This window comes from Haloarcula sp. HT12, from assembly GCF_055271655.1.
This window is the reverse complement of record NZ_JBUXKW010000005.1, coordinates 1-54155: the sequence shown is the minus strand read 5'-3', so window position 1 is coordinate 54155 and position 54155 is coordinate 1. Positions and strand designations below refer to the sequence as shown.

The following is a 54155-nucleotide window of genomic DNA, read 5'->3' as shown; positions in this document are numbered from 1 at the left end:
GCGGCGGCTTCGGCGGCCTCGCTGCCGCGTGTTACCTGGCCGACGCCGGGGCCGACGTGCGACTGCTCGAACGCCACGACCGGCTCGGCGGCCACGCCGGCGTCCTCGAACGCGACGGCTTCCGGTTCGACACCGGCCCGTCGTGGTATCTGATGCCCGACGTATTCGAGCGCTTCTTCGGCCACTTCGACCGCGAGCCCGCGGACTACTACGAACTGGAGCGGCTGGACCCCCAGTACCGGGTGTTCTGGAAGGACGGCGACCGCGTGACGATGCGGCCGAACCGCGAGAACGCCCGCGAGGTGTTCGAGTCCTACGAGGAAGGGGCCGGCGACGCGCTCGTGGAGTACCTCGAACGGGCCGAACAGAACTACGACCTGGCGATGGACCGGGTCGTCTACGAGGGCCGTGAACGGCTGCGTGACTACGTCGACACCGACCTCCTCCCGCTTGCGCCGCGAGCGCGGCTCTTTGGCTCCATGGACGACTACGTCGGCCGCTACGTCGACCACCCCAAGCTCCGTCAGTTGCTCGAATACACGCTGGTGTTTCTGGGCGGCGCGCCACACAACACCCCGGCGCTGTACAGCATCATGAGCCACGTCGACCTGAACATGAACGTGTTCTACCCGGCGGGCGGTATCGCCGGCGTCGTCGACGGCCTCGGATCGCTGGCTCGGGAACTCGGCGTCGAGATCCAGACCGGGACCGAGGTAACGCACATCGCTGGCGAGGCAGGGGCGTTCGAGCTGACCACCGAGGACGGCGTTGTCGGCTCCGACATCGTCGTCAGCAACGCCAACCCCGCCTACACCGAGCGGAATCTGCTCGACGCCGCCGCCCGCGACCACGACCCGAGCTACTGGGACGACCGGACCTACGCCCCGTCGGCGTTCATGCTGTATCTCGGCGTCGAGGGCGACGTTGGGCCGCTGGCGCACCACTCGCTCGTGCTGCCGACGGACTGGGACGGCCACTTCGAGCAGATATTCGACCGACCGGCGTGGCCCGACGACCCCGCCTACTACCTCTCGGTCACGTCGAAGACCGACGATACGGTCGCCCCCGACGGCCACCACGCCGTCGTCGTCCTCGTCCCCATCGCGCCGGGCCTCGACGACGGCCCCGAGGTTCGCGAGGAGTACCGCGAGTTCGTGCTGGACGACCTCGCCGAACAGACCGGCGTGGACCTCCGCGACCGCATCGTCGTCGAGGAGTCGGCGTGTGTCAGCGAGTTCGCCGACCGCTTCGGCGACCCGCAGGGGACAGCGCTCGGGCTGGCTCACACGCTGTTCCAGACCGGGCCGCTTCGCCCCGACCACCGCGCCGGACTTGACGGACTCTACTACACGGGGGCCTACACGACGCCCGGCATCGGCATGCCGATGTGTCTCATCAGCGGCGAACACACCGCCCGGGACATCATCGAGGACAGCCCGTTCGAGACGAAAGGGGACCAGTCGGCCTCGACGGCGGACTGAGGCCGCTCAGTTTCGGCGAACGCGCCGCCATCGTGAATCGGCGTACACCACAGCCCAGCCTCGAACGGTTTATTGTCCCGCTTCAGGTAACGGGGGCATGGAGAAGCTCCGCGAGTCGCTGCACGAGGCCCCGATTATCGACAAGGACGGATACTCCTACCTGGTCCACCCGCTCAGCAACGGCGTCCCGATGCTGGAACCGGAACTCCTCCGCGAGGTCGTCGTCGGCGTGACGCGGGCGGCCGACCTCGACGTGGACAAAATCGTCGCGCCGGAAGCGATGGGCATCCACATCGCGACCGCGCTCTCCCTGCAGACAGATATCCCGCTCGTGGTCATCCGCAAGCGCTCCTACGGCCTCGACGACGAGGTCCCGCTGCACAAGACCACCGGCTACTCCGAATCGGAGATGTTCATCAACGACATCGAGGCGGGCGACGACCTGCTCATCGTCGACGACCTGCTCTCGACCGGCGGGACGATGGCCGCGATCTGCGAGGCGCTCGACGACATCGGAGCGAATATCTCGGACATCGTCGTCGTCTTCCGGAAACAGGGCGAGTCGGCACTCGACGACACCGACTACGAGGTCACCAGCCTGGTCGATATTTCCGTCGATCAGGACGGCGTGACCATCCACGACTGAGCCGACGCCTGCGTGCGGCTCACTCCTGCTGAACGGCGGCAGCCATGTGCTCCCGCGCTTCCTCGGGGGTCATCCCGCGGACGCCACACGCACAGGAGAGCAGTTCGGGGTCGGTCAGGTCGTCGACCTCCTCCGCACTTGCCCGTTCGAGCGCGTCGTCCTCGGCGTCGTAGTCGAAGGTCACCCGGTAGGTGACCTGTGCGACGCCCTCTATCTGATGGAACTCGTCGGGGTCCGGGTTCGCGATGGCCTCGGCGTGCTCTTCCTGCATCGCGGATTTCCACTGTTCGAGGTTCGCCTCGGGGTCCGAATCGTCGGGCATACGCTGGCTGTCGGCGGCGGGACTGAAAAAGCGGGCGCTGCCGAGTCAGAGCGAGTAGAGTAGGAAGCCGAGACGGTTCTCGGAACGCTTTTTTCGCCGGCCGTCGCCGGTTTCGCTGTGGTCGACTCCCGATCCGTCTCCGACCGATCTCGGCTCCTGCTGGCCGCCGCGACTGTCGTCGCCGCCGTTGCGACGGCCGGCAGCCTCTATCTCTCGCTGGGCCTCGGGCTGACGCCCTGTCGGCTCTGCTGGTATCAGCGGGTCCTCATGTATCCGCTGGTGGTCGTTCTCGGCGTCGCCGCCGTCGAAAACCGTCCCGGCGTCGTCCGGACGGCGCTGCCGCTTGCGGTGCCGGGGAGCGCTATCGCGGCCTATCACTCCTGGCTGCAGGTGAGCCAGACGACCTGCGGCCTCGGGGCAGTCAGTTGCGCACAGATACAGTATCGGGTGCTGGGGCTGACCGTGCCGAACCTCTCGTTGACGGCGTTTCTCTTGGTGACCGGGCTGGTCGTCGCGGCGTCGATAAAGCGGTCGTAGAGTACCGGACAGCCTTCGCCGGGACCGCGCCCCTTTTTCGGGTAGCCCCGCGTGGCTCCGGTATGGAATACACCAGACTCGGTTCGACCGGGACGACGGTTTCGCAGCTGTGTTTCGGCACCTGGCGGTTCGGCCGGGAGACCGGCGGCGTCGTCGAGACCGACCGCGACGAGGCCCACGACCTGCTCGATGCGGCGTGGGAACGGGGCATCAACTTCATCGACACCGCCAACGTCTACGGCAACCCCAACGGGACCAGCGAGGAGTACATCGGCGAGTGGCTCGATGACTACGACCGCGAGGACTTCGTCATCGCCTCGAAGGTGTACTTCCCCTTCGACGGCCGCGGCGAACCCGGACCGAACGATTCGGGCCTGGGCCGCAAGCACATCCGCGCACAGATCGAGGGGACGCTTGACCGCCTCGACACGGACTACCTCGACCTCTACTACATCCACCGCTGGGACGAAAACAGCGATATCGAAGAGACGCTGTCGGCGCTCGACGACCTCGTCCACGCGGGCAAGGTTCACCACCTCGGCGCGTCGACGATGGCCGCCTGGCAGCTAACGAAGGCCCTCTGGAAAAGCGACGTCGAGGACTACGAGCGCTTCGAAGTCACCCAGCCGCTGTTCCACGCCGGCTACCGCGATGACGTGAAAGACTACCTCGACGTCTGTGCCGACCAGGACATGGCCGTCTGCCCGTACTCGCCGCTGGCCGGCGGCTTCCTCACGGGCAAGTACGAGCGCACGGACGACGACGATCCGACGGCCTTCGAGGGGCCGGAAGGCGCTCGTGGCTCGCTGTCCGACCGCTTCGAGGACTTCTACCTCTCCGAGCGCGGCTGGCACGTCCTCGACGAACTCCGTACCGTCGCGGACGAACTCGACGCCACCCCCGCCCAGGTCGCGCTCCGCTGGCTCATCGAACAGCCTGACATCACCTGCGTCCCAATCGTCGGCGCCCGCACCGTCGACCAGCTCGACGAGAACGTCGGTGCGACAGACATCTCCCTGTCCGACGACCAGTTCAACCGCATCGTGAGCGCCCGCTACGCCGAGGACGGCGAGCGCTGGGGCCACCGGGAATGAGCGTTCGGTGCTGAGATAGCAGTCTTCCGGGCCGACAAAGGAACTTCGAACAGCCAGAAAGCCCCGAGGCGCTGGGGCTCCTGCGACTCGCTGCGCTCTTCGCTCACTTCGTTCACTCCAGTGCTTACCTCGTCTCGAACGCCCAGCGCCTCGCCCCTTTCAGTCCCACCCAGCACAGATTGACCAGCCGGCTACGGGTGGGACTGAAAGGGGCCGCACTATCGGCGAACCCCGGCGCAGCAAGCACGCGAAGCGCGCGCAGCAAGCCGCGGGAGCCGATAGTGCGGGGGCTTTCTGGCTTATTGGAGTCGTAGTCGCTCAAAACGCTGGTAAAACACGGGATCGATTCCGTTACTCCGCTTCGGCGGGGTCGACGACCTCACCGGAGGCCGGATACACGCCGACCTGGTCACAGCGGTCTGCCAGCGGGCAGGCCTCGGGGTCGTCCAGGCAAGCCGGCTTGCGGGCCGTGCAGTACTCCCGTCCGAACTGGATCATCGCGGTATGACCGAAGCCGCACTTCTCGCCGGGGACGTCCCGCTCCAGATACTCACGAACCGTCTCGTGGTCGGCGTCTGGCGGGGCCAGTCCCATCCGGCGGGCGATGCGATGAACATGCGTGTCGACGGGGAAGACACCGCCCCGGCCGCCAGCGAACAGCAGGACGCAGTCGGCGGTCTTCGGGCCGACACCGTTCATATCGAGCAGCGTCGCCCGGACTTCGTCGGGATCGCTGTCCCGGACGAACTCGTCGAAGCCCGCTTCGCCGCCGTACTCCTCGCAGATACGTTGCGCGAGAGCGATGATGCGCTCGGATTTCTGGTTGTACAGCCCGGCCGAGGAGATGGTCTCGGCGAGTTCGGGCTGGTCGGCGTCGGCCAGCGCGCGGGCGAGATCTGCATCGGTGCCGCCACCGCCGTCGCTTCCGTACCGCGCCATCAGTTCGTCGTGGGCCGGCTGGCTCGCCTTATCAGAGGTGTTCTGACTGAGAACCGTCCGGACCAGGCACTCGAAGGCGTCCCGGCCGCCGTAGGTCTTCGTCCAGTACAGGTCGCCGAGGCGGTCCACGACGGCCTCGGTCCGCGTACCCGCCGTTTCCGGGTCGAAGGCGGCGGACTGGCCGCCACCGGCGGCCCCACCGCTGATGTTCTCCGCTGGTTCCTCGTCGCTCATATCCAGTGCCAGGGCTGGCGGGACCAAAACGCCTGCCCCGAACCATTCGCATGACAGCGACACCGCTGTTTCACTGTCCTACAGAGATGACAGTGGCGACGTCGGAGTGCGTTCTCGTACTCTCCGGACACCATCCGCTGGGCGGTCCGATAGTTCCAGTGTGGTCCACAGTAAAGGACCTGAAATGGGGCGTCCTTGGGGCGAGACGCCCACGGGACAGACACGATAAAACTCGTGGCGCGCGGCGACGGGCTATGCCCACGGTGGTCGTCGCCGCGAAAGATGGTCGAGACTGACAGGTCAGTGGTCGGTCACGTCCTGGCTCTCACCTCCCGTCGGACGGGGTTTGCGCGGACGACAGGGGCGGCAGTACCCGACTCGCTACGGCGACAGATGTCCCGCCTCGATGTGGCCTGTTCGTCCGGCATACAATAGTTTAGGCTACCCTAAAACACAAAAAGGCATCGGTTTCTAGGCGGGCCAAAAAAGAGAGTGGTTTACTCCTCGACGATGACGGTGCCAGCCATCCCCGCGGCTTCGTGCGGAATACACACGTAGCCGTGTTCGCCGGCCGTCTCGAACGTGTGGACGTAGCTCTGGCCGGACTGCACAGCCCCTTCCCCGTTCTCCCAGCCCTCGCGGGCGGCCGATTCGCTCTCGAACCCGCCGGAGGCCCAGTAGGTCGCGTCCTCCGGAATTTCGTCCTCGTACGCAGTGACAGAGTGCGGTTCGCCGCCGACGTGTTCCCAGGCGACTGTGTCGCCGACGCTGACGGTGAGTTCCTCGGGCGCGAACGCCACTGCCTCCATGTCGACGACGTGGTCGGCGTCCTCGGGAACGCCTTCGACGACGTTCGGGCCGCCGGACAGTGACGACTCGGTTGCCTCGGACTCCTCGTCGCCGTGGCTCCCGGAACCGGTCGGGGCGCTGTCGACAGCCCCGACGACGGCGAACTGCGCGGTTCGCGTCGCGTCCGCGAGTATCGCCGGATCCGCGTCCCCGCCCGTGAGCCCCTGTGAGTAGTCGGTCAGCGCGGCCTCGAAGTTCTCGTAGGCGTCGTGGTCCGCTTCCTCTAGCATCTCATGGACCCGCGCCTCCTCGAACGTGGCGAAGACGTCCTGGACGATGGCCGCCGCGGCCTCGCCGTTGCCGCCGGCACTGCCGGCGATGGCGTACGCCGCCGCGATGGCTTCGTCGTTGAACGCCGTCGCCGCGGCGGTGACGTCCCCGCCGTCCTCGGCCGCAGTGCGAACGTCTATGAGCGTCGCTTCGAAGCTTTCGTAGATTTCCTCGTCGGTTTCCTCCAGCGCCTCGTGGAAGCCCGCCGCGCCGCGCTCGAAGTGGGCGAAGGTGTCCTGGATGACGGTCGCCGCGCGGTCGGTCTCCGACAGCGCCGCGAGTCCGGCCGCGTCGAAGGCCCGACCGATCATGTAGTCCGTCTCCGCCCCGCTGGCGACAGGCGTCGACAGGGCCGCCTCGAAGTCGAGCAGGGCCTGCTGGACCCCGTCGTGGTGGGTCGCCACAGCCTCGCTGTCGTCGTTCTCGTAGGCCGACTGCAGTGACGTGAGGTGCTCCTCCTCGAAGCGATGGTAGAGGTCCTCGCTCTCGTCCTCCATCGTCTCGTGGAAGCCGAGTTCGTCCCTCTCGAAGCGGGCGAACACGTCCGAGACGATAGCCGCCGCGCTGTCGGCGTCGCCGAGGCGATACAGTTCGCGGGCGTCCGCGATGCGGGCGCGGAAGAACCCGGATTCGAGCGCCGCCCGCGCGTCCTCGCCGCCGACCAGCGCTTCGATACCGGTCACGAGGTTCGTATCGACCGTTTCGACGGCGCTGTCGATACCGTCGGCGTTGCCGTTCTCGATGGCACTGGAGAGATCTTCTAGGCCCCCCTCGAAGGTCTCGTACGCCTCACCGTCGGCCTCCTCCAGCGCATCGTGGGCCGACGCCCCCTCGAAGTGGGCGAAGACGTTCTCGACGGCCGTCGCGGCTGCGTCGGCCGCGTCGTTGGCCGCGAGCCAATCCGCGTCGGCGACGCGAGCGCGGTAGCTGTTCAGCGTGACCGTGTGCGCGTACGCCTGTCCGGGGCCACCGGCGGAGGCGAGCGCGTCCGCGTCCCAGCCGCGGGCCTGCATCGTCGAGAGATGCCCCGCGCCGGCGACGGACTCCTGCTGGACCAGTGCGTACGCACCCGAAACAGTCGCATCGAGCGCGGCGCGGGCCTGTTCGGTGACGCCGCTCGCGTCCTCGTTGCCCGCGGCCTCACCGATGCCGGCCAGTGCGTTCTCGAAGCCCTGGTAGGAGTCCGCGTCCGCGTCCTCGATCTGGCTGTAAACCAGCGCGTCCTCGAACGCAGTGGTCGTCTCTTCCGCGATAACGGCAGCGCCCTCAAAAGCGCCCAGCGTCGCGGCCATGGCCGCGTTACTCGCTCGGCTCCCCAGCAAGAGCAGGTCCAGCACTCTGGTGGCCTGCTGTCCGGCAGCGGCCTGCTGGGCCGTCTGAAGGTGGTTTGACGCCTCGTCCGCAGCGGAGGCGGCTGCCGATACGTCACCCTCGGACAGCGACGACTGGACCGCGCCGAGCGCGTCCTCGAACCCCTCGTACGCTGACTCGGACGTAGATTCGAGCTGCTCGTGCGCACCGTACTCGCCCGACGCGCCCTCGAAGCGAGCGAAAATGTTCTGTGCGACGGTTGCCCCGGCACTAGGTGCACCGGCCCGACCCAGCGCGACCGCGTCGTACAGCCGCGCCCGGTAGACGTTCCACTCGGTCGCGACAGCGGTCATCGGCCCGACCGAAACGTCGCTCTGGTCCGCTGTGTCGGTGTCCGCGGTCGCTCCCTGTTCGGTCGCCGTTTCGGTGTCCGACGACGCCGTATTTGCATTTGAAGCCCCCTCCCCAGGACACCCAGCGAGCAGTCCCGTCGCAGCGATCCCCACCGTCTTCAGCAAGTCACGTCTCTGTGGCATGCAGTTTGTTAGGCCAGCCTAAAAGACTTAAGCGCACCGATGTTTTGGCGTCCCTAAAACGATGGACGAGAACACGTTGTCACAGTGACAGCGCTACCGTGTCCCCGGTGCTGACATGGAACGCTTCGTCGCCGCGGCCACGATTGACGGCGAGTTCGACGTTCCCGTGGCTCCCGACAGTGACGAGTCGCTGCCCCCGGTCGACGGCGGCGTAAGCTCGCCGGACTGGGGCCTCAACATCGTCGACTGCGACCGTCCCGCCGAACCGGTCGGCGAGCACGTCGCCGGGGATGTTCGTCACGGCGTTGCCGAAGTCGTCGACGACGAGCACCTCGCCGGTCGCTCCGTCGCTCTCGACAGCGGGGTCCGGAAACCGGAGGTCGGCGTAGTCGTCGGTCGGGGCAGTCTCGGGCCGTTTCTCCACGGTATCGACGCCGGTATCGTGGACGGCTGCGGCGGCGGGCGCGAACACGTCCCGCCCGTGGAAGGTCGTGCTCGCGGGGTCGTCGTAGGCCCAGGTGAACACCTCCACGTCGTCCGCCCCGTCGGTCTCGTCGTCGGCCAGTTCGCGGGCGACCGGCAGGAGGACGCCGTTGTCCGGACCCACGAGCGCGTGTTCGCCCGCCCGGACCACGAGCGCGTCTCTGTCGGTCCCGACGCCCGGGTCGACGACGACACAGTGGACTGCCGGTGGGAAGTACGGAAGCGTCTGCGTGAGCCAGAACGCCGCTGCCCGAACGTCTTGCCGCGGGAAGTCGTGGGCAATGTCCTCGATTCGCGCGTCCGTTGCCTGACAGATGACGCCTTTCATCGCCGCCGGATACGGTGATCCGAAATCCGAACTCAGCGTAATCATCAGTCGTCGAGGTCGTCAATCGATTCCGTGACCGATTCGCCGGTGGCGGTGTATCGTTCGAGCGAGTCGCTGTCCGAGACGTGCTGGAGCCGCTTGATGCCGTGGATCTCCTCGATAACGCTCACGACAGACGACGGGACTCGGTCCCGCCAGGACTCGTCGTCGATCATCCGCTGGCGGATCTCGCTGCCCTCCAATCGGTCGCGGTCGAACATCGGTGACTGGCGGACCTCGATGCCTGACTCCTCGAACAGGCGGACCACAAGCGGGTTGTTCGAGTACGCCACGTCGAAGTCGGGACACATGCTCTCGACGTGGCTCACCCAGACGGCGTTGCGGTTGATGTCTTCGAGCGGGACGACGTACGTCGTCAGGTCGTACTCCGCGACGGCCTTCGTGATCATCATGATCCGCTCACCGGCCGTAAAGGGATCGTGTGTGGTGTGTGAATCGTCGGCGCTCCCGATGCCCAGCACGAGTTCGTCGACCTCCTCGGCGATCCGCTCGACCATCGAGTGGTGGCCGTTGTGGTAGGGCTGGAAGCGACCGATGTAGAACCCACGCATATTCCCCAGTGGGTGTGGTGGTTTGATAAACCCGACGACGCGGTACGGCCGGAATGTAACCCCAGCCAATCCGGTCGCTGTACTGCGGTTTTTGGGGTGTTGCAACAACCGACACGGGGAGAAAGTATATCAGTCGACAGGCCTTCCATGCGGATGTTAGCAACGTTTGTATGAGCGACAACACCGACACCGACGCGACTCCCGACCCTGACCGGGAGGCAAGCGACGCCGGGGAGGAGGCGTCGAACGACGGGGCCCAGCAAGACCCCGACGAACCTGCCTCTGAACCCTCGGCCGACGAGCCATCCGAGGACCGATGGGGAGGCGAGGGAGAAACGTCCGAAACGACACTCGGAAGCGATGTCCAAGTTGACGGCGAGTCAGATCTGGACGGAGACGAGGAGAACCTTCTGGGCGGTCTCGAAATCGAATCGACCGCCGACATCGAAGTTCCAGACAGACTCGTCGACCAGGTCATCGGGCAGGACCACGCCCGTGACGTGATCAAGAAGGCGGCCAAACAGCGCCGTCACGTGATGATGATCGGCTCCCCCGGAACGGGGAAGTCGATGCTGGCGAAAGCGATGTCCCAACTGCTTCCGCGGGAGGAACTGCAGGACGTTCTCGTCTATCACAATCCCGACGACGGCAACGAGCCGAAAGTGCGCACCGTCCCCGGCGGCAAAGGGGAACAGATCGTCGAGGCCCACAAGGAAGAGGCCCGCAAGCGCAACCAGATGCGGACCTTCCTCATGTGGATCATCATCGCTATCGTCATCGGCTACGCCCTGATCCTCGTCCAGCAAGTCCTGCTGGGGATTCTCGCGGCCGGTGTCATCTATCTCGCGTTCCGCTACGGCTCGCGTGGCAGCGACGCGATGATTCCGAACCTGCTGGTCAACAACGCCAACCAGAAGACCGCGCCGTTCGAGGACGCCACGGGTGCCCACGCCGGTGCGCTGCTGGGCGACGTTCGGCACGACCCGTTCCAGTCCGGTGGGATGGAGACGCCGAGCCACGACCGCGTCGAACCCGGCGCTATCCACCAGGCCAACAAGGGCGTGCTGTTCGTCGACGAGATCAACACGCTCGACATCCGCAGCCAGCAGAAGCTGATGACGGCCATCCAGGAAGGCGAGTTCTCGATCACGGGCCAGTCCGAGCGCTCCTCGGGCGCGATGGTCCAGACCGAGCCCGTCCCCTGTGACTTCATCATGATCGCGGCGGGGAACCTCGACGCGATGGAGAACATGCACCCCGCGCTGCGCTCCCGTATCAAAGGGTACGGGTACGAGGTGTACATGGACGACACCATCGAGGACGACCCCGAGATGCGGCGCAAGTACGCACGCTTCGTCGCCCAGGAGGTCGAAAACGACGGTCGACTCCCGCACTTCACCGAGGAGGCCGTCCAGGAACTCATCCTGGAGGCCCGGCGTCGCGCCGGCCGCAAAGGCCACCTCAGCCTGAAGTTCCGTGACCTCGGCGGGCTGGTCCGCGTCGCCGGCGACATCGCCCGCGCTGAGGACCGCGACCGCACCGAGCGCAAAGACGTGCTGCAGGCCAAGCGCCGGTCCCGGTCTATCGAGCAACAGCTCGCGGACAACTACATCGAACGCCGCAAGGACTACGAGCTCACTGTCAACCAGGGCGACGTGATCGGCCGCGTCAACGGGCTCGCAGTCATGGGCGAGGACAGCGGTATCGTCCTCCCCGTGATGGCCGAGGTCAGCCCGTCACAGGGTCCCGGCCAGGTCATCGCCACGGGACAGCTCCAGGAGATGGCCGAGGAGGCCGTCCAGAACGTCTCGGCGATCATCAAGAAGTTCTCCGACGAGGACATCTCCGAGAAGGACGTCCACATCCAGTTCGTCCAGGCCGGTGAGGGCGGCGTCGACGGCGATTCCGCCTCTATCACGGTCGCTACCGCGGTCATCTCCGCGCTGGAGAACGTCCCCGTCAAACAGAACCTCGCAATGACCGGCTCGCTGTCGGTCCGGGGCGACGTGCTCCCGGTCGGCGGCGTCACCCACAAGATCGAGGCCGCCGCGAAGTCCGGCCTCGATACGGTCATCATCCCCGAGGCGAACACCCAGGACGTGATGATCGAGGACGAGTACGAGGACATGATCGAAATCATCCCCGTCTCGCACATCTCCGAGGTCCTTGAGGTCGCACTGACCGGCGAAGCGGAGAAGGACTCGCTGGTCGACCGCCTCAAGTCCATCACGGGCAAGGCGCTCGAACACGAGGTCGGCCGGCAGGGCAGCGGCAGTCCCAGTCCCCAATAGATGCCCGAATGGGCCGCGTTCGTCGGCCTGACGGGGTTTCTTCTAACCGCGCTTCTCGGTCTCGCACGGCTCTCACAGGGAGTCGTCCGGCCCGACGGCGGCGTCTCCACGACGACAGACGGCGTCTCGATGCCCGACGGTGACCCGACCATCCCACGCTTCGAGACGCAACGAGCGGCGGCCAAGCGACGACAGATGCGTGAGACGCTCGCCCCGAGCGACCTGTCGACCGGGGCGTTGCTCGCTAACGTCGCGTTCACGCAGGGGCTGTTCGGCGTCCTCGTGGTCGCCGGCGCGTTCTACTTCGAGATCCCGGCCAGCGCGTTCGGCATCACAGCCGAGGCGTTGTCGACCGGCCTCCCCGCAGTAGCCGTCGGCGTCGGCGCGGGCGTCGGGTTCTGGCTCGGCAACGAACTCGCCGCCGCGCTGGCCGACGGCTTCGGCGTCGCCTTCGACGAGTCGCTGCGGGAACTGCTCGCCCCGGACTCGGCCGGCGGCTGGGTTATTCTACTGGGCGGCGTCCTGCCGGTCATCGCACTCGTCGAGGAACTGCTCTTCCGGGCGGCGGCTATCGGCGTCCCCGTCGCGGGGCTGGGCGCGCCGGCGTGGGCGATGGCTCTCGTCGCCTCCGTCGCCTTCGCGCTGGGGCATGGCGCACAGGGGCGGGCCGGCATCGTCGTCACCGGAACGCTGGGGCTGGCGCTCGCCGGCCTGTTCATCGCGACAAACAGCCTGCTCGCCGTCGTCGTCGCCCACTACCTCGTCAACGCCCTCGAACTGATCGTCCACGAGGGGCTGGGCGTCGACCGGCTCTGGGTCTAGAGCCCCTCGACGGCGCGTAGCTTCTGTTCGACCGGCGGCGGTGCGGCGCTGGGCCCGTCCCGAACCCGGTGGTCCGGAATCAACAGCGGTACGGGGTTCGCGGCCAGCGCCTCCCGGACCTGCGCGATATCGTCCTCATCGTCATCGTCAAGGTCCGGCGTCATCCGGGCGACCTGTGCGACGGAGACGTCCTCGCCGTAGGGGATCTCCCGAACGGCTTCCAGGACGACGCGCTGGTCCGTCGGGACCGTGAGGCCGACGATCACGTCGGTAAAGTCGTCCTCGACCCCCTGGAGATACTCGTCGATACGGTCCAACAGCGCGTGGTCCTCGCCGGCGTCGGCTTCGGGCTGAGACGGGAACGACAGCGAGATGATCCGGTCGCCGGCCTCCCCGATTTGGACGTACCGGTCGAGATACGACGATTCGCGGGCGTAGATTCCTGCATCCCCGGTCGGTGCTTCCATGATAGCGTCGTCGGCCGGTCGCCCCTTCAACATTCGGCCTTGGATTGATTGGAGAGACAGACTGGGCAGCGATTTCGAACAGCCAGAAAGCCCCGGCCGGCTCCGGTCGAGGGCCTCGTTGCGCGCTTCTTCGCTCCCTACGGTCGCTCATGCAGTGCTTACGTCTGCTGTCTTCCCGGAGCCGGCCGCCCCTTTCAGTCCCACCAAAGCCCGTTGGACAATCCAGGCTGGGTGGGACTGAAAGGGGCGAGGCGCTGGGCGTACGAGGCGACGCAAGCACTGGAGCGAACGCAGTGAGCGAAGGGCGCAGCGAGTCGCAGTAGCCCAGCGCCTCGGGGCTTTCTGGCTCTTTGAGGAAACACAACGAAACCGAGATCCGCCGTCAGTCCTGGAACGAGAGCACAGTGGGGTAGTCGGAGATGAGCCCGTCGACGCCGGCCCGGACCAGCTCCTGAGCCTGATACCACGTGCTGACAGTCCAGGTGTTCAGCTCACGGTCCTCGTCGTCAGCAATCTCGACGAGGTCGACATCACTCAGGTCGGACTCGATATAGCCGTCGTCGTTGAAAAAGGGCGTTCCCCGAATCGTGTTCCAGGGGACGTTCATCGCTTCGCAGTCGTAGCGGCGGGTGACCTCCAGGCCCTCTTCGATGCTGTCCCAGAAGAGGAAGGCAACGGGGACCGAGTCGTCGTAGTCGCGGACGGTCGCGAGCGCGGCCTCGTAGAACGAGGAAACGAGGATGTCGTTGTCGTACTCGCTGGCGAGGTCGAGCGCGCGCTCGGTGTAGGGCCGCCACACCTCCTTCTGGGTCGACAGGGTCTGGTCCGACAGCGACTCGGCGAAGTAGAGGTCTTCGCTGCCGGGATTTTTGAACTCCAGGTTGACGGCGACGCTGGGCGGAATCGAGTCCATCACCGTCTCCAGCGTCGGGACCGTCTCCTCGGTGCCCAGAACCGTCGCGCTGGTCACAGTGTCGGTGTCGGTCTCGAAGACGAGCCCCTCGGTGTCGGTCAGGCCGCGCTCGCCGCCGTCGCGTTCGGCCAGCCCGTTGTCGTGGAAGGTGACGAGCGTCCCGTCGGCCGTCGGCACGACGTCTACCTCGATCATGTCGGCGCGCCGGTGGGCCGTCTCTGTTCCTGGGCCGCCAAACGACGAGGCCTCGACGGCCAGTTCCGTGTTCTCCGGGTAGACGCCCGCAAACCCGCGGTGGGCGATCAGCGTCGTGTCGTCGGGCATCTCCCCGTCCCCGGTGTCAGCCGCTTCGCTGGCATTCGATTCACCGTTGTCGGACCCCTGGGCCGTTGCGCTCCCCACGAACCCCGCGCCCGCCAGTGTCGCCGCTGTTCCTTCAACGAACGTCCGTCGACCGATGTACTGAGACATGGCAGGTACGGCTGCCGAGCGGTCGTGAAAGACCGTTTATATGAGTGGTACGTTCGCCTCGGTAGCCGTAGTCGAAAGCGTTCAGGTCTGTAGCCGTCCATACCGGATAGTTCAGGCTTACTCGCCGATCCGCTCGCGGGCCGCGGCCACGACCAGCGGGAGCGTGATCGTCGCGTCGGCGTACACCGAGACGTTCCGGGCGTCCTTCTCCAGTTTGCCCCACGAGCGGGCTTCGTCCAGCGTCGCTCCGGAGAGGCCGCCGGTGTTCGAGGGGTCCATCGTCAACTGGACGGCGTAGTCGTAGGCGTCCGGCGAGACCAGCATCGTCTGGAGGACGTAGTTCTTCGGGACGCCGCCACCGACGACCATCGCGCCCGCGCTATCGGCTTCATATGCGATATCCGTAATCTGGGTCATGTCCGCTAGCGCGTCGACGGTGAACTCGCTGGTCTGGGAGTACATCCACGCCTGCAGCCCCAGTACCGAATCCTGGAATGCCGGGCAGTACACCGGTACGTCGTTCTCATAGGCCGCCGCCAGCACGCCGGCGTCTTCGGGCACGTCCTCGCGCTCGTTGACCTCGCTGTTGGCCCGGCCCAGTTCCTCGGTCATGCGCTGGATCGAGACCGCGCCCTCGTCTTCCAGCGTCGAGAACACCTCGTCCCGGAGGTGGTTCTCGAACAGGGCGAAATGCTCCTGGGGCAGATAGACGTTGTAGATGCGGTCGACGCCCTCGTCCCGGAGCGTCTCGTCGTGTTCGCGCTCTGTTTGCCCCTCGGGTGTGACCTCGCCGTGGTGGTGCTTGCCGCCGATGGCCTCGATGCTGTCGTGGGTGCAGTTCGCACCCGTCGTCACGAGCACGTCGATGTGGCCGTCGCGGATGAGTTCGCTGACGATGGCCCGCATCCCGGTCGGGACCATCGCGCCAGCCAGCCCGAAGAAGGTCGTCACGTCGTCGTCGAGCATCTCGCTGTAGATGTCGACGGCCTCGTGGATGTCGCTCGCGCCGATGCCGGCCTCGCCGTAGCTGTCCGCCAGTTCGCCGACCGTCATGCCGGCGCGGGCCTCCGCGTGGCCGATGGGGTCGTGATGGAACGTCTCCCGCTCGTCGGTGTGGTCGCTCATTGGACGCCAGTCGGGCACGCCGATGTTTCAACGTCGCGGTTCGTCGCGTCTACCCGGCGACCCGTCGATTTGTCCGGGGGGCAGTCCGTCGATTCGGATCGTCTCCACGTATCACGCGGCGACCGAAACGGAGGCCTTAGCGTCATCGGCGCTGACCCGTCGGCATGGACACTACTGCGTTCCGCCGCGGCGTCCGCGACGCGGTTCCGCTGTTGCTCGGAATCGTCCCCTTCGGACTCGTCGCCGGGATCGCCGCCGTCAACGCCGGGTTCGGACTTCCGACGGCGGTGGGTCTGTCGGTCGTCGTCTTCGCCGGCGCGTCCCAGATCGCCGCCCTGGAACTGCTCGGCCAGAGCGCACCCCTTTCCGTCGTCGTGGCGACGGCGGTCGTCATCAACCTCCGGTACCTGATGTACTCGGCGTCAATCGCGCCGTACTTCCGCGAGTTCACCGTCCGGTGGAAGGCTGTGCTCGCGTATATCCTGACCGACCAGGCGTACGCCATCTCCGTCGCCAGCTACCGGTCCGACCGCTCCGTCGACCGCAAGTGGTACTACCTCGGCGCGGCGGTCACCCTCTGGGTGGTGTGGCAGGTCACCACCGTCGCCGGCGTGCTCCTCGGCACCGGCGTCCCGGACGCCTGGGGGCTGGAGTTCGCTATCCCGCTGGTCTTTCTCGCCATCCTGGTCCCGGCCATCGAGGACCGGCCCTCCGCGGTCGCAGCCGTCGTCGGGGGTGCGCTGGCCGTCCTCGGTGCGGGCCTCCCGCTCAACCTCGGCCTGCTCGTCGGAGCAGCGGTCGGCATCACTGCCGGTGTGGTCGCCGAGTCACTCGCGGAGGGGACCGATGGCGACTAGCTACGACCCGGTCGCGCTCGTCGCCGCCGTCGCGCTCGTCGGCCTACTGACCTACGCCTGCCGCCTCTCCTTTATCGCGCTGTTCGGTCGGCTTGACGAGATTCCACCGAGCGTCGAGCGGGTGTTACGGTTTGTCCCCGCGGCCGTCCTCGCCGCCCTCGTTCTCCCGTCGTTCGTGACACTCGACGCCGGTAGTTTCGCCATCGACAAGTTCGTCGCGGGAACGCTCGCGGCGGGCGTGGCCTGGAAGACGGAGGACGTGTTCGCGACGATGGCGACGGGGATGGGCACCCTCTGGGTGCTCAGGTTTCTGCTTTCCCTCGGCATGTGACCGACTGTACCTGCTGCAGTAGCACAGGGGGCAGGAACCGCCTGGCCCGCTCCTCCCTCAGATTCTCAGATGAGCGGGCGGGTCGACAGCTTCCAACTGTTCCAGCAGTCCCAGGCGGTTCTCCTCGACCCACACCTCCGCGATCTCGTCGTCTTCGAGCCGGTACATCGCCATCCCGGTCCACTCGACCTCGTGTCCGGTCGGCTCGACGTCGAGGAACTCCCCTTTGTGTGTCCCGCTCGCGGAGTAGCGAACGGCGACCGTATCGCCCTCTGCGACCATCGCGTGTGTCGTGCCGCTGTAGTCCGGGAACCGCTGGAAGTGTGACTCCAGGAACTCGATGACGTCCTCGGGACCGTGTAGTGTCTCGTGAATACTGTGCTCGACCACGTCGTCGGCCAGGATGTCGTCCAGTGTCTCCAGGTCTCGCTCGTTGAACGCGCGCAGGTATTGCCTGACAGTGTCCGCGTTCGATGTTTCGGTTGTTGACATTGTTTCACCTCACGCATGGTGCTCCGGGCTGGAGTCCGGGCCGTGCCGGGAGCTCCCATGTCAGTGTTCTTCGCGAAACGTGTTAGTATTTAACATGGTCGGCTGGGCGGGAAGGTGGGCAGCGATGTCTCAGTGGTGGGCCAGAAAGGAGATACCCGGCGGGAGTCAGGCCAGCTCAAGTGATGCCCCACAGCAGTCCGAGCGGTACTGCTCGCGTTGCTCGACGAGCTTACAGTCCCGGTAACGTCTGGCGACGAGGTCACCACACGCCTCGCAGGTGAGGACGTGCTTCGGATCGGTGAAGGCCGGACAGTGAACGTCGGTGTCGAGCTGGGCGGCCCGCTCCCGGAAGGCCCGGCCGTGGTCGGTCGTCCCGTCGCGCTGGTACTGCTCGACGTGGATGAGTTCGTGGCGCAATGTCGCCTCCCACTCCTCGCGGTCGAAGGTCGAGAACGCGTCCCAGGTCAGCGACACTGTACAGGGTAGCGGGCGGCCGTCACTCCCGTCGACGCTGTCCCAGTCGTACCGCTGGCCGACGGTGGCGTCGTCCAGTTTCGGCCGTTTGACCGCAGCGGCCCGACGCTTGGCGCGGTGGGACACCTCCCAGTCGACTAGGTCGAACCGGACCGAGACGCCCCGCTCGCGGCGGACCCGTCGGCAGTACTGTCGCGACCAGTCGATGAGGTCCGCATTCGAACCAATACCTTCGTAAGAAACTACGCCGCTCATCGCCTCAGAGGCCGGTCGGGCAGTCGATGTAGGTCGTCTCCACGCCCCAGTCCTCGACGACGGCCTGGAGCGACTGAACACCAAACGTCTCCGTCGCATAGTGGCCGGCAAGGACGACGTGGATCCCCTGCTCGCGGGCCTCGTGGAAGGCCTGCTGTTTCCCCTCGCCGGTGATGAGCACGTCAGCGTCTTTTTCGACCGCCTCCTGCAGCCAGTCGACGCCGCTGCCGGTGACGATGGCGACGTCCTCGACGGTCGACGGGCCGAAATCGAGCACCTGTACGGACTGCCCGCCGGTATCCAGATTTCCTTCGAGGGCACCTTTGAGTTCGGAGACAGTCTGTGGCTCTGCGAGGGTGCCGCGCTGGCCGATGTACTCGCCGCCCATCGACCCGAACGGGGCACGGTTGTCGAGGTCCAGCAGGTCCGCAACGCCGGCGGCGTTACCCAGCGACTGGTGGCCGTCCAGAGGGAGGTGGGCGACGTACAGCGCGAGGTCATTGTCAACGAGTGGGGCGACCCGGCGGTAGTTGGTTCCCGTTACGCGCTCCATCCCACCCCAGACGATGCCGTGGTGGGTCACGAGCAGGTCAGCGCCCGCCTCCGCGGCGCGGTCGATGGTCTCGACGGCCGCGTCCACCGCGAAGGCGACGTGCCCGACCGGCTGGGTCGCCGGCCCGACCTGCAGGCCGTTTGGGCTGGCGTCGATGTCGGCGTAGGCCTCGATGTCGAGTCGGTCGTCGAGCCGCGTCGCGATGTCTCCTGCGTTCATAGCGCGGGCTTCGAGAGGGCCGGTGGTATGCTTTACTCTACCGGCGTCCGGCTATCCCTCTGTTTCGACCAGTTGCCCGTTTTCCTGTCCGATGAGGTCCCGGTCCACCGCGGCGTCGATGATGGCGTCGAACTGCTCCCCGTCGATATCGTAGGCGTTGATCGCAACCTCACGGATCTCGGCGCGGTCGACGGGCATCTGCCGGTTCTGGAGCAGACGCATCACCTTGTTGTACTCCAGTTTCGTCAGCGAGGGGGCGTCGGCGCTGTCGTCGCCGTTCCCGCGTCTATCGGTGTCCCCGCGCCCCGTTTCCGCATCTTTATCCTCGGTCGACTCCGCCCCTCGTTCGTCCGCGGTATCCGGCGCGGCCGTTTCCGTCGCATCCGGTTCCCGTGTCGAACCTGCCGGCTCCGCTGACCGGTCGGATTGCGTCCGGTCCCCCGCGCTCGCGCTGTCGTCGCCCAGCAGTGAGCCGTCATCGGTCGGTTCGACCACGCTCTCGGCGGTCGTCTGTTCGCCGCCCCTCGGCGTCTCAGAATCTTTGCGCAGCCCGGACGGCTCATCGGTCCCAGCGTCGGTAGCCGTCCCTACTGCGTCGCGGGCGTCCGCCTTCGCCGCCTCAACGGCCGGTTCGACAATAGTTGCGAGCTTCTCCCGACAGGTCGAACAGAGCACGACGGCCCCCTGCTGCTCTGCTTCCGGGTCCAGCGATTTCGGGATAATCGGATACTCGGAGAGCGAGACGTCGAGCGCGCCACCGCAGAAGTAACACGACGAGAGCTGGTCCATGCCCGCTACGTGGAGATGCTGTGTAATAAAATCCTTATATCGGTATAGTTGCTACATCAACCGTGGCCATCCTCCCGGGTGACCTGTCACTGTACACGAGCGGCAAGCGGTCTGTATACTACCAAGTCAGACCGCTCGCCATCTGTGCAACCGCGAACCGGGTTCTGAAAGAGGGGAGACCGTGACACAGACGATCGAGCTCTCGACGACCGGGCTTTGTCCGTCCGTTTCCGCGGAGCCGAGCCAGGCGCAATTCCGGCTCGACAACACAAGAGTCGCTGTCGAAGGCGGCCAGCTATCGGAAGAGGCTGGTCTGGACGAGATCTTCGATGTCCGGCTGGGCCAGCCACCACAGGCCGCAACGGGTGCGCTCTCGGGGACGGTACTCACAATCGGGTTCGAGCGCGGCGGCCAGCGCGTCGTGCTGTTCATCGACGGGACGGAATCGACGTTAGACCGGGTCAGTGGGCTGTTGTTCCGCCGATTGCTCGACGGGACAGAGGTGGCCGTTTGCCATCCCGCGACAATCGGCGGGCGCGTGACAGAGCGGCGGTTCGATATCGGTGAGCTCCGGGTCACCCCCGGACGAGTCGGGTGTACCGGTATCAGGCAACCGCTCAACGTCGACCTCGAAACCGTCGTGGGCGTCAGCCGCGCCGAGAAGGAACTGCTGGGCCGTCAGGAGCCGACTGTCGACCTCCGGTACGTCAGGCAGGGAGTCGTCGTGGGGGCCGACCTGTCGCTGAACCCGCCGCGGAAGCTCAATCTGCTCGGACGGTACCTTCGGCGCAGATACGGTCGGCTACGGCGGGAACTGCGGGAACTCGACCCGCCGGCTCCGGTCGTCCGGACGCTGACACGGCTCTACGCACGCGGGGGACGGACAGATTCCAGTAGCGTCCTGGCACAGGAATCGGCGGAGCCGGAAGCCCTGCTCGAAGGGCTGATTGAGAACGGTCTGGTCACCATAGACGACAGCGAAGTTCGATTAACCATGCTGGGTTGGGTGCTTGTCGTCGAGCGGGCCGTCGGCGTCGGCGTATCAGATAGCTGAGTACACATCTGGGCGTCTCCCGGAGAGAGACCGTTCAGGTCCGTTCTCTCATCGCGTGGTATACACTGTAAGTAAATGTATATATCTCAGCCGAGAAATCCCCGGACGAGCTCCGCGGCGTCGTCACTCGGCTCCAGCCACGGCGTGTGGCCGTGTTCTGGGAGTTCGTGAAACTCGGCGTCGGGCATCTTCTCGGCGACGGGGCGACCGACAGTTGGCGCGTAGAAGGCGTCCTCCGTGCCCCAGACGAACTGCGTCGGTCGGTCGATTTGCACTATTTCGGTCCGGATGTCGAACAGCGGATGGGCGCGGCCGAATGAGCCCTGTGCAGTCGCCAGCGACCGCTGGCTCTCCGGGCGACCGGGCAGGTCCTGCCCGGCGGCGAGCAGTTCGTAGAGGGCGTCCGGTATCGCCGCGGCGTCGACGACGTTGATCCGCTTCATCGACTGCCTGGCGTTCTCGACTGGGTCGCCGCGGTTGAGCAGCCACAGCAGCACGCGATTGAGGCCGCGGACCGTCAGCAGGCGAAACAGGAGCGGGAGGTCCCGCGAGAGCCCGCCCGGCGCGCCGACGAGTTGCAGTCGGTCCACGCGGTCGTGGTCGAGTGCGAGCAGGAACGACTGGAGGCCGCCGTGGGAGTTACCGACGACGTGCGGGCGGTCGATTGCGAGATCGTCGAGCAGGTCACGCAGGTACGCGACCAGAAACGACCGGAGGTCCCGGTCCCGGTAGCTCGGGGCGGCCGAGAGGCCGAGCCCGGGCCGGTCGGGGGCGTACACGCGGTACTCGTCGGTGAGCGCCGGGAACAGGGGGAGCCACGTCGCCGCTGGCGTCCCCACGCCGTGCAGGAGCAGTATGGGGTCGCCGTCCGGGTCCCCGCCGACGAGATAGTGAACGCGACCCACGGCGTCTGTCTCGGTCACTCTGGACTCGACGGCACGGTCGTAGTGATCGGCGAGACGGGCTTGAGTGTCCGCGTATCGGCGCTCGGCCGGATGGGGCCAGTCATCGGGCGATAGCGAACGATCCACGGGGACTGTGGTGCCGGAGCTCATACGTGAACACTTCAGCCCCGGACGTATCAGTATACCCCGAGCCAGCACACACGAGAATGGAGTGTCGCTCCATGGGACACATATACCTCCGTTCCTTCGCTCCCACATGGAGACAGTCGAGGGGACGATTCTCGCCGGGCGGTCGTTCGAGCCGGTTCAGGGCCGGATTGTCGTCGAGGATGGTCACATAGCGGCCGTCGAGGAGACGCCCGAGCGAAAGAGCGAGCCGGACCGCATTGTCCTCCCGGCGTTCGTGAACGCACATACCCACGTTGGAGACTCGGTTGCGAAGGAGGCAGCCGTTGGACTTGGCCTGGAGGAAGCGGTGGTGCCGCCCAACAGCCTGAAACACCGGCGGATCGCAGCGGCCGACGACGAGACGCTGATTACCGCGATGCACCGGACGCTCCGGCGGATGCAACGGACCGGCACCGCGGCGTTCCTCGACTTCCGGGAGTTCGGCGTCGACGGTGCGAACGCGCTTCGCGAAGCCGCCGAGGGACTCGATATCGAGGCCTTCATCTTCGGAAGCGACGACCCCGCAGTGCTGGACGTGGCCGACGGGTTCGGTGCCAGCGGCGCGAACGACGACGACTTCACTGCCCGGCGGGCCGCCGCCAGGGAGCACGGGGTCCCGTTCGCTATCCACGCCGGCGAACCGGACGCGACGGACATCCATCCGGCACTTGACCTGGAGCCGGACCTGCTGGTCCACATGGTCCATGCCGAAGCGGAGCACCTCGAACGAGTCGCCGAGCAGGACGTCCCCATCGCGATCTGTCCCCGAGCGAACCGCGTCCTCGACGTCGGCCGACCGCCGATTGAGACGCTTCTGGAGTACACTGACGTCGCGCTCGGGACCGATAACGTGATGCTGAACGCACCGTCGATGTTCCGTGAGATGGAGTACACCGCGAAGACGTTCGACCTTCCCTCCCGGACGGTGCTTCGGATGGCGACGACCGCTGGAGCCGACGCAGTCGGCCTCGACTGTGGTGTCATCGAGCCCGGTCGTCGGGCCGCACTGCTGGTACTCGATGGCGATTCAGACGCTCTCTCGGCGGTTGCAGACCCGGTCGACGCGGTCGTTCGGCGAGCGTCTCCGCTCGACATCCACCGCGTTATCTGTTGAGAGACGACAGAGCCATGTGAGCGATACTGCTCGCAACAGGCCCAGACGGGGAGACTGGTCGCTCGCCGGTTTCGGGTCAGTTCTCGGCCGCGTGGGCGAACACGAACGCCCGGAGGAGTTTCGCGGCCAGCGTCGCCGCCTGGCCGTCGTCGCGGTCGTTGACCTCGACCACGTCGAAGCCGACGGCCTGCGGTGCGACGGCCCGGACAACCTCGTGCAGTTCTCGCGGTTCGAGGCCGAACGGCTCCGGCGTCCCGGTTCCGGGCGCGAACCCGGGGTCGGCGGCGTCGATGTCGACTGAAAGGTACACTCGCTCGTCGTTGAAGTCTGGCGTCCAGTCAGCCATGTCCGTTGGCGGAACCACGGTCACGTCGTCGTCACTCGCTCGGTCCCACTCCGCCTCGGAGCCGGTCCGAGCGCCCAACACGACTGCCTCGTCAGCGACCGAGAGCGCGTGGTTCGTCACCGTCGCGTGGGAGTACTCGTCGCCGGCGTAGGACTCCCGCAGGTCTAAATGTGCGTCCAGACAGACGAACACATCAGGGTCCAAGGCGCGTACGCCGGCGACGGAAACGGTGTGTTCGCCGCCGACGACGAGCGGAACAGCCCCCTCGCTCTCGAAATCCGAGAGGGTGCCCTGGAGGAAAGTGAGGTACTCGGCGACGTCGGCCGTGGGGCCGATGTCGCCGTGGTCGTAGACGGAACAGTCAGTGAAGTGCTGGCCGGTGCGGTGGTCGAAGTCGTCGAACTGCTGACCGAACTGCCGGACGCGGCGCGGGCCAAAGCGTGCGCCGGGGCGAAACGACGTGGATGCGTCGAGTGGTGCGCCGACGAGCGCGTAGTCGGCCGCCCCGCGGTCGGCCCCCGCACCGGGCAACATCGTTACGAGCGTGTGATCTTGCGCTGCTCTTCGTACTGCAGGTACTCGATCTCGTCGTCGGGCTGGAGGTCGATGTCCTCGGGGACCCGCATCGTGAACGTGTCGTAGGTGTCGAGGTCCATCACCTGCGCGTCGTTGCCGTCTGTGGAGACGACCTGGCCCTGCTTCCGGTTGACAATCGGGACCCAGACCTTCGCGTCGACGGGCTGGGACAGCGAGCGCTTCTTGCCGTCGAAAACGCCCTTTGCGTCGATTCGGGCCTTGGCGCTGCCGTGCTTGCCCGGCTTGGCCGTGCTGTAGGAGTTTATCTTACACGGCGTGTCCTCGATCATGACGTAGCTACCTTCGTCGAGCTCTCGAACTTCGGTCTGCTCTCTTGCCATACCGCCGGATTACCCCTGTTTGGGTATAAACGGTTTGGAATGACGCAAGCCGCAGCTATCAGTAGCCACTCCGGTTGATTCGTGAGCCCGAAGGATTGGAAAGTGGACCAGTCCCAGCAGCTTGAGAGTGGACGGTGTCACCAGCGTCGCGCTGTGTGGGAACAGTTTATCCTCATGCAAATTTGATGCCAAATTACTTTCATCGGCATGGCGAACTTTCAGGTATGCCTCACGAGGTCGAGGACGAAACGACGGTCAACGAGAGCTACTCAGTCACGGTTCCGGCAGCAGTACGTCGAGCGGCTGGGGTTGAGGCAGGCGACAAACTCCGCTGGCACGTCGACGACAACGGGTCGCTCTCGGTCAAGGTGGTCAAGCAACAGTACGGTGCGTTCTCGAAGCTCGATCCGGTCGACACCGGTGAGTCCACCGACGCCGCCGAGGACCACGATCTCATCGCCGGGGACTACTGATGGCCGCAGTCGTCGTAGACGCGAACGTGATCATTGCGGCCCGCATAGCAAAAGATCAGAATCATCAGCGTGGCGAAGCAATCTCACATGCGATTGACGACGGGACACTTCCGACAGGATACGTTCTGAGCAACGTGCTTGAGGAGACAACGAATTACCTGGAGGCGAGAGCCGGACACGATGTGGCGACCGAGACGCTTGATGCACTTATCGAGAGTAGTGGGTTCGAAATCAGACAGACGCCGAAGTCGGACTTCGATGCCGGCCGCTCGCTGTTCCGTCGGTACGACTCGCTCTCGCTGACAGACGCGATTATTGTGGCGGCAATGCAGCGCGAAGAGATCGACTATCTCTACAGTTTCGACGATGGCTTCGACGGCGTCTCTGATATCACCCGCCTCACGACGGCGGATAATCCATTCGAGCAGTGAGCCCTTGGCCTGCCCCGTTCGTCTGCTCTAACTCCACACTCACTTTTAGGCCACCCCCACAGTTCAAGTGAGCTTGCACTAACCACACAGGTGTGGCACTCTCGTTCGACCTGTTCGGGACGCTTGTCGCGGCAGACCGGCCAGCAGCGCCGTGGAGCGCCGTTGCGGAGGCGCTCGCGGCCCGGTCGGTTCGGGTGCCCGACGACTGGGAGGACGCCTATCGCTCGGCCCACCGCGACTACGAGCGCGGCCGGGAAGCGCCGCTGGACGAGCACGTTCGGCTAGCGCTGGATAGCCGTGGGGTCGAGATAGCCGACACGACTGCACGGGAGGCCGTCCTCGCGGCGTTCGACAGCCCCGTAACGGTCCGCGACGGAGCCATCGAGGCGCTCGACGCCGCGGCACAGCAGGGGCCGGTCGCCGTCTGTTCGAACTGCAGCGTCCCTGGGCTGGTCGAGCGAACGTTGGAGCGAGCGGCCATCGAGACCCGGAGCGACCACTCCTTCGATGCCGTCGTCACCAGCGTTGACTGTGGCTGGCGAAAGCCGCATCCCAGCATCTTCGAGACGACGGCGGACGCGCTCGATGTGACGCTTGCCGACCTCACCCACGTCGGCGACGACGCCCGGACGGACGGCGGTGCGGGCCGCGTGGGCGCGCAGTCGATACTGTTAGAGGACCACTCGCTGCCGACGATAGCCGAAAAGCTCCGGGAGGGGGAACTATGCTGAGCGCGCTGGCCGTCGCCGGCGGGCTGGAACTGGCAATCGGTGAGCCGCCGACCCGCTTGCATCCAGTCGCGTGGTTCGGACGGGTCGTCGGGGCGGTCGACCGTGAGTGGGACCGGCCGCTCGTGGTCGGGACGCTCGCCGCGGCGCTGTTACCACTTGGAGCCGCCGCAGCGGTCGGCGGGGCCGTCGCCCTCACCGCCACCGTCGAACCGGTCGCTGCTGTCTCACTCGCCGGCCTCGCACTGTTTCTGACCACGAGCCTTCGCAGTCTCCTCTCGACCGCTCGGGATGTCATCGCAGACACTGACACCGACCTCCCGGCTGCTCGGGACGGGCTACTCGCACTCGCTGGCCGCGACGCGGGCGCACTCTCGGCGGGCGAGGTCCGGAGCGCCGCCGTCGAGAGCACGTCGGAGAACCTCGCCGACGGTCTGGTCGCGTCCCTGGCCGCATTTGTCGTTGGCGGGCTCGCCGCTGCGGGTGTCGGCCTTTCGCCGCTACCCGTCGCCGCCGGCGCAGCGGCATGGGTCAAGGCCGTCAACACGATGGACTCGATGCTGGGCTACCGCTCGAAGCGCGTCGGGACGCCCGCGGCGCGGCTCGACGACGCCGTGATGTGGCTCCCGGCCCGGTTGAGCGCGCTCCTGCTCGCCGTCGCCTGCGGGTCGCCCCGCTCAGTGGGCCGCGCTCGGACCTGGCTGGACGGCGTGCCCTCGCCGAACTCCGGGTGGCCGATGGGGACGGCCGCCGCGGCGCTGGACGTTCGACTCGAAAAGCCCGGCGTCTACGTGCTGAATCCCGGCGGCCAGCTCCCCGACGCGGCGACGGCCCAGCGCAGTGTGACGCGGGTTGGCATCGCCGGCGTCCTGGCGTACCTGCTGGCCGGCGCGGGGGTGTTCGCGTGGTTCTGACCGCGCTCCGGGGGGCACTTGGCTTCCTCTCGCGGCTCCCGGTCGGCCACAGCGAACAAGCGTGGGACGCCTTCGTCGCGACCCCGGCGGCGTTCCCGCTGGCCGGCTACGTCGTCGGCGGCATCGTCGCACTGCCGTTCCTGGCCGCGGGCCTGCTCCCGGCCCCGGTCGTCGCCGCGGCGTACCTCGGGAGTGTTGTCCTCGTCACCGGTGTCAACCACGCTGACGGCCTCGCGGACCTCGGGGATGCGGCCGTCGTTCACGGCGACCCCGCGGAGCGCCGCGATGTGATGCGAGACACGACCGTCGGCGTCGGGGCGGTCCTCGCACTGGGGACCGTTCTCCTCGCGCTCGCGCTGGCCGCGCTGGCAGTTGCCGGGCTCCCGCCGCTGGTCGCCGTCACGCTGGTCCTTTCCGCCGAGGTGGGGGCGAAGCTCTCGATGGCGACGCTGGCCTGCGTCGGCCGTCCGAGCCACGACGGGTTCGGTTCGACGGTGATCGACGGGAACGGCCCCCGCAGGCTTGTCGCCGCACTCGCCGTCGCGCTCCCGGCCGCCGTCGTCGCCGTTCCGGCGACCGCAGTCGCAGTTCTCACCGGCCCGCTGCTCGCTGTTGGCCTCTCGGGCTGGGCCGACCGCCGGCTGGGTGGCGTCAGCGGCGACACGTTCGGCGCGGCTAACGAACTCACGCGCGCCGCCGCGCTCCACGTCGGTGTCGCCGCGTGGTCGCTCTTCGGCGGCATCTGGTCGGTGCCGCCGGGCAACTGGGAGGTGCTCGCATGGACGCTCTGGTGATGTGTGGCGGGCGCGGGACGCGGCTCGATACTGAGGCTGAGAAACCGCTCTTTCGAGTCGGCGGCGTGCCAATGGTCGACCGGGTTATCGGGGCACTTCGGGATAGTTCCGTCGAGAGAATTATCGCCGCAACGTCGCCGAACGCCCCGGTAACGCGGGATCATCTGGACGTTCCCTGTATCGAGACACCTGGCGAGGGATACGTCGCTGACCTCGACAGGGCGCTGGCCGACGACCGACTCTCGAAGCCAGTGCTGACTGTCGCCGCCGACCTGCCGCTACTCGACGGCGAGATAGTGGATCGGGTGCTCGACGAGCACGGCGGCGGCTCGCTGACGGTCCTGGTTCCGGCCTCGCTGAAGCGCGGGCTCGGCGTGAGCGATGACACGACGTTCGGGCATGGGGGCCGTGAGGTCGCGCCGACGGGTATCAACGTCGTCGGCAACGGCTCCGACGACGCCTGGCTCACGCGGGACCGACGCGTCGCGGTCAACGTCAACACGCTCGCTGACGCCCGTGTGGCCGAACAGTGGCTACAACAATATTGAGGCAGAAACCGGGCCGCCACGAAACTTTCTCCACAGCGCCCGCCGTAGCACCTGTCCATGGACCCTGACTCGGTCGACGGCTTGCGGGCGAGCGGCGGCGACGGGACCGATGCCGCCATCGATGCGAATGGGCGCGTCCCACACGGCAGCAGCGACGACCCGGACCTGCTGGATTTCAGCGCGAACACGAACCCCCGCGTCCCGCCGGGAACGGAAGCGGTCTATCGGCAAGCCTTCGAGGCCGCCCGCTCGTATCCGGCTGACGACTATTCCGAGTTCCGGGCGGCCGCGGCGTCCTTTGTCGACTGCGAGCCGGAACAGGTGATACCCACAGCCGGCGGCCTCGAAGCCATACGCCTGGCGATTCAGACGACGGTCCGGGCCGGCGACAGCGTCCTCGTTCCCTACCCCAGCTTCGGCGAATACGCCCGCGAAGTCCGACTGCAGGGCGGGAAACCGGAGTTCGTCCCACACGACGAGGTGCTGGGCGTTGACCCGTCCGGACACGCACTCGCCATCGTCTGCAACCCGAACAACCCGACCGGTGAGGCCGCCGACCCGTCGGCGCTCCGGGCCTTCGCCGACGACTGTCTCGAAGCTGGGACGACGCTGCTGGTCGACGAAGCCTTTCTGGGATTCACCGACGAGCAGTCGCTGGCGGGCCGCGAGGGCGTCATCGTCGCACGGTCGCTAACCAAGCTGTTCGGCCTCCCCGGCGTCCGAATGGGCTATACCGTCGGCACGGGCGCGGCAAGGGACCGACTCGCCACCGCACGCCGCGCCTGGTCGATGAGCACTGCTGCGGCCGCTGTCGGTGCGCACTGCTACGACCAGACCGAGTTCGTCGCCGAGACGAATGCCCGCGTCACTGCCGAGCGGACACGCATGCGGGAGCGGCTCTCGGGGCGGTTCGACGTGTCCCCCTCGGATGCGCCCTTTCTCCTGCTGTCGGTCAGCGACGCCGACGAGTCCGTCGACGAGATTCTAGCCACGGTCCGCGAAGCCGGTATCGCACTCCGGGACGCCCGAACGTTCCGCGGGCTGGACTCGCACATCCGTGTCGCCGTCAGAGCCCCCGAAAAAAACGACCGGCTGTTGGACGCGCTGGATGTTTGAGACGACCGTTCGGGACGGTGTCTGTCAGATTCGCCGCGACGGGGCGCGGTGGCTCTCGACGGCGTGGGACGGGGGCTACCGAACCGCTGAGGCGGTTTACAACATCACCGTCCCGGAGGGGTTCGAGCGGACCGACCTCGACGCCTACCGCGCCGAGCGGCTCTCCGGGGCCGGCTTCCCCGTCGGTCCAGCACTGCTCACCGGCGTCCACATGGCGCACGCCCGCTGTGCCCGGAGCGGTCCGGTGTCTGTGCTGGCGACCGCGGGCCTCTCGAACCCCGCGGCGTTGCCGATGTCGACAGAGGAGACAGCCGCCGCCGATGGGACAGCCGCGAATCCGGCAGACAGCCCCGACTGGCGGCCGGGAACGGTCAATCTCGTCGTCGGCGTCGACCGCGCGCTGGACGACGGCGCGCTGGCGACGCTGCTCGCCACGACCGTCGAGGCGAAGGCCGCGACGCTGCTCGACGCGGCGGACGTTCCGGGAACGACATCGGACGCCGTCATCGTCGGCTGTGTCCCGAGCGCTGAGTCCGCCCCCTTCGCCGGCAGCGCGACCGAAGTCGGTGCCGCCGCTCGCGTCTGTGTTCGGGACGCTATCCGGGCGAGCCTTGCCGCCCGCTACGACGGCGACGACCTGCCGACCGTCGAAGACGCGGCGTACGGCGTCATCACTGACCGGGACACCATGGTTTTCGAGCCCTGAGAGCGCCGTTTCTCACACGACGTTCCCGAAGACCAAACGGCTAAACAGAATACGGGCGAACAGACGGGTATGAGCGACAACACGGCCGGACCGACCGCCGAGCCCATCAGTCCGAGCGCGCCTGAGGAGTTCGGGCTGGTACAGGTCTGGTGGGGCGACGGCAAGGGGAAGACCACGGCTGCGCTTGGGATGGCGACCCGCGCCGTCGGCCACGGCTACCGCGTTCACCTCCTGCAGTTCATGAAAGGCGGGACCAGCACCGTCGAGGATGTGCGCGGGGAGTACAACGCTATCGCGGCCCTGCCGGGCTTTTCCTACGAGAACGCGGGCCACTACGGCTGGCACGGCTTCCTCGACGGGAGCGAGGACGACGAGCACGAGGCCCGTGCGAAGGGGGCGCTCGACCGCGCTCGGGAGATCATTCAGGCCAGCACCGAGGCCGACCTCTCGACGCCGCAGGACGCTGACAGTCCACCGGAAGACGGGGTGAACATGCTCGTCCTCGACGAGATACTCTACGCCGCGAACCGTGGCCTCGTCGACCCGACGGATGTGATCGGGCTCATCGAATCCAAGCCCGACGACCTCGAACTCGTGCTGACGGGCGGCCACGAGCGGCCCGAGTTCCTGACCGACCACGCGGACCTCATCTCCGAGGTCAGCAAGGAGAAACACCCCATCGACGCCGGGCAGGGCGCGCGGAAGGGGACGGAGTTCTGAGCAGGGCGTCTCGGTCGGCAGTTATCGCTCAGCCAGCAGGTCGTCGACAATCTCACGAGCCGCTTGCACGTGGTCGTCGGCAGCGGCGTCGCCGGTGCCGTCGACGTTCGAGAGAATGTGGTCGACGGTCGCCAGCCGCTCCGTTAGTGCGTCCTCGGAGAGATCGCCTTCAGCGATATCAGCGGCGACGGCCTCGGCCTCCCCGAGCCATCGGCTGGCCGTGCGTTCGACCGGCCGCTCCCCGGTTGCAGCGAGGTGTTCGTACAAGACCTTGAGTCGCTGGTCGGTCACAAATATATCTCGGCGGGCCAGCGGGAAGAACCCCGCCGAACCACTGATAATCCAGGCGGCCCCAGCACTGTCTGATGGCCCACACGCTGCTGGTCGCGGGAACGGCGAGCCACGTCGGCAAGTCGACCGTCGCGGCCGGGCTCTGTCGCTACCTGGCCGACCGCGGCGTCTCGGTCGCGCCGTTCAAGGCCCAGAACATGAGCAACAACGCCCGGGCGACGCCCGGCGGCGAGGTCGGCGTCTCGCAGTACGTCCAGGCCCGCGCGGCCCGCGTCGCGCCGTCGACCGACCACAACCCAGTCCTCCTGAAACCGCGAGGCGACGGCGAGTCGCAACTCATTCTGGACGGCCAAGCTGTCGGGCATTTCGAGGCTCGTGGCTACTACGACGACCACTGGGGCGACGCGCTGGAGACCGCCCGCGCGGCCCACGACCGACTCGCACAGTCCCACGACGTGATCGTCGCCGAAGGGGCCGGCTCGATTGCCGAAATCAACCTCCACGACCGCGACCTGGCGAACGTCGAGACGGCCCGGTTCGCCGACGCCGACGTGGTGCTGGTCGCCGACATCGAACGCGGCGGCGTGTTCGCGTCGCTGGTCGGGACCCTCGAACTCGTTCCCGACGACATCCGCGAGCAGGTGGCCGGCGCGGTCATCACGAAGTTCCGCGGCGACCGCTCGCTGCTTGCCCCTGGCATCGAGGAGTTCGAGGACCGAACTGGCGTGCCCGTCCTCGGCGTGATTCCCCACGACGACCCCGGGCTCCCCGAGGAGGACAGCGTGGTGCTGCCGCCGGTCGGTGAGCGATCCGTCGTCGGCGCTGACGACGGCGTGCCCGAGGGCGAGAGCGTCACCGTCGCGGTCCCGCGGCTCCCGCGCATCTCGAATTTCACCGACCTGGAGCCACTCGCCCGCGAACCCGGCGTCAGAGTCGCGTACGTTCCGCCCGATGCCACCCTCGACGACGCCGACGCGGTGGTCCTGCCGGGGAGCAAGAACACCGTCGACGACTTGCTGGCACTGACCGATGCTGGATTCGGTGACCGACTGCACGCGTTCGAGGGTCCCGTCATCGGCCTCTGTGGCGGCTACCAGATGCTCGGCGAGGCGATCACGAACGCCGACATCGAGGGGACCGGCGATGCTGACCGCGTCGAGGGCCTGAGATTGTTGCCGGTGACGACGGAGTTCAGCGAGGCCAAGACGGTCGAACACGTCCAGCGGGACCTCGACGGCGTCGGCCCGCTCGCCGGGGCGAGCGGGACCGTCGAGGGCTACGAGATCCACATGGGCGACTCGACGCTGACCGGCGACGCCGCCCGGCCCTTCGACGGCGACGGGGCGGCGACCGACAGCGTCCTCGGGACCTACCTCCACGACCTCTTCGTCAACGACACTGCCCGGGAAGCCTTCGTTCGAAACACGTTCGAGACCGCCGGAATCGACCCGCCTGCGGCGAGCGAGCGAGACGACGGCGACCCCTACGAACAGGCGGCGGCACTCGTCGCCGACCACGTCGACCTCGGACCGCTTGCGCTTCCCGGGCGGTGACTGTTTGATACTCCCCCAATTTCCGGAAATTTATATACAGCTAGCTCGCAATATTCCCCAATGGTCGAAGTGTTCGCGGTCGCCAGTGGGAAGGGCGGAACTGGCAAGACGACGAGCACCGTCGCCCTCGGGATGGCGCTAGCCGACCGCTACGACGTGACGGTGGTCGACGCCGACACGGGCATGGCGAATCTCCTTTTTCACGCCGGCCTCTCCGACGCCGAGACGACGCTACATGACGTGCTGGCCGACGACGCGCCAGTCGAGGCGGCCGCGTACGACCGATTCGGGCTGACTGTGGTCCCCTGTGGCACGAGTCTGGATGGCTTCAGGGACGCCGACCCGGATCGGCTCCGGGACGTGGTTGCGACACTCGCTGAAGGAACGGACATCATCCTCCTCGATTCGCCGCCGGCGCTCGACAGCCGGACGGCCGTCCTGCCGATCGTGCTGGCCGACCGCATCGTGGTCGTGCTCCAGCCGACGATCCCCGCCATCTCGGACGGGCTGAAGGTCCAGGAGTACGCGACGACCTACGGCACGGACGTGGCCGGCCTCCTGTTCAACAAGGTCCGTGCGTCCGAGTCCATCGAGCAAGTCTCGGAGAAGACCGAACGGTACTTCGACGGGCCGACACTGGCGGCCGTCCCCGAGAGCGAGCGCGCCCGCGAGGCGCGCCGTGCCGGCCGGCCGCTGCTCGCCCACGCCCCCGAGTGCGAGGCGGCGACGGCCTACCGCGAGGCCACCGAGGCACTCACGATACAGGACGGACCAGCCGCCGACGCCGCCGACCGGTTCCGAAGCGCCGTCATCCCCGAGTCACTATGAAGCTCCCCCGCGGCCGACTCGACAAGTCCCGCGTCGTCACGGACCCGCGGGCCACGCTGGCCGACGTGCTGGACCGCGAGCTGACCGGCTACGCGGTCTTCGAGTCCCAGGAGACGCTCCTGCTCGATGGCGAGGGGCGCGGCGTCATCACGTTCACCGACGGCGTCCCCGTGCTGGCCTACCACACCGGCACGGACCGGGGCGGCCCGCCGGCGCTCGCGGATCTGGCGATTCCCGGCCCGTACCACGTCTCGCTGTACGCGCTCGACATCGCCGACCTCGAAGCGGCGCACGAAGCAGCCGATCTACGGGTCCCACCCGGGATGCCCGCCGAGCGACTGGGCGGCGACCCGGCGCTGGCCGACAGCACCAGACGGGCAGCCTCAGACGAACGGCTGAGGGCAACGGACGGCGACGAAAGCAACGCCGAGGGTGGGGTCAGTGAACAAAGCGCCGTCGAAGCGTTCCTCGACGACGCGGAGAAGATCGAGGCCATCAAACAGCAGGCGCGCTCGGAAGCCCACGAACGCGCACAGCAGTGGGAGTTCTGAGGGCTGGACGGCCCCGCTTGCGTGGGATTTGTTCCCGTGACAGCGGTACCCGAAAGCTGTCGAAGTACAGAGTGTTATATAGGAGGACGTGTTGACCCCTAAACATATGTACGGAGCCAGCCAGTCACCGCAGGAGATCTCCAGACGAGCGCTACTGGGGAGCACAGCGGCCGGGCTGGCGGCGACGAGCGGCTGTATGCAGCGGTTGCGGACGCTGGCAGGCAACAAGGAAGCCTCCGCCGTTTCGCTCTCCATCAAAACGCGCCCGGCGGACGAGGACCCGGGCGCGATGCATATCGCGCGCGAACTGGAGTCGTGGTTCGACACCGCCGGCGTCGACACCACCGTCCAGCCGGTGACGGCGGCGGAACTGTACCGCCAGACCCTCCTCAGCCACGAGTTCGACGCCTTCGTGGGCCGCTACCCCTACCGGCAGATCACGGCGGACTCGCTGTACTCGCTGGTCCACTCGTCGTTCGCCGCCGAGCGCGGCTGGCAGAACCCCTTCGGGTTCGCCGACCTCGAAGTCGACGAGCTACTGACGACACAGCGCCGCCAGTCCGGCGACCGCCGTGCCGAGACGCTGGCGTCGCTACAGGAGCACCTGGCGAACGTCTGCCCGTTTCTCGTCATCGGCACGCCGGACAGCATCCGCGCAGCGAACACGACACGCTTCAGCGGGTGGACCGGCGCGTTCGGGGAATCACCGCTCCGACTGCTGACCCTCGACCGGGCCGACCCGGCGGCGACGACGCTCAGGCTCGTCACGACGGACAGTCGCGTGACGCGGAACCTCAATCCGTTGATGGCCCCGTTCCGCCGACGCGGCCGGATTACGAGCCTCATGTACGACTCGCTCGCCCGCCAGTATCACCGGGGAGTAGTCCCCTGGGCCGGGGTCGACTGGGAGTGGGATACGACCGGCCGCGGCGGGGCAGTGCTGCGGGTCACACTGCGTGACGACCTCCAGTGGCACGACGGCGAGGCGCTGACCGCGGCTGATGTGGCGTTCACCTACCGGATGTTGGCCGATACGTCGCTCGGAGCTTTCGAGCAGGCGGTGCCGCCGACGCGCTATCGGGGCCGTGCCTCGGTTGTGACCGAGGCAACTGTCGTCGACGAGCGGACGGTCGAACTCGCCTGTCCGGACTGCTGTCGCGCCGTCGCTGAGCGGGCACTCACCGTGCCGCTGTTGGCCGAACACGTCTGGCGCGAGCGGGCGAACGAGGCCGACATCGGCGGGGTCGGTATCGGCGCCGCGACGACGGAAGCGCTCGTGACCGATGCCATCCCACCTGTCGGGAGCGGCCCGCTGCAGTTCGACACCGCGAGCGACCGCGAATCGCTGCGGCTGACCCTGTTCGAGGACCACTTCAGCACGGCGATGGACCCCCCGGATAGCGTCGGAGCGAGCGCACTCGACCCGCCGTTTGACGCCGTCGAGGTCGGGTTCGTCGGCTCGGATGCCACTGCCGTCGAACTCGTCGAGAGCGGCGATGCCGATGCGACCGCCGTCGGCGTCGGCTCGGACCTCGTTCGGACTATCGGGCGGGCCGACGACCTCACGCTGTTGCTGGACCAGAGCGACTCGTTTTACTTCCTCGGATTCAACGTCCGGTCCGCGCCGCTGTCGAACTCCCGGTTCCGCAACCTCCTGTCGCATCTCGTCGACCGCCAGCATCTCGTCGACACCGTGTTCGACGGCTACGCGACGCCGGCCGTCAGCCCGCTGTCGGGGACGGGACTGGTGCCGGAGACGGTACAGTGGGAGCCAGGTGGCACAGTCACCCCGTTTCTCGGGTCCGACGGCGAACTGGACACGGAGCAGGTCCGGTCGGCGTTCCGGGAGGCCGGCTATCGGTACGACGCGAGCACGCTCCTCCAATCGTAGCGTATGAACGTCGTCTCTGTCTTCTCCGAAGTCGCCGTCGTCGTCTCGCTGTTGCTCGCCGTCGGTACCGCGACTATCGTCGGCCCGGGCCGCATTCAAGCAGAACTACCCGCGCTCCGGACACGGCTCCGGCAGACTGCCCGTCCACTCCTCTTGCTGGTGGCTGTACTGGCGGTCAACAGTGTCGTCCGTGACGTCGGCGTCGGGTTGTCCTGGCTCATCGGGAGCAATATCACGAAAACGATCTACGCGTTCGAGGGCGCGTTCGTCGCCTCGCTCCAGTCGCTCGCACCGGCGTGGCTCACGCTGTATCTGGGGTTCGTGTACATATACGGCTACGTGTTCCTGCTGGTGTTCCCGCTGGTGTTGACGCTACTGCTGGGGACGACGCGCTATCTCAGGGAAACCGCCTTTGCCTACACGGTCAACTACGGCATCGGGTTGCTCTGTTACATACTGTTCGTCGCGTACGGCCCGCGAAACTTCGCCCCGGACATGGTCGAGCCGCTCCTGTTCGATACGATACCCCGCTTCCAGCTGGTGACGGCGCAGGTCAACGCCAATACGAACGTCTTCCCGTCGTTGCACACGTCGCTGTCGGTGACAGTCGCGCTCATGGCCTACCGCCTCCGGGCGGAATATCCCCGCTGGCTCCCGGTCGCGACGTTCCTGGCCGGCAGTGTCATCCTCTCGACGATGGTGCTTGGGATCCACTGGGCGACCGACGTCGTCTTCGGAATTCTGCTCGGCGCCGTCAGTGTGTACGTCGCGACACGCCCACGGTTTCACTCCGAAAGCGAACCGCCGTGACGGCTCATACCGGTAGACGTTGCGTCGGAACGACAGCCGCCGTCTCGGGATGACGAACTTCTCAAAAGGCTTCGATCCGGCGGTATCAATCCGCTCGTACGGGAATCCACCACACTCGCGACCGGCCGCCGACCTTCTTGCTCGTGATATCGGTCTCTGCTTCCAGGTCGTGGAGTTTGTTCAGCGCGGTCCGGCGCGAACAGCCGAGCCTGTCCGCCACCTCCGACGCTGTGAGTGGCTCCGCGTAATCGCCCCGGTGTTTGAACACCTCGATAACGTCCGATTCAGTGTACTGGATCTCCCGCCCAGGCGGAGACATACTTCTGTCAACGATTGCCACACACTTATACTGTCGGCCATTATTTCAGTTTAATTGACGATATAGAAAATCGCTACCTGTTGAGGGGTGTGTGCCAGGTCGGGGCCGGGAACACATCGGATGTTACAGCCCCTGTAACATGTTTTCGGGCCGCAAACAGTTACAGCGAATAAGTATAGGCACCCGCCAGCAGTATCCTGCGTCGGGGATACGCCATCCCGCCCTCCAGCGAGTGCTGGCGCGCCGACCAGTGCTCCCTTCGGCCCTTCATGCGGACGATACCAGCCAGCCCCGCTTACTGCTTGTTTTCCTGCGCCGACAGAACCGCCTCGAGGGGCTGTGATCTCGCTCTGTATCGGTCGAACACCGACTCGGCCCAGCTATACACCGCTGGAGCATCGGATTCGGCTATTGCTCGAACGTTGTTCCGGTCATCGTAGGCTGCCAGACAGACCCGCGAGCGGTCAAGCGCGAGGCCGATATCGAGCGGTGTGTCGTGGACGTACGTGTCGATGTTCTGGTGTTCGACACTTCGCTGCAGTGCGTCCGAGAAATCGGACTCGGACCGTTCGAGCACGCTGTGATCGATGATGAACTCGATATGCGTCCCCGTTTCGAGCAGGTCCACCGCGACGTCGTTGAACACCGACGTAACGATGGGCGAGATGGCCCGAACGTCGCCCTCGACCTCGCTGAGCCAGTTCGTGAACCGATCGATCGCGGCCAGGGGGTTCTGCTCGGAGCTCGTCGTGAGGCGGGCAGATTCCAGCAGGTCCGCCGGGAGGTCCGCCGCGATGGAACCGAGATGGGCGGCAAGCGGACCGGCCACACGAGCCCGTTCGACCTCGCTGAGAAGCGCCTTGTACTGGTCGAACACCCGCTGGCCGGTCACGGTGAGTCGGTACTCGCCGTCCCGTTTGACGACCCACTGGCGCTCGGAGAAGCCCGCGAGTATCCGCTGGATCGTGGTTCGCGTCGCGTCGACCGTATCACACAGGTCGGTAGGCCGTGCCGGACGCTCCCGAAGCTGGGCCAGCACCGCGAACCGCTGCGGTGACCCGGTGAGGAACTGACAATCCTCGAAGGCGGTGGCGTCCGGACCCTCCGTCATTGCACACGTCTGGGTGGGCGATGGTCTTAGCCTCTTTGCCGTTTGGCAACGCTGATCGTGTCTGTGTGAACTATTCGTCGCCGTACGAGCCGAGACTGGTCTGTGTCCCACCGTCCGCCGAGCCGTTCGACGCATCCGTCCCGTGCTCCGCGGCGATACGAGCGGCGACCTCGCGGCCGCCGGAGAAGGACGCGCGGCGCGCGATAGCCGGGTCGCCTAGGGCGTCGGCCGCATCGGCACGAACCGCCTCGTACCGTCGACGGAAGGCCTGTCGGGCCGCGTCGTAGTCGACGACCGGGTGCGGGTAATCCTCGCCAACGTCGACGCCACAGGACGCCTGCACGTGGACCGGCGTCCCCTCGGGCCGGTCAAGGTATTCGTCGGGGAGCGCGTCGAGTTCGGGCACCCACCGACGGATGAACTCACCGTCCGGGTCCTGATCACGGACCTGCTTTCGGGGGTTGTACAGTCGGAGCGTCGGCTTGCCGACCAGGCCGCACTGGGACTGCCACTGGGTGTAGTTGATCGCCGCCGAGGCGTCGATGAGATGGTGGTAGAACCAGTCTGCGCCGATCCGCCAGGGCTGCTGGAGCAGGTGGTAGTACACCGAGGCACACATCGCCCGCATCCGGAAGTTGAGCCAGCCCGTCTCCTTGAGACAGCGCATCGACGCGTCGACCATCGGAAACCCGGTCCGTCCGTGCTTCCAGGCGGTCACCAGGTCGGGGTCGTACTGCGCCGCGTTGAACCCCTCGAACACCGGATTCACCGCCGTATCCAGCCACCCGGGCCAGTCTTCGAGTTTCTGCTCGTAGTGCTTGTTCCAGAACAGCCGCGAGACGAACATCTCTTTCCCGCGGCCGTCGGGCGCGTGCTCGTCGATATACTGGATGACCTGTCTGACGGAGAGACAGCCAAAGGCGAGATACGGCGAGAGCCCGCTGGTCCCCTCTCGCGCGTCCGTCGGCGCGGAGATGTTCCCCGGGTAGTCGTCGATCCGCTCGACGAACGCCGTCAGCCGTTCGCGCGCGCGACCGGTCCCGCCGCGGGGCACGTCGGATTTCGACGGCGTGACATCGTAGTAGTCCTCGATTGCGCCGACGTCGATACCGCTGTCGAAGCTCCGGGAGGTGACCGTCTCTGGGTTCCAGTCGTACGGGTCGGCGGAGAACCACGCCGACACCTCCTCTTGCCAGCCGTCGCGGGTATCGCCTCGGTCCCGAACCAGCCCGTCACCGTCGACGAAGGTGACATCGCACTGTTCTCGGACGCGACGGTCACGCTCGCGGCCGTACCGTCCCGTCGGAACGGCCATCGTCACGATGTCCCAGCCGGCCTCGCGGAACCGCCCCAGCACGTCCACCGGGTCCCCGTGGGCGTAGGTGAGCCCGCGACCGGTCGCCGTGTGGTACTGATCCGAGAGGTCGGCCAGACAGTCGTGCAGGAACCGAACCCGGCTGTCACAGGCCAGGCCGTCCGCGCCGTAGAACGCCGGGTCGAACACGAACAGCGGAAGCATATACTCGGACGACGCAGCCCTCGCTACCGCGGCCTGGTCGCGAACCCGCAGGTGTTCGCGATGCCAGACGACCGTCCCGGACTCGTCGTCGGCAAGCGTCGGAATCGCGTCTCCCCGTGGGATGGGTGTATCGGCAGGCTCCGGTCCCGGCATACGCACCAATCGAATCATCGTTGGACCGCAGACACCACTGTCTTTCGGCTCCCGAAGCCACGCCGTTCGGGACCGTCCGTTCTGTGGCCAGCTCAAACGCGCAGATGGCAATTGGCTGCGACGAGCGGTCCGGATAGATGGAATCGGTAACCCAGACGCTCAGAGAATCTGCTTCAGGAGGTTCTGCTCGGCCCGCTGGAGGTGTTCGTTGACGGTCGAGGGCTCAAGGCCCAGTTCAGTCGCAACTTCGCCCGCCGGGACTTCCTTGGGAACTTCGTAGTACCCCATCTCCCAGGCCGTCTCGATGACCTCCCGCTGGCGACTTGTCAGCTCATCGAGCAGATATTCGGGACCGTCGTACCCGCCGATTCGGTGCAGAGTCGGCGAGACACCCGCGTCCTCGTACCCGCCGAGCTGGTCAGAGATCGCCTCGTGCGGACCGACGAGCGACATCGTGGCACCGTGTTCGTCGATCTCCGGGTCACAGGTGCCGATGAGGTCGTCGGCCGTCGCTTCGAGACTAGCTGGGAGATCCGGCGCGGTGAACGAGATCACGTACACATGCGAATCCGCCCGTTCGGCTACGTGGTTGTACTGGTCAACATAATCGAGTCCAGCGAGTGCGTCCTCGTCACAGCGCGTCTCGACTTCGATCTGCACGACCGCCCCGTTCCCGCGACAGGCCAGTTCCTCGAACGCGAGCAGCCCGGCCTCGCTGGCGATCGAGAAGAGTTCCTCGATGCCCATTGCCGCCAGTTCACCGTCGGTGATACTGATCTCGGCTTCCCGCATACGTTTCAATTGAGTGATCACCGACTACAAGTTTGTGCCCAGTATACTGGGAAGTCGATAAGCCAGGGGGCCGTCACTCCGGACGGGCTTCGATAGCGGTGATGATGCCGAGCAAAGCCGACCACGACTCAGTTGTCGTTAGCGGCGAAGCGCCGACGACATCGAGCGGCTCCTGATTCCACCGACAGCTGTGTTTCTCGAAGTGGGCGTCTGCCCGCCAGTCCTGAAACCGGGCGATCGGTCCAACGCTGCTCCGGCCGTGCTCCAACAGGAGAACCCGACCATCGGGCGCACAGACGCGGCCCATCTCCGAGAGTGCCGCCACTGGATCGGGAAACGTACACGTCGACAGGGAGGAGATGACGGTATCGAAGCTGTCGTCAGGGAACGCCAGGTTCTCTGCGTCCATCTCGTACAGCGTCGTCTCCTGTGGGCTGTCTTCGAGGCGTTGGCGTGCCTCGTCGAGAACAGCCTCACTGACATCGATACCGACGTACTCGGTGTCGGCGGGGAGGTACGTGGCGTTGGTCCCCACACCGCAGGCTACGTCCAGGATTCGGCCGGTAGCGTCGCCGAACAGCGCTCGGCGATATCGCCCACTGAGCGCCCGGTTCAGCCAGTCCATCCGGGCCATCGTCGTGGCCTGCTCCCGGTACGTCTCCTTGACATCGGCAATAGTATGCCGTTGCTGTCCGGCGAGCACGGATGGTGTTTCATCGTCTCGGGTCATCGTCGGACTGTCACCGGCGTCACTGCTGTACGCATCAGTCATAGTTATCCTCCGCGGTCAGTATCCGAGCGAACGCTGTTGCCCCCGAGAGGTGCGTCCCCACAGTCGCAGCGGGGACCTCGGTGGCCCACGCTTCGTACGTCTCACGGTCGGGGAAGGCTTTGACGTACGGACAGATAGCAGCGTAGCCATCCTGCAACGTCGGATCGCCGCCGGACCGCTCGTGTGCGTCCAACGCGATACCGAGCGAGAAGACGGCCGTTTCGGGCGTAACTGAGAGTTCCTCGCTTCCGACAGCGCGGGCTTCGATGGCTACCCCGCCGGGGCTGACAGTGTGTATATCGACTGGGCTGTCTTCCAGCGACGCGAGAATGACCGCGTCGTAGAAACACTGGAAGTGGTAGCGCTCGCCGTCTACCGCACCCCAGTGGGCAGATTCCCCGTCAGTGTGGCAGAGTTGCTCGACATCGATGGAGCCGCCGCCAGCCCGCCGACGGATCTGCTCGCCCCACTCGGCCAGGGTATCGACCGACTCGACGCCGAGGAACCGACCGAGTGCCGTTCGCAGGTCGTCGGGAAGCTGCTTGTCCAGCGTGACCTCGCCTAGCCAATGCCCGCCGCTTCGAGTGTCCGTTTCCTGTTCGGTACCGCCACAGCATCCATCAGTGTCTTCGATCGTCGTGGTATCGCCGTCAGTGTTAGACATTCCGTCTGGACAAACGAGATCCCCGTCCCTCGTCGTTGCTCCCAGCAATCTGGGCAGGTTTATACGCGCAACAGGCGCACTCCCACGCCGTTCACGTCGTGGATAAGTGCCGCTACGCAGGACAATCCGCCGTGTAGATCTCCTCGGGGTCAAGCCCCGAGACACTTGGCCTGCTCAGCCTGTAGTCAACGCCCCATCATGGCCCGAATCGGATTCGACGAGATCATCGCAGCTGCTGTCAAGAAGATAACTGATCGCCAGGCAACCCTGGGATGCCGCTTACCGCCCACTTCGCCGAACAGTTACCGTCGCTATCACGGCGATCACGATGGGGACTGTCGTTGCGGGATACGAAACCGCGATCAGGAACCCGAGGAAGCCGACTGCGATCGTGATCGACGCGGTGATCGGAGCGGACGGTCTGTGAGTCGTCTCTGGCTGTTTTCGATCGAATCCCGTGGCTCTATAGTGAATCGGAATCATATCGCCATGGTCGTACCAGACAGTTACCGGCTTGACTCCCACGTTACTGGAGGTATTTATATTACGGAGACGATTGTCCCCGATACCCTGCACGCCAGTCCATGACCATGACTTCGGGCTGATATTCAGTTCTCAGAGCAGGCACGAGCCGAGATCCGTAGTCGTATCAGAAAGGTTACCCCGCGGGACCCGTGCTAGTCGATAATGGAATTCGAGTCCACGCGCCGCCGCTTCATGCAACTCGCCGGAACGACCGCGACAGTATCGCTCGCCGGCTGTAACGCCCTCCAGGGCGGCGACAGCGACGGCACGGAAACCGGAACAGGGCCCCAAAGCCAGACCGCGGACGCAGAGCCCGCGACGGTGACGGTCGGCGTCGAACCCGACCAGGCGCAGTTACAGGAACGACAACAGGAGATCCAGTCCGAACTCCAGAGCGGAAACCTCACACAGAGCGAGGCCCAGGCGGAATACCGCACCGCGCAGGAAAGTCTGATCGAAGAGGCAATCAGCTCCTTCGAGGAGCGGGCGACGTCCGATCTCGGTCTCACCATCGACGACTCCGTCTCCGAAGCCGGTGCACTGCTGGTCACCGGCCCGCCAGCCGGCCTTATCGACACGCTATCGGTCGACAGTGTCACCGGCCTCTTCCCGCAAGCCACGTTCGAACGAATCCGGTCACAGGCCCGAACCGAGACGCCGGGCGCAACGGAGTAACGCACGCGCTGACTGCTGATTTGCGGTGCAAGGGGCAGTTTTTGATTTGGTCCGCTTACCGCGACGACCGACCGCTGGTTTCCAGAACCACGGTCACAGTAGCCTCGCCGCGTTCGGTTGTCGTCGTCACGTCGAAGCCGACGGCGAGAACGTGCGTGCGGCCCACACGGTTCTGAACAACGATGCCACGGTCGGCGACGCAGTCCCCGAACTGGCGGTCCGGCCCACTCGGACAGTTCGCGTTTTTCCACCGCTGTGCCGCAGTACCGTTGTAAGTGACGCTGTAATGGATGCCGTCCTCGATTCGGGACGTTTGGAGTCGGTCGAGCCGGGGTTGCAACTCGCTGCGAACGGCCGCCACCGCCGAATCGTTCGCGGCCCAGGCGTACTGCTTCGGGATGGATGCGCTTTCGGTCGCGACAGCTCGCTCAAGCACCCGAAGGGCGTCGGCGGACGGGTCGTCATCGTAGTCGGCTGTCGCGCGAACGTCGTCGTGATAGCCCAGCTGCAGAGAGGCGAAGAGAATCGGGACGAGCGCGACAGCCACAACCGTGGCCGCAACGAGGACCAGCTGTCCGCGCCGAGTCATGCGTACCACACGATGATTCGAACGCTGCCGTGTCCCGTCGGTACGGTTGCGGTTCCGGTGCTGACGCCCTGTGGGGTCGGTGTGCCGACCGCCCCGTGCGGTGTTTCGACCCGAAACAGGACGTTGGCGGGGAGGATGCGGGCGACCCGGTTCGAGAGCGCGTCCTTTTCGCGGTCGAACGCCGCCGGGCTCGTGACGACTTCCTGTAGCCGGGTCGCGCCGTCATGCCGCGGCGGGTCGTTGGCGAGGAGTGTCGCCGTATCCGATGCGTAGGCGTCGAGCTGTGGCCCCTGTCTGTCCGGCGCTGGCGTTCCCAGCGCGAATCCGAGCGCGACACCGAGAACCAGGACCGTCCCGAGCGCGACCTCCACGAGCGACAGCGGCAGCTGGGCCCTACGCATCGACTGTCACCACCAAGGATTCCTTCGTCGACCGCGGGGCGTCGTAGCTGATGGTCACGTTCCCTGATTCGAGCCGCCCGGCGCGCTGGAACCGTAACTCCGTCGTCTCGTAGGGGACCAGCGGGACTTCGTAGCTGCCGTCCAGCCCGCTCCGGTTGTGCAGAACGACCCGGTCGTTGGCGCGAACGGTCCAGACGGTCGCGCCGGCCGGCGGGTCGATAGTGACCGTGGCTTGCGCGCTCCGGCGAGGGAGCGTCACCGCGTCGGTTGTCGCCAGGTCGGGCGTAAGTGTTCGTGTCTCCCGGGACTCGACCACAACGAGGCGACTGATTCGCGTCCCGCTGTGAACCGTGCCGCTGCTTGCGATCTCTTCATCGGCCACCTCGACGCTGACCGCATACTCACCGGCCGGCGGCGCGCTCCGCTCTAGAGCCGCTTGGTCGAAGCCGCTCACACGCGATTGGTTAAACACGTTGCTCCGGGTAGCCAGTGGACCGTCCGCCGCGACGAGCCGGTCAGCGATAGCGGCTGCGACCCGCCGTTCGTCAGGAGTACGGTCCGCGCCGGCAATCGCGGTGTCTGCCATCGCGACACCTAGTCCGGTGACGACGGTCAGCAAGACGAGCGCTATGCCAAGCGCCGGCAGTGACGTCTGGGCACGCGGGACGTGCTCAGAGAGACGGCTCGCCCGGGTCATCGCTCCGCCTCCAGTTTCACCGTCACGCTTCCATGTGTCCCGGAGACAGTGACCACTGTCGGGCTGCCGCTCTCCCAATCGCCCTCGAAGGTATCAACTCTATCGGGTAACAGTGGTTGTGTCCGGCCACCGATCTCGGGGTCGGGATGGACGAGTACGAGGTCATCGCCGTCGGTCCGGATGCTGTATCCTGCGCCGTCGATGGTATCGGGCACAGACACCCGAACGGTCGCCGAGACGACCCGGGCGTCCGGCGGTACAGCCTGTTCGACGCGGGCCGTCGCTTCGGCGAGTGTCCGGTCACCGAGTTCCGCGCCGACGGCGGACTGATACGCCGGGACGGTCCCGCCGTACAGCGTCGTCGTCACTAATCCGATGTACAGCAGTACCAGCCCCATGCTCAGCAGTTTCTCGACGACCGTGCTGAGCGCGCGGTTATCCATGCCCAACCTCCGTTCGCATGTCGTGGCGGACCAGATACAGCGTCCGACGGCCGGGAAAGGTCGCCACGACGCTCTGGGTACCGTCGCCGTCGACATCGCTGACTCGCGTGCTCGCACCGACCCGTCGGAAGTACTCGGCGAACGGACGGGGCGTCTCGGTCTCGATGGCCACGCTGTAGTTGTCGGTCGGGAGCTGCTCGCGCTCGTGGCTGACGTTCTGTCGGATACCCGCGGACACGCCGCCCGTCCCGGATACCGTTCCGCCGCTGGCGTTGACGACCGGCGCACCGACGATGACCGCCGTGTCGTCTCGCGTCGCCGTCACCGGCGGGTCCGTTTCGAGCCAGGCGTTGCCCTGTCTCCCGCGGACGACGGCACCTCCGAGGAAACGAACGCGGTCGTCGCCGGACTCGTACACTATCGCATCGATAGAGACCGTCCGCTGGACGCCGGAGTCGTTGAGAACACGCAGTTCCCGTTCCACCGTCGTTAGCCGGCCGTCAGTGAACTGGACGCGAGCCGTCTGGTGCCCCGTCTGCTCCACTGGCCGGAACGCCGTCTCGAACGTATTGGCGACGCGCGTCTCGTCGGCGGTCGCCGTGTGGCCGTCGACGACACTTCCGACGACAGCCGTCAGTCCGCCGAGCGCGACGACCGTGAGACCGAGTAGCAGGACGACACCGACAACATGTGACTGGGCGTCGGTTTCGCCAATCAAATCAGACCAGCCCCCGCGAAGACAACGTAGGCGATGAGCACCAGCCCCGAGGAGTGCAACAACGCCTCGTAGATCCCACGGCTCGCCGTGCCGGCGAACCAGCCACAGGCCAGCATCGTCGCCTGCGTGACGACGTAGAACCGGTATTGCTCTCGGACGGGTTTGATTGCGGTGGGATCGAAAGCGACGTTCGCGCCACCAGAGACCGACGACAGTTGCGCGAAGCTGTCGAGAACGTAGACGTTGACAGCCACTGTGATTCCGATAACGAGCAGCGCCGTCGTCCAGCCGACGGCAACGTAGACGAGCAGCGCTGAGCGGATGGATTTTCGTAAATGGTAGAGCTGACCTATCTCAGTCTGTAATGTTTCGAACACGTCTTCGGCATCACTCCCTGTATCCAGTGCCCCGACGACTAGCCCGATAGTCTGTTCAGCCATCGGCGTGCCGACACGGTCGACGAACTGGTCCAGCGCCGCAGCCCGCCTGTCGGCCGCAGAGTCGCCGGGGCTGTCACCGAGTGAGAGGGTGAACGCGAGCGACTGGACGTCGCTAGCGAGCGCACCGAGTTCCACGTCGTCGGCGACGCGTCGGACCGCTTCGGGAAACGGACGGCCCAGGGCGACGTGGCCGGCGACGGCGTGCACGAAGTCCTGAATCTCGCGGTCCTTCGCGTCGTCTGCTCTGGCACGGCGGACCGTTACCACGCCGACGGGGATACCCACGGTGGCGTACGAGAGGAGCGCGACGTTGACCGGGCGATAGCCCAGCGACCAGAGCCCGGCCGCGACGAGAGCACCCCACGGGACGCAAGCAACGAGCGCGCTTGCGGGATTCGAAGGGATCGTAGCGAGTATCGCGACGGGGCCATCCGGCAGGCTGTAGCTCGGTGCGGCCGTGTTCCGTGGCCTGAGTGTGGCGACGACGAACGCAGCCAGCAGGCCGGTGGCCATCACGAACGCCGCACTCCCGTAGACGACGATGGCACGGACAGTCGTCTCGCCCAGCGGCGTCACAACGGACTCGGAGAGGCCGGGCGCGAGGATTCCCATCACAGTGACGATGAGCACCACGAGGGCGGGCAGTACCAGCAACACGACGAACAACTCCGCGAGCAGTTCGAGGTAGCCGGTCGCGCGTTCGTGCTGGCGGCTCTGCTCGTGTGAGAGCAGTCGCCCCTCCATCTCCAGATACCCTTCCAGGGCCTCGGCACTCTGGTTCGCGTGTTCGCGAAACTTCAGCAGAAACGGCGCAAGCAGGTCCCGCGAAGGTGTTTCACTGGCGACCCGTTCGATACCGGTGTCGAGACTGCCGGTGAGGATACCCTGATTGAGCGCGCGCCGGAAGGCGACGGCTGTCTCGCCGTAGGCGTCCTGTTCAGCGACGGCACGTAACATCTCGCGCCGGTCGTGCGTTCCGGACGCGAGGACCCGGAGGTATCGGACCGCTCCGGGGAGCGTGGCCGCAATGTCTGCGCTTCGCGCGCTGGCGACCCACGAAAGATACCGGTTTCCCGCGAGGAACACGGCCCGCTTGAGTGTGAGGCCGACGGCGGTTCCGAGGATAGCGGCCACCAGAAGCCGCGGGACGTACGGGAGCGACAGCCGGTTCACGACAGGGAGGCTCTGCTGCAGGATCGCGACGAACGAGTCGAAAGACCTGGACGGGACGAGCAGCGCCGCCGTCGCGGTTCCGACGGCGCCGGCAGAGAGCGCCAGCCACGACAGCCCGTACACTCTGGCGACGTAGACGCCGAAGCCGGCATTCGGGTAAGCTGCCCGGTAGCGGTCACGGGTGCTTGCGTGGCGGTCGTCCTCGGCGTGGTGGGCGAACAGGGCGTACAGGCCCCGGTCGAGCAAGCCGAGCGTCCCGCCGCCCTCAGTCGTCACCCGTGCCGACCTCCAGTTGCGGGCTGTCGGGGGTCCCGGCCTGCCGTCGTAGCCGCTCGACGGTCGCTGCCTCGTTCGTCTCCAGATCGGCCAGAACGCCGAACAGGTCATCGAAGTCGGTCAGTCCCTCCTGAACGAGATACTGGACGTAGCGGTGGCGGCGATGGAACGCGTCCTCAACGGCCGACACCGGTTCGTCACGGAGGTCCGAAAGCCGGTCGAGAATCCCGGTGTCGACCTGTCGTTGGTCGTCCCCGAACTGCGGGTGGTCGTAGGCGAGTTCGAAGCTCCCGTCTGGCCGCCGCCAGCAGACACTGTTGTAGTGGATGGCCGTTCCGTCTTTGTGTATCGTCCCGCTTCGGTCGTTCCCGCTCTGGACCATGGACGGGTCGTCAACGAACTCGACAACCTCGCCGACGTAGCGCTCCCCATCGACATACCGAGGGAACACGACGAGGTCAATCTCTTCGAGCAGATAGGCCGGCAGCCCCTTCTCGATGACGCGGTTGACGAGCGACTCGATATCGTCGGCGTGCGTCGTCCCGATGACGCCGTGGCCGGTATTGAGCGTCTCGGCGAAGGTTTCGAAGGACGCGGCGGTGTTGATCTCCGCGATGACCTCGACATCTGGATTGAGGTAATTGCACTGTGTCATCAGGTCGGCCATCGTCACGCGGCGGTGGGCCCGTTCGTGGTCTCTCGTGGTGAGCGAGACACCTGTCTCGTGGGGGATCCGGACCTCACGCGACCCTTCGTCGATACTGATAGGGCGGTCTCGGTACGGGATGAACGGCATATGAGCGTTCATCAGCGTCGTCTTGCCGGCACCGGTCGGCCCGGAAAAGAGGACGACGCCGTGGGATTCGTAGAGGAGCCACAGCAGGGCGACCAGTTCCGTCGGCAGCGAATCCCGCTGGACCAGGTCCACCGGTGTCATCGCGTCGGCCGACTGCTTCCGGATAGAGATGTGTGGCCCGCCCTCGCTGATAGTCGGCAGGGCGACGGCACAGCGGATGGTGTCGTCGGCGTCGTGCAGACCCTCGCCGTCAGGGTCGATGTTGACTTTCGCGCTCGGATTCGACGCGTTGAGTTCGACGCCGTCGTCGGCGGCCAGTTGCGTGACGACGTTGACGAACGCCGCCTCTGAATCGAAGGCGAGGTTGGTCGGTACCCGCCCGTCGTGGTCGAGGTCAGCGCGCGGGAGGACCTTCACGCGTTCGTCGACCCGGTTAGCCTCGATGTCCTCCAGCGTGTGGTCCCGGATCGGGACGGTGAGCTTGCCGTAGCCGACGAGGTCCCGGAGCACGTAGTACAGCAGGTCGTCGAGGCGGTCGTCGGCGAAGCGGTGGTCGACCGGCGGCACGGCCAGATCGAGTTCGGCAAGTGCCGACCGGAGCCGATATCGGGCGGCGTCGACCCATTCGGTCGTGTTGCGGACAGTCAGCTGCCGGGCCAGGAGCGAGCGGGCACGCTCCCGAACGAACTCGACACGGTCTTCGACGACACCGTCGACGCCGGTTTCCCAGACGCGCTCTTTGCACACCTCGATGAGTTGTTCGTCGCCGGGGAGCAGATCCGGCTCTCGAACTGCATACTTCGTCGTGAACGGGTCGGCACCCAGAAGATGTTCGCGATAGACGATGACCGGGATATCGAATCCCTGGAACCGGACCGTGTGGCGTTCGACGCGCTCGCTCGCAAAGCGGTTGAGATACGCCGGATCCGCCCCCAAGTCAGTCTCGGCCGGGGCGTAGTCGTCAGTATGGACGACGACGCCGTCGTCGGTCACGTCGGCGACGTCGATACGGGAATCAAGCGCGTACGGCGTCAGATCGTCGAAACACGCCAGCGACGATAGCGCGTGATACTCGATTCGGCGACGGCTCGCCGGCGACGCGTCGATCAGCCGGTCGATGACCCGTCGGTGTTTCGCGTCGAAGCCCCCGCTCATTCGCTCGACAGCTCCCTCGCGTGTCCGTGGACGCTCGATGTTCGCACCCGCAAAGTGTGACTCGACAGTCGACAACGCGTCGGACTCCGACGCTGAAAGCACCGGATTGCGGACATCATACCGGAAGCCGCTTCCCTCCCGGCGGACAGTCACGACGACGCCCGGATACACCTCGTCTTGCTCGCGAACGGCCGGCGCGTACCAGGCGTCGGCGGCGTCCGGTGGCGTCGGTGCGGGAACCACCGGCGCGGTCTCCGTGGCAGCCTGTGCGGTCATACGAGGTTTTAGATTTGCCCCATCACTTAAAGTTGTAGACTTGGTTTTGTGAAATTTAAACTCGAATCTACAGTCGAGGGAACGAATACATCGTTTCGCCGTGTGGCCACCGGCAGCGGTCGTCACCTCGCCGCTGAAACGGGTCGCACAGTTGTCGAGACGCCCGGTATCGGTGGAATCTTACGTCAGCTATCCTAACCGTACACATGGCAATTGAGACCGGTGTCCTCGTCGTCGGTGGTGGCGCGACCGGCGCTGGCGTCGCTCGTGACCTTGCACTCCGTGGTATCGACGTGACGCTCGTCGAGCGTGACGGGCTGACAAGCGGTACCTCCGGGCGCTCGCACGGACTGCTCCACAGCGGTGCCCGCTACGCCGAAGCGGATCGGGTCGGTGCCAAAGAATGCATCGCCGAAAACCGGATACTCAAGGAGATCGCCGGGGCCTGTATCCGTGACACTGGGGGGCTGTTCGTCCAGCTCGCTGGAGACGACCCCGACTACTTCGATGCCAAGCGGGCGGCCTGTGAGGAGATCGGGATCCCCGTGGAGACGCTGGACGCCGATGCGGCCCGCGAGCGAGTGCCCGACATCGCTTCGGACGTGGAACGCGCGTTCGACGTCCCGGACGCCGTCATCTACCCGTCGCGGCTCGTCGCCGCGAACGCCGCCGACGCTCGCGACCACGGCGCAGCGATACACCCACACGCGCCCGTCGAGGACGTGATGGTCGAGGACGGACAGGTGACCGGCGTCCGCGTCGGCGGCGCGGTCGACGACACCATCGCGGCCGACTACGTCGTCAACGCGACCGGTGCCTGGGCGGGCGAGTTCGCCGCGATGGCCGGCCTCGACGTCGAGATGCGACCGACGCGGGGCGTGATGGTCTCCGTCGAGTACGAGGACCTCGGGCCGGTGCTCAACCGCTGTCGGGACCCCGACGACGGCGACATCGTCGTGCCACACGAAAGCGAGGCCGTCCTCGGGACGACGAGCGTGCCCGTCCGCGACCCGGACGAGTACGAGACAGAGCAGTGGGAGGTCGAGGAGAGCATCGCGGAGTGTGCGGCGATGCTGCCCCCGGTCGCGGACGCCCCGGAAGTCCGGACCTGGTGGGGCGTCCGGCCGCTGTACGCGCCCGACGAGGACGAGCGCGGCGGCCGCGGCATCTCGCGTGGGTTCTTTCTGCTCGATCACGCCGACGACGGCGTCGACAACGTGGCGAGCATCGTCGGTGGCAAGCTGACCACCTACCGCCAGATGGCCGAGGCGGCGGCCGACCTCGTCTGTGACGACCTCGGCGTCGACGCAGACTGTCGGACCGCAGACCGGCGGCTCCCGAGCGTCGACGACCCAGCGCAGTTAGATTCGCTCGTCGCCGAGTTCGACGGGCAGGGGCCGACCGACGAAGACGTGGTCGGTGCGGAGTGATTTCGGACGGACGGAGCGGCTATCGACTGTACCGTTATAAGGGTGGCAGCCACAGATGAACGCATGATAAACGAGACCGTGCGGCAGATCGAGGAGATGGAGACACAGAGTTCCTCGATCGCCGCCGTGAAAGCCGCCAAGGCGCTCCGCGAACTGACAGACCGCGAGTGCCACACGGTCGAGGACTTTCTCCGGGTAGTCGAACGCAACAGCAGCGCGCTCCAGCGGGCGAACCGCTCGCACGCGCCGCTGTACACGACACAGCAGCGTATCGTCACGGACCTGAAAGACGCCGACCCGGACTCCGTCTCGGCGGCCAAGGAGCGACTGCTCGCCACAATCGAGGAGGTCGTCACGGAAATCGAGACCAGCAAGGACCGCGCGGCCGAGCGGGCGGCGACGCTCATCGACGACGGCGACGTGCTGGTGACCCACGAGAACTCCTCGACGGTGATGGCGACGCTGATGGCGGCGCTTGACGACGGCAAGGAGTTCCACCTGTACGCCAGAGAATCCCGGCCGCATTTCCTGGGCCGGCGAACCGCCCGCCAGTTGGCCGACCGGGACGGGGCCGACGTGACGCTCATCGTCGACGGCGCGGCAGGCCACTACCTCTCGGAGGCCGACCGCGTCTTCGTCGGGATGAACTGCCTCATCGACGACGTGGTGTACAACCGCATCGGGACGTTGCCCCTGGCCGCGACGGCCAACGAGCTGGACGTGCCCGTGACTGTCGTCGGAACCTCGTCGAAGTTCATCGGCAGCGGCTTCACGTTCACGAACACGTTCCGGCAGGGGTCAGACGTGATGCTCGAACCGCCGGAGGGGTTTGACATCGGGAACCCGGGCTACGACGCGACGCCGACCCGGCTGCTCGATACGGTCGTCACGGAAGACGGCATTCTGCAGTTCTGAGCGCCTCTAGCGGATCGTCCTGTCGGTGACCTGGCGGAGCCGTTCGGCGACCTCGTCGTCGAGCGCGTCTTCGGTCACTCGCCACTGCCAGTTCCCGGTCGCCGTGCCGGGGACGTTGAACCGGGCGTCGCTATCGAGGCCGAGCAGGTCCTGGACGGTCGTCATCGCGACGACCGCGTTCGAGTTCCACACCGCCTCGATGAGATCCCAGTTGATCTCCTCTCCGTCGGTGCCGAGGTTGTAGTGGAGGCAGTCCCGTTGCCGGTCCGAGAGGTCGCGGTAGTAGCCGACGACGGTGTCCGTGTCGTGGGTCGAGGTGTAGCCGACGGCCGACTCCGGATAGTGCATCGGCTGGTACATATGCCCCTCCTCGCACCAGTCGGCGTACTGCGGCACGCGCATGCCGGGGAAGCCAAAGCGGTCCCGTAGCGCGACGATGCTTTCGTCGAGAAAGCCCAGGTCCTCGACGAAAAACGGGAGGTCGCCGAGCCGGTCTTCGACCGTCTCGAAGAAGTGCGCGCCGGGGCCGTCGCGCCACTGTCCGGCGGCCGGGTCCTCGGCCTCGGCCGGAATCGACCAGAACTCGTCGAAGCCCTTGAAGTGGTCGATGCGGGCGATGTCGACGAGATCGAACAGCCGCTCGAACCGGTCGATCCACCAGCCGTAGTCGTTCTCTCGCAGCGCCTCCCAGTCGTACACCGGGTTCCCCCACCGCTGACCGTCGTCGCCGGGATTGGGCGGGACGCCGGCCACCTCCGCAGGCTGGTGCTCGTCGTCGAGCCGGAACACCTCGGGGTACGCCCAGACGTCCGCCGAGTCGAGGCCGACGTAGATGGGGAGATCGCCGACGAGACCGATGTCCCGCTCGGCCGCGTATTCAGCCAGTGCTTGCCACTGGCTGTCGAAGCACCACTGGACGAACTTGTGATAGCGGATGTCGTCGGCCAGTTCGTCCCGGTATCGCTCCACAGCCGCTGGCTCGCGCCGCTTGATATCGCCCGGCCAGTCCATCCAGCCGGCATCGTCGAACTCGGATTTCAGCGTCGTAAACAGCGCGTAGTCGTCCAGCCACCCCGATTCGCGCTCGCAGAACTTGGTGAACGACTGCCGGTCAGCTTCAGCCGCGCTCTCGTCGAAGCGCTCGTACGCCGCTCGGAGCCGACCCGTCTTGAACTCGGTCACGCGGTCGTACTTGACGTGCTGTTGGGAGAGGTCCTCGGGCGGGTCGATATCGCCCTCGGTGAGATAGCCGCGGTCGACGAGACCGCGGAGGTCAATGAGCAGCGGGTTTCCGGCGAAGGCCGATGACGACTGGTACGGGGAGTTCCCGTGGACACTTGCCGTGGGGCCGAGCGGACAGAACTGCCACAGCGACTGGTCCGCCCGGTCGAGGAAGTCGACGAACGCCCGCGCGCCGGCACCAAGGTCGCCGATGCCGTGTGGCCCCGGGAGCGACGTCTGGTGGAGAAACACGCCACTCTGCCGTTCAAATTGCATACGCACCTGTTGCCCTGACAGGCATTTCAATGGGCGGGGTTTTTGAAGGCGAGGGGCGCGAACGGGGCGAGGGGCGCGAACGGGGCGAGGGGCGCGAACGGGGCGAGGGGCGCGAACGGGGCGAGGGGCGCGAACGAAGTGAGCGGCCCTCGGCAAAGCGAGCGGGGAGGAACGACCCGTGAGCAGTGAGCGGCCCTCGGCAAAGCGAGCGGGGAGGAACGACCCGTGAGCAGTGAGCGGCCCTCGGCAAAGCGAGCGGGG

At 66.3% G+C, this 54155-nt stretch carries 58 protein-coding genes (1 of these 58 running past the window's edge); 28 read left to right on the top strand and 30 right to left on the bottom strand.

The features are described 5' to 3' along the window. Both ACY9XZ_RS16660 and hpt read left to right on the top strand, forming a co-directional pair. Nucleotides 1–1481, top strand: partial view of a phytoene desaturase family protein gene (locus ACY9XZ_RS16660; RefSeq protein WP_463458156.1) — the 3' portion only. Its footprint begins 43 nt before the window's first position; only the last 1481 of its 1524 coding nucleotides appear in the window; the start codon falls outside the window, past its left edge; it ends in the stop codon at nucleotides 1479–1481. 97 nt (nucleotides 1482–1578) lie between these two features. Then, nucleotides 1579–2127, top strand: a complete 549-nt coding sequence (gene hpt / locus ACY9XZ_RS16655; RefSeq protein ID WP_463458155.1) for a hypoxanthine/guanine phosphoribosyltransferase — start codon at nucleotides 1579–1581, stop codon at nucleotides 2125–2127. A 19-nt stretch (nucleotides 2128–2146) separates the two neighbouring features. Here hpt and ACY9XZ_RS16650 read toward each other — a convergent pair whose 3' ends face one another. Further along, nucleotides 2147–2449 carry a hypothetical protein gene (locus ACY9XZ_RS16650; RefSeq protein WP_463458154.1) on the bottom strand — a complete coding sequence of 101 codons (303 nt, stop codon included), beginning with the start codon at nucleotides 2447–2449 and terminating at the stop codon, nucleotides 2147–2149. Nucleotides 2450–2566: 117 nt separating this feature from the next. On the opposite strand from ACY9XZ_RS16650, the gene ACY9XZ_RS16645 reads away from it, so the two are divergent. Together ACY9XZ_RS16645 and ACY9XZ_RS16640 are read left to right on the top strand one after the other, a co-directional pair. Next, nucleotides 2567–2986 carry a disulfide bond formation protein B gene (locus ACY9XZ_RS16645; RefSeq protein WP_463458153.1) on the top strand — a complete coding sequence of 140 codons (420 nt, stop codon included), beginning with the start codon at nucleotides 2567–2569 and terminating at the stop codon, nucleotides 2984–2986. Between the two features lie 62 nt (nucleotides 2987–3048). Continuing rightward, the gene (locus ACY9XZ_RS16640) at nucleotides 3049–4080 is read left to right on the top strand and encodes an aldo/keto reductase (protein ID WP_463458152.1); all 1032 of its coding nucleotides are present in this window, start codon (nucleotides 3049–3051) and stop codon (nucleotides 4078–4080) included. A 351-nt stretch (nucleotides 4081–4431) separates the two neighbouring features. Here ACY9XZ_RS16640 and ACY9XZ_RS16635 read toward each other — a convergent pair whose 3' ends face one another. The 4 genes from ACY9XZ_RS16635 to ACY9XZ_RS16620 form a co-directional block, all read right to left on the bottom strand. Then, on the bottom strand, nucleotides 4432–5253 hold the full coding sequence (locus tag ACY9XZ_RS16635; RefSeq protein ID WP_463458151.1) for an endonuclease III domain-containing protein: 822 nt from the start codon (nucleotides 5251–5253) through the stop codon (nucleotides 4432–4434). Between the two features lie 497 nt (nucleotides 5254–5750). Further along, nucleotides 5751–8219, bottom strand: coding sequence for a DUF5059 domain-containing protein (locus tag ACY9XZ_RS16630; RefSeq protein WP_463458150.1), 2469 nt, complete (start codon nucleotides 8217–8219; stop codon nucleotides 5751–5753). 79 nt (nucleotides 8220–8298) lie between these two features. Then, nucleotides 8299–9075, bottom strand: coding sequence for an SAM hydrolase/SAM-dependent halogenase family protein (locus ACY9XZ_RS16625; RefSeq protein ID WP_463458149.1), 777 nt, complete (start codon nucleotides 9073–9075; stop codon nucleotides 8299–8301). After that, on the bottom strand, nucleotides 9075–9641 hold the full coding sequence (locus ACY9XZ_RS16620; RefSeq protein WP_463458148.1) for a nicotinamide-nucleotide adenylyltransferase: 567 nt from the start codon (nucleotides 9639–9641) through the stop codon (nucleotides 9075–9077). Before ACY9XZ_RS16620 ends, ACY9XZ_RS16625 begins: the two co-directional genes overlap by 1 nt. A gap of 170 nt (nucleotides 9642–9811) precedes the next feature. Here ACY9XZ_RS16620 and lonB point away from each other — a divergent pair, with 170 nt between their 5' ends. Both lonB and ACY9XZ_RS16610 read left to right on the top strand, forming a co-directional pair. Beyond that, a complete protein-coding gene (lonB, locus tag ACY9XZ_RS16615) occupies nucleotides 9812–11932 on the top strand; it encodes an ATP-dependent protease LonB (RefSeq protein WP_463458147.1) in 2121 nt (706 codons plus the stop codon). Then, nucleotides 11933–12754 carry a lysostaphin resistance A-like protein gene (locus tag ACY9XZ_RS16610; RefSeq protein ID WP_463458146.1) on the top strand — a complete coding sequence of 274 codons (822 nt, stop codon included), beginning with the start codon at nucleotides 11933–11935 and terminating at the stop codon, nucleotides 12752–12754. It abuts the gene before it with no gap. Here the strand turns inward: ACY9XZ_RS16610 and ACY9XZ_RS16605 are convergent. From ACY9XZ_RS16605 to ACY9XZ_RS16595, 3 genes are all read right to left on the bottom strand, one after another. Next, complete coding sequence (locus tag ACY9XZ_RS16605) at nucleotides 12751–13254, bottom strand: MGMT family protein (RefSeq protein ID WP_463458145.1); 504 nt, start codon at nucleotides 13252–13254, stop codon at nucleotides 12751–12753. The two genes, ACY9XZ_RS16610 and ACY9XZ_RS16605, sit on opposite strands and share 4 nt — an antisense overlap. A 349-nt stretch (nucleotides 13255–13603) precedes the next feature. After that, a complete protein-coding gene (locus ACY9XZ_RS16600) occupies nucleotides 13604–14605 on the bottom strand; it encodes a glycerophosphodiester phosphodiesterase (protein ID WP_463458144.1) in 1002 nt (333 codons plus the stop codon). A 117-nt stretch (nucleotides 14606–14722) separates the two neighbouring features. After that, complete coding sequence (locus ACY9XZ_RS16595; protein WP_463458143.1) at nucleotides 14723–15730, bottom strand: deoxyhypusine synthase; 1008 nt, start codon at nucleotides 15728–15730, stop codon at nucleotides 14723–14725. Nucleotides 15731–15894: 164 nt separating this feature from the next. Here ACY9XZ_RS16595 and ACY9XZ_RS16590 point away from each other — a divergent pair, with 164 nt between their 5' ends. Further along, nucleotides 15895–16587, top strand: a complete 693-nt coding sequence (locus ACY9XZ_RS16590; protein WP_463458142.1) for an AzlC family ABC transporter permease — start codon at nucleotides 15895–15897, stop codon at nucleotides 16585–16587. Further along, nucleotides 16577–16918: an AzlD domain-containing protein gene (locus ACY9XZ_RS16585; protein ID WP_463458141.1), complete on the top strand. Its 342-nt coding sequence runs from the start codon at nucleotides 16577–16579 to the stop codon at nucleotides 16916–16918. The genes ACY9XZ_RS16590 and ACY9XZ_RS16585 overlap by 11 nt, the downstream gene beginning before the upstream one ends. 57 nt (nucleotides 16919–16975) lie before the next feature. Here ACY9XZ_RS16585 and ACY9XZ_RS16580 read toward each other — a convergent pair whose 3' ends face one another. The 4 genes from ACY9XZ_RS16580 to ACY9XZ_RS16565 form a co-directional block, all read right to left on the bottom strand. After that, nucleotides 16976–17410: an ester cyclase gene (locus ACY9XZ_RS16580; protein ID WP_463458140.1), complete on the bottom strand. Its 435-nt coding sequence runs from the start codon at nucleotides 17408–17410 to the stop codon at nucleotides 16976–16978. 165 nt (nucleotides 17411–17575) lie between these two features. After that, complete coding sequence (locus ACY9XZ_RS16575; protein WP_463458139.1) at nucleotides 17576–18139, bottom strand: SprT-like domain-containing protein; 564 nt, start codon at nucleotides 18137–18139, stop codon at nucleotides 17576–17578. A gap of 4 nt (nucleotides 18140–18143) precedes the next feature. Continuing rightward, complete coding sequence (locus ACY9XZ_RS16570; RefSeq protein ID WP_463458138.1) at nucleotides 18144–18911, bottom strand: Nif3-like dinuclear metal center hexameric protein; 768 nt, start codon at nucleotides 18909–18911, stop codon at nucleotides 18144–18146. 51 nt (nucleotides 18912–18962) lie between these two features. Beyond that, on the bottom strand, nucleotides 18963–19700 hold the full coding sequence (locus ACY9XZ_RS16565) for a hypothetical protein (RefSeq protein WP_463458137.1): 738 nt from the start codon (nucleotides 19698–19700) through the stop codon (nucleotides 18963–18965). Between the two features lie 181 nt (nucleotides 19701–19881). Between ACY9XZ_RS16565 and ACY9XZ_RS16560 the strand changes: the two genes are divergently transcribed. Beyond that, the gene (locus ACY9XZ_RS16560; RefSeq protein ID WP_463458136.1) at nucleotides 19882–20754 is read left to right on the top strand and encodes a CheF family chemotaxis protein; all 873 of its coding nucleotides are present in this window, start codon (nucleotides 19882–19884) and stop codon (nucleotides 20752–20754) included. A gap of 86 nt (nucleotides 20755–20840) precedes the next feature. On the opposite strand, the gene ACY9XZ_RS16555 is transcribed toward ACY9XZ_RS16560, so the two are convergent. Next, entirely contained in the window at nucleotides 20841–21809 is a 969-nt protein-coding gene (locus tag ACY9XZ_RS16555) for an alpha/beta fold hydrolase (RefSeq protein WP_463458135.1), read from the bottom strand. A gap of 106 nt (nucleotides 21810–21915) precedes the next feature. Between ACY9XZ_RS16555 and ACY9XZ_RS16550 the strand changes: the two genes are divergently transcribed. Further along, complete coding sequence (locus ACY9XZ_RS16550; RefSeq protein WP_463458134.1) at nucleotides 21916–22941, top strand: amidohydrolase family protein; 1026 nt, start codon at nucleotides 21916–21918, stop codon at nucleotides 22939–22941. Between the two features lie 76 nt (nucleotides 22942–23017). On the opposite strand, the gene speB is transcribed toward ACY9XZ_RS16550, so the two are convergent. Continuing rightward, a complete protein-coding gene (gene speB / locus ACY9XZ_RS16545) occupies nucleotides 23018–23821 on the bottom strand; it encodes an agmatinase (protein ID WP_463458133.1) in 804 nt (267 codons plus the stop codon). Nucleotides 23822–23823: 2 nt separating this feature from the next. After that, nucleotides 23824–24204: a translation initiation factor IF-5A gene (locus ACY9XZ_RS16540; RefSeq protein WP_004515075.1), complete on the bottom strand. Its 381-nt coding sequence runs from the start codon at nucleotides 24202–24204 to the stop codon at nucleotides 23824–23826. 224 nt (nucleotides 24205–24428) lie between these two features. Here ACY9XZ_RS16540 and ACY9XZ_RS16535 point away from each other — a divergent pair, with 224 nt between their 5' ends. The 9 genes from ACY9XZ_RS16535 (at nucleotide 24429) to ACY9XZ_RS16495 (ending at nucleotide 30634) form a co-directional block, all read left to right on the top strand. Beyond that, a complete protein-coding gene (locus ACY9XZ_RS16535; RefSeq protein ID WP_463458132.1) occupies nucleotides 24429–24677 on the top strand; it encodes an AbrB/MazE/SpoVT family DNA-binding domain-containing protein in 249 nt (82 codons plus the stop codon). Beyond that, nucleotides 24677–25108 (top strand): type II toxin-antitoxin system VapC family toxin, encoded by a 432-nt coding sequence (locus ACY9XZ_RS16530; protein ID WP_463458131.1) that lies wholly within the window; start codon nucleotides 24677–24679, stop codon nucleotides 25106–25108. Before ACY9XZ_RS16535 ends, ACY9XZ_RS16530 begins: the two co-directional genes overlap by 1 nt. Before the next feature lie 92 nt (nucleotides 25109–25200). Continuing rightward, complete coding sequence (locus tag ACY9XZ_RS16525) at nucleotides 25201–25839, top strand: HAD family hydrolase (protein WP_463458130.1); 639 nt, start codon at nucleotides 25201–25203, stop codon at nucleotides 25837–25839. Next, nucleotides 25833–26750: a CobD/CbiB family cobalamin biosynthesis protein gene (locus ACY9XZ_RS16520; RefSeq protein ID WP_463458129.1), complete on the top strand. Its 918-nt coding sequence runs from the start codon at nucleotides 25833–25835 to the stop codon at nucleotides 26748–26750. Before ACY9XZ_RS16525 ends, ACY9XZ_RS16520 begins: the two co-directional genes overlap by 7 nt. After that, the gene (cobS, locus tag ACY9XZ_RS16515; RefSeq protein WP_463458128.1) at nucleotides 26741–27544 is read left to right on the top strand and encodes an adenosylcobinamide-GDP ribazoletransferase; all 804 of its coding nucleotides are present in this window, start codon (nucleotides 26741–26743) and stop codon (nucleotides 27542–27544) included. The genes ACY9XZ_RS16520 and cobS overlap by 10 nt, the downstream gene beginning before the upstream one ends. Beyond that, nucleotides 27544–28092, top strand: coding sequence for an NTP transferase domain-containing protein (locus ACY9XZ_RS16510; protein WP_463458640.1), 549 nt, complete (start codon nucleotides 27544–27546; stop codon nucleotides 28090–28092). The genes cobS and ACY9XZ_RS16510 overlap by 1 nt, the downstream gene beginning before the upstream one ends. Before the next feature lie 57 nt (nucleotides 28093–28149). Next, on the top strand, nucleotides 28150–29208 hold the full coding sequence (locus ACY9XZ_RS16505; RefSeq protein WP_463458127.1) for a threonine-phosphate decarboxylase: 1059 nt from the start codon (nucleotides 28150–28152) through the stop codon (nucleotides 29206–29208). After that, complete coding sequence (locus ACY9XZ_RS16500) at nucleotides 29201–29914, top strand: adenosylcobinamide amidohydrolase (protein WP_463458126.1); 714 nt, start codon at nucleotides 29201–29203, stop codon at nucleotides 29912–29914. Before ACY9XZ_RS16505 ends, ACY9XZ_RS16500 begins: the two co-directional genes overlap by 8 nt. A gap of 69 nt (nucleotides 29915–29983) precedes the next feature. Continuing rightward, entirely contained in the window at nucleotides 29984–30634 is a 651-nt protein-coding gene (locus ACY9XZ_RS16495) for a cob(I)yrinic acid a,c-diamide adenosyltransferase (protein WP_463458125.1), read from the top strand. A 21-nt stretch (nucleotides 30635–30655) separates the two neighbouring features. Here the strand turns inward: ACY9XZ_RS16495 and ACY9XZ_RS16490 are convergent, their stop codons facing one another. Next, nucleotides 30656–30925: a hypothetical protein gene (locus tag ACY9XZ_RS16490; RefSeq protein ID WP_463458124.1), complete on the bottom strand. Its 270-nt coding sequence runs from the start codon at nucleotides 30923–30925 to the stop codon at nucleotides 30656–30658. Between the two features lie 74 nt (nucleotides 30926–30999). On the opposite strand from ACY9XZ_RS16490, the gene ACY9XZ_RS16485 reads away from it, so the two are divergent. From ACY9XZ_RS16485 to ACY9XZ_RS16465, 5 genes are all read left to right on the top strand, one after another. Beyond that, entirely contained in the window at nucleotides 31000–32478 is a 1479-nt protein-coding gene (locus ACY9XZ_RS16485) for a cobyric acid synthase (protein ID WP_463458123.1), read from the top strand. Between the two features lie 60 nt (nucleotides 32479–32538). Continuing rightward, nucleotides 32539–33306, top strand: a complete 768-nt coding sequence (locus ACY9XZ_RS16480) for a nucleotide-binding protein (protein ID WP_463458122.1) — start codon at nucleotides 32539–32541, stop codon at nucleotides 33304–33306. Then, nucleotides 33303–33857: a hypothetical protein gene (locus ACY9XZ_RS16475; protein ID WP_463458121.1), complete on the top strand. Its 555-nt coding sequence runs from the start codon at nucleotides 33303–33305 to the stop codon at nucleotides 33855–33857. Before ACY9XZ_RS16480 ends, ACY9XZ_RS16475 begins: the two co-directional genes overlap by 4 nt. Before the next feature lie 106 nt (nucleotides 33858–33963). Continuing rightward, on the top strand, nucleotides 33964–35748 hold the full coding sequence (locus tag ACY9XZ_RS16470) for an ABC transporter substrate-binding protein (RefSeq protein WP_463458120.1): 1785 nt from the start codon (nucleotides 33964–33966) through the stop codon (nucleotides 35746–35748). 3 nt (nucleotides 35749–35751) lie between these two features. Beyond that, nucleotides 35752–36558, top strand: a complete 807-nt coding sequence (locus ACY9XZ_RS16465; RefSeq protein WP_463458119.1) for a phosphatase PAP2 family protein — start codon at nucleotides 35752–35754, stop codon at nucleotides 36556–36558. A gap of 85 nt (nucleotides 36559–36643) precedes the next feature. On the opposite strand, the gene ACY9XZ_RS16460 is transcribed toward ACY9XZ_RS16465, so the two are convergent. From ACY9XZ_RS16460 to merB, 6 genes are all read right to left on the bottom strand, one after another. Beyond that, the gene (locus tag ACY9XZ_RS16460; RefSeq protein ID WP_424328322.1) at nucleotides 36644–36877 is read right to left on the bottom strand and encodes an HTH domain-containing protein; all 234 of its coding nucleotides are present in this window, start codon (nucleotides 36875–36877) and stop codon (nucleotides 36644–36646) included. A gap of 295 nt (nucleotides 36878–37172) precedes the next feature. Beyond that, on the bottom strand, nucleotides 37173–37988 hold the full coding sequence (locus ACY9XZ_RS16455; protein ID WP_463458118.1) for a helix-turn-helix transcriptional regulator: 816 nt from the start codon (nucleotides 37986–37988) through the stop codon (nucleotides 37173–37175). A 70-nt stretch (nucleotides 37989–38058) separates the two neighbouring features. Further along, the gene (locus ACY9XZ_RS16450; RefSeq protein WP_463458117.1) at nucleotides 38059–39660 is read right to left on the bottom strand and encodes an FAD-binding domain-containing protein; all 1602 of its coding nucleotides are present in this window, start codon (nucleotides 39658–39660) and stop codon (nucleotides 38059–38061) included. 159 nt (nucleotides 39661–39819) lie between these two features. Next, nucleotides 39820–40452 (bottom strand): helix-turn-helix domain-containing protein, encoded by a 633-nt coding sequence (locus ACY9XZ_RS16445; protein WP_463458116.1) that lies wholly within the window; start codon nucleotides 40450–40452, stop codon nucleotides 39820–39822. Between the two features lie 73 nt (nucleotides 40453–40525). After that, complete coding sequence (locus tag ACY9XZ_RS16440) at nucleotides 40526–41224, bottom strand: class I SAM-dependent methyltransferase (RefSeq protein ID WP_463458115.1); 699 nt, start codon at nucleotides 41222–41224, stop codon at nucleotides 40526–40528. Then, complete coding sequence (merB, locus tag ACY9XZ_RS16435) at nucleotides 41217–41888, bottom strand: organomercurial lyase (protein WP_463458114.1); 672 nt, start codon at nucleotides 41886–41888, stop codon at nucleotides 41217–41219. Before merB ends, ACY9XZ_RS16440 begins: the two co-directional genes overlap by 8 nt. A gap of 687 nt (nucleotides 41889–42575) precedes the next feature. Between merB and ACY9XZ_RS16430 the strand changes: the two genes are divergently transcribed. After that, entirely contained in the window at nucleotides 42576–43088 is a 513-nt protein-coding gene (locus ACY9XZ_RS16430; RefSeq protein ID WP_463458113.1) for a hypothetical protein, read from the top strand. A 55-nt stretch (nucleotides 43089–43143) separates the two neighbouring features. Here the strand turns inward: ACY9XZ_RS16430 and ACY9XZ_RS16425 are convergent, their stop codons facing one another. From ACY9XZ_RS16425 to ACY9XZ_RS16395, 7 genes are read right to left on the bottom strand one after another with little or no spacing between them, the layout of a single operon-like run. Continuing rightward, nucleotides 43144–43677, bottom strand: a complete 534-nt coding sequence (locus ACY9XZ_RS16425; RefSeq protein WP_463458112.1) for a DUF7261 family protein — start codon at nucleotides 43675–43677, stop codon at nucleotides 43144–43146. After that, nucleotides 43674–44078: a DUF7262 family protein gene (locus tag ACY9XZ_RS16420; RefSeq protein ID WP_463458111.1), complete on the bottom strand. Its 405-nt coding sequence runs from the start codon at nucleotides 44076–44078 to the stop codon at nucleotides 43674–43676. Before ACY9XZ_RS16420 ends, ACY9XZ_RS16425 begins: the two co-directional genes overlap by 4 nt. Then, the gene (locus tag ACY9XZ_RS16415; RefSeq protein WP_463458110.1) at nucleotides 44071–44775 is read right to left on the bottom strand and encodes a DUF7263 family protein; all 705 of its coding nucleotides are present in this window, start codon (nucleotides 44773–44775) and stop codon (nucleotides 44071–44073) included. Before ACY9XZ_RS16415 ends, ACY9XZ_RS16420 begins: the two co-directional genes overlap by 8 nt. Continuing rightward, nucleotides 44772–45218, bottom strand: a complete 447-nt coding sequence (locus ACY9XZ_RS16410) for a DUF7266 family protein (protein WP_463458109.1) — start codon at nucleotides 45216–45218, stop codon at nucleotides 44772–44774. The genes ACY9XZ_RS16415 and ACY9XZ_RS16410 overlap by 4 nt, the downstream gene beginning before the upstream one ends. Beyond that, a complete protein-coding gene (locus ACY9XZ_RS16405; protein WP_463458108.1) occupies nucleotides 45211–45936 on the bottom strand; it encodes a DUF7289 family protein in 726 nt (241 codons plus the stop codon). The genes ACY9XZ_RS16410 and ACY9XZ_RS16405 overlap by 8 nt, the downstream gene beginning before the upstream one ends. Further along, nucleotides 45933–47825 carry a type II secretion system F family protein gene (locus tag ACY9XZ_RS16400; protein WP_463458107.1) on the bottom strand — a complete coding sequence of 631 codons (1893 nt, stop codon included), beginning with the start codon at nucleotides 47823–47825 and terminating at the stop codon, nucleotides 45933–45935. Before ACY9XZ_RS16400 ends, ACY9XZ_RS16405 begins: the two co-directional genes overlap by 4 nt. Beyond that, nucleotides 47815–50052: a type II/IV secretion system ATPase subunit gene (locus ACY9XZ_RS16395; RefSeq protein ID WP_463458106.1), complete on the bottom strand. Its 2238-nt coding sequence runs from the start codon at nucleotides 50050–50052 to the stop codon at nucleotides 47815–47817. Before ACY9XZ_RS16395 ends, ACY9XZ_RS16400 begins: the two co-directional genes overlap by 11 nt. A 206-nt stretch (nucleotides 50053–50258) precedes the next feature. On the opposite strand from ACY9XZ_RS16395, the gene ACY9XZ_RS16390 reads away from it, so the two are divergent. Together ACY9XZ_RS16390 and ACY9XZ_RS16385 are read left to right on the top strand one after the other, a co-directional pair. Further along, a complete protein-coding gene (locus ACY9XZ_RS16390; protein ID WP_463458105.1) occupies nucleotides 50259–51482 on the top strand; it encodes an FAD-dependent oxidoreductase in 1224 nt (407 codons plus the stop codon). A 63-nt stretch (nucleotides 51483–51545) separates the two neighbouring features. Next, the gene (locus ACY9XZ_RS16385) at nucleotides 51546–52397 is read left to right on the top strand and encodes a translation initiation factor eIF-2B (protein WP_463458104.1); all 852 of its coding nucleotides are present in this window, start codon (nucleotides 51546–51548) and stop codon (nucleotides 52395–52397) included. Nucleotides 52398–52403: 6 nt separating this feature from the next. Here the strand turns inward: ACY9XZ_RS16385 and malQ are convergent, their stop codons facing one another. Next, entirely contained in the window at nucleotides 52404–53894 is a 1491-nt protein-coding gene (gene malQ, locus ACY9XZ_RS16380; protein WP_463458103.1) for a 4-alpha-glucanotransferase, read from the bottom strand. A gap of 29 nt (nucleotides 53895–53923) precedes the next feature. Here malQ and ACY9XZ_RS16375 point away from each other — a divergent pair, with 29 nt between their 5' ends. Further along, a complete protein-coding gene (locus ACY9XZ_RS16375; RefSeq protein ID WP_463458102.1) occupies nucleotides 53924–54076 on the top strand; it encodes a hypothetical protein in 153 nt (50 codons plus the stop codon). Nucleotides 54077–54155: the final 79 nt, after the last annotated feature.

Excerpts from the sequence above, each read along its gene's own strand:
- ACY9XZ_RS16565 (WP_463458137.1), bottom strand. The coding sequence starts at position 19,700 with ATGGACCAGCTCTCGTCGTGTTACTTCTGCGGTGGCGCGCTCGACGTC.
- ACY9XZ_RS16535 (WP_463458132.1), top strand. The coding sequence starts at position 24,429 with ATGCCTCACGAGGTCGAGGACGAAACGACGGTCAACGAGAGCTACTCA.
- ACY9XZ_RS16375 (WP_463458102.1), top strand. The coding sequence starts at position 53,924 with ATGGGCGGGGTTTTTGAAGGCGAGGGGCGCGAACGGGGCGAGGGGCGC.
- ACY9XZ_RS16425 (WP_463458112.1), bottom strand. The coding sequence starts at position 43,677 with ATGACTCGGCGCGGACAGCTGGTCCTCGTTGCGGCCACGGTTGTGGCT.
- ACY9XZ_RS16495 (WP_463458125.1), top strand. The coding sequence starts at position 29,984 with ATGAGCGACAACACGGCCGGACCGACCGCCGAGCCCATCAGTCCGAGC.
- ACY9XZ_RS16470 (WP_463458120.1), top strand. The coding sequence starts at position 33,964 with ATGTACGGAGCCAGCCAGTCACCGCAGGAGATCTCCAGACGAGCGCTA.
- ACY9XZ_RS16410 (WP_463458109.1), bottom strand. The coding sequence starts at position 45,218 with ATGGATAACCGCGCGCTCAGCACGGTCGTCGAGAAACTGCTGAGCATG.
- ACY9XZ_RS16460 (WP_424328322.1), bottom strand. The coding sequence starts at position 36,877 with ATGTCTCCGCCTGGGCGGGAGATCCAGTACACTGAATCGGACGTTATC.
- ACY9XZ_RS16510 (WP_463458640.1), top strand. The coding sequence starts at position 27,544 with ATGTGTGGCGGGCGCGGGACGCGGCTCGATACTGAGGCTGAGAAACCG.
- ACY9XZ_RS16640 (WP_463458152.1), top strand. The coding sequence starts at position 3,049 with ATGGAATACACCAGACTCGGTTCGACCGGGACGACGGTTTCGCAGCTG.
- ACY9XZ_RS16420 (WP_463458111.1), bottom strand. The coding sequence starts at position 44,078 with ATGCGTAGGGCCCAGCTGCCGCTGTCGCTCGTGGAGGTCGCGCTCGGG.
- ACY9XZ_RS16500 (WP_463458126.1), top strand. The coding sequence starts at position 29,201 with ATGTTTGAGACGACCGTTCGGGACGGTGTCTGTCAGATTCGCCGCGAC.
- ACY9XZ_RS16585 (WP_463458141.1), top strand. The coding sequence starts at position 16,577 with ATGGCGACTAGCTACGACCCGGTCGCGCTCGTCGCCGCCGTCGCGCTC.
- ACY9XZ_RS16395 (WP_463458106.1), bottom strand. The coding sequence starts at position 50,052 with ATGACCGCACAGGCTGCCACGGAGACCGCGCCGGTGGTTCCCGCACCG.
- hpt (WP_463458155.1), top strand. The coding sequence starts at position 1,579 with ATGGAGAAGCTCCGCGAGTCGCTGCACGAGGCCCCGATTATCGACAAG.
- ACY9XZ_RS16605 (WP_463458145.1), bottom strand. The coding sequence starts at position 13,254 with ATGTTGAAGGGGCGACCGGCCGACGACGCTATCATGGAAGCACCGACC.
- ACY9XZ_RS16600 (WP_463458144.1), bottom strand. The coding sequence starts at position 14,605 with ATGTCTCAGTACATCGGTCGACGGACGTTCGTTGAAGGAACAGCGGCG.
- ACY9XZ_RS16445 (WP_463458116.1), bottom strand. The coding sequence starts at position 40,452 with ATGCGGGAAGCCGAGATCAGTATCACCGACGGTGAACTGGCGGCAATG.
- ACY9XZ_RS16390 (WP_463458105.1), top strand. The coding sequence starts at position 50,259 with ATGGCAATTGAGACCGGTGTCCTCGTCGTCGGTGGTGGCGCGACCGGC.
- ACY9XZ_RS16650 (WP_463458154.1), bottom strand. The coding sequence starts at position 2,449 with ATGCCCGACGATTCGGACCCCGAGGCGAACCTCGAACAGTGGAAATCC.
- ACY9XZ_RS16550 (WP_463458134.1), top strand. The coding sequence starts at position 21,916 with ATGGAGACAGTCGAGGGGACGATTCTCGCCGGGCGGTCGTTCGAGCCG.
- merB (WP_463458114.1), bottom strand. The coding sequence starts at position 41,888 with ATGTCTAACACTGACGGCGATACCACGACGATCGAAGACACTGATGGA.
- ACY9XZ_RS16465 (WP_463458119.1), top strand. The coding sequence starts at position 35,752 with ATGAACGTCGTCTCTGTCTTCTCCGAAGTCGCCGTCGTCGTCTCGCTG.
- ACY9XZ_RS16625 (WP_463458149.1), bottom strand. The coding sequence starts at position 9,075 with ATGATTACGCTGAGTTCGGATTTCGGATCACCGTATCCGGCGGCGATG.
- ACY9XZ_RS16555 (WP_463458135.1), bottom strand. The coding sequence starts at position 21,809 with ATGAGCTCCGGCACCACAGTCCCCGTGGATCGTTCGCTATCGCCCGAT.
- ACY9XZ_RS16475 (WP_463458121.1), top strand. The coding sequence starts at position 33,303 with ATGAAGCTCCCCCGCGGCCGACTCGACAAGTCCCGCGTCGTCACGGAC.
- ACY9XZ_RS16440 (WP_463458115.1), bottom strand. The coding sequence starts at position 41,224 with ATGACTGATGCGTACAGCAGTGACGCCGGTGACAGTCCGACGATGACC.
- ACY9XZ_RS16505 (WP_463458127.1), top strand. The coding sequence starts at position 28,150 with ATGGACCCTGACTCGGTCGACGGCTTGCGGGCGAGCGGCGGCGACGGG.
- ACY9XZ_RS16520 (WP_463458129.1), top strand. The coding sequence starts at position 25,833 with ATGCTGAGCGCGCTGGCCGTCGCCGGCGGGCTGGAACTGGCAATCGGT.
- malQ (WP_463458103.1), bottom strand. The coding sequence starts at position 53,894 with ATGCAATTTGAACGGCAGAGTGGCGTGTTTCTCCACCAGACGTCGCTC.
- ACY9XZ_RS16530 (WP_463458131.1), top strand. The coding sequence starts at position 24,677 with ATGGCCGCAGTCGTCGTAGACGCGAACGTGATCATTGCGGCCCGCATA.
- ACY9XZ_RS16450 (WP_463458117.1), bottom strand. The coding sequence starts at position 39,660 with ATGCCGGGACCGGAGCCTGCCGATACACCCATCCCACGGGGAGACGCG.
- ACY9XZ_RS16430 (WP_463458113.1), top strand. The coding sequence starts at position 42,576 with ATGGAATTCGAGTCCACGCGCCGCCGCTTCATGCAACTCGCCGGAACG.
- ACY9XZ_RS16570 (WP_463458138.1), bottom strand. The coding sequence starts at position 18,911 with ATGAACGCAGGAGACATCGCGACGCGGCTCGACGACCGACTCGACATC.
- ACY9XZ_RS16575 (WP_463458139.1), bottom strand. The coding sequence starts at position 18,139 with ATGAGCGGCGTAGTTTCTTACGAAGGTATTGGTTCGAATGCGGACCTC.
- ACY9XZ_RS16485 (WP_463458123.1), top strand. The coding sequence starts at position 31,000 with ATGGCCCACACGCTGCTGGTCGCGGGAACGGCGAGCCACGTCGGCAAG.
- ACY9XZ_RS16415 (WP_463458110.1), bottom strand. The coding sequence starts at position 44,775 with ATGACCCGGGCGAGCCGTCTCTCTGAGCACGTCCCGCGTGCCCAGACG.
- ACY9XZ_RS16620 (WP_463458148.1), bottom strand. The coding sequence starts at position 9,641 with ATGCGTGGGTTCTACATCGGTCGCTTCCAGCCCTACCACAACGGCCAC.
- speB (WP_463458133.1), bottom strand. The coding sequence starts at position 23,821 with ATGTTGCCCGGTGCGGGGGCCGACCGCGGGGCGGCCGACTACGCGCTC.
- ACY9XZ_RS16455 (WP_463458118.1), bottom strand. The coding sequence starts at position 37,988 with ATGACGGAGGGTCCGGACGCCACCGCCTTCGAGGATTGTCAGTTCCTC.
- ACY9XZ_RS16595 (WP_463458143.1), bottom strand. The coding sequence starts at position 15,730 with ATGAGCGACCACACCGACGAGCGGGAGACGTTCCATCACGACCCCATC.
- ACY9XZ_RS16480 (WP_463458122.1), top strand. The coding sequence starts at position 32,539 with ATGGTCGAAGTGTTCGCGGTCGCCAGTGGGAAGGGCGGAACTGGCAAG.
- ACY9XZ_RS16385 (WP_463458104.1), top strand. The coding sequence starts at position 51,546 with ATGATAAACGAGACCGTGCGGCAGATCGAGGAGATGGAGACACAGAGT.
- ACY9XZ_RS16635 (WP_463458151.1), bottom strand. The coding sequence starts at position 5,253 with ATGAGCGACGAGGAACCAGCGGAGAACATCAGCGGTGGGGCCGCCGGT.
- ACY9XZ_RS16580 (WP_463458140.1), bottom strand. The coding sequence starts at position 17,410 with ATGTCAACAACCGAAACATCGAACGCGGACACTGTCAGGCAATACCTG.
- ACY9XZ_RS16540 (WP_004515075.1), bottom strand. The coding sequence starts at position 24,204 with ATGGCAAGAGAGCAGACCGAAGTTCGAGAGCTCGACGAAGGTAGCTAC.
- ACY9XZ_RS16630 (WP_463458150.1), bottom strand. The coding sequence starts at position 8,219 with ATGCCACAGAGACGTGACTTGCTGAAGACGGTGGGGATCGCTGCGACG.
- ACY9XZ_RS16610 (WP_463458146.1), top strand. The coding sequence starts at position 11,933 with ATGCCCGAATGGGCCGCGTTCGTCGGCCTGACGGGGTTTCTTCTAACC.
- lonB (WP_463458147.1), top strand. The coding sequence starts at position 9,812 with ATGAGCGACAACACCGACACCGACGCGACTCCCGACCCTGACCGGGAG.
- ACY9XZ_RS16590 (WP_463458142.1), top strand. The coding sequence starts at position 15,895 with ATGGACACTACTGCGTTCCGCCGCGGCGTCCGCGACGCGGTTCCGCTG.